Annotated in this window: 58 protein-coding genes (2 of these 58 cut by a window edge); 26 read left to right on the forward strand and 32 right to left on the reverse strand. The window is 65.1% G+C overall.

Annotated features, from left to right (window positions below):
- On the forward strand, positions 1-2,152 hold the 3' portion of the coding sequence (locus tag LOY51_RS16120; protein ID WP_258642051.1) for a glucose/quinate/shikimate family membrane-bound PQQ-dependent dehydrogenase. Its footprint begins 266 nt before the window's first position; the window shows 2,152 of its 2,418 coding nt (coding positions 267-2,418); its start codon lies beyond the left edge, outside the window; the stop codon is at positions 2,150-2,152.
- A gap of 110 nt (positions 2,153-2,262) precedes the next feature.
- The gene (locus LOY51_RS16125; RefSeq protein ID WP_258642053.1) at positions 2,263-3,522 is read left to right on the forward strand and encodes a carbohydrate porin; all 1,260 of its coding nucleotides are present in this window, start codon (positions 2,263-2,265) and stop codon (positions 3,520-3,522) included.
- A 126-nt stretch (positions 3,523-3,648) separates the two neighbouring features.
- Here LOY51_RS16125 and argE read toward each other — a convergent pair whose 3' ends face one another.
- Both argE and LOY51_RS16135 read right to left on the reverse strand, forming a co-directional pair.
- Positions 3,649-4,809, reverse strand: a complete 1,161-nt coding sequence (gene argE, locus LOY51_RS16130) for an acetylornithine deacetylase (protein ID WP_258642055.1) — start codon at positions 4,807-4,809, stop codon at positions 3,649-3,651.
- A complete protein-coding gene (locus tag LOY51_RS16135) occupies positions 4,802-5,479 on the reverse strand; it encodes a DUF1028 domain-containing protein (RefSeq protein WP_125464403.1) in 678 nt (225 codons plus the stop codon). The genes argE and LOY51_RS16135 overlap by 8 nt, the downstream gene beginning before the upstream one ends.
- Before the next feature lie 314 nt (positions 5,480-5,793).
- On the opposite strand from LOY51_RS16135, the gene LOY51_RS16140 reads away from it, so the two are divergent.
- Together LOY51_RS16140 and LOY51_RS16145 are read left to right on the forward strand one after the other, a co-directional pair.
- On the forward strand, positions 5,794-7,110 hold the full coding sequence (locus LOY51_RS16140; RefSeq protein ID WP_258642057.1) for a flavin-containing monooxygenase: 1,317 nt from the start codon (positions 5,794-5,796) through the stop codon (positions 7,108-7,110).
- Positions 7,110-7,526, forward strand: coding sequence for a RidA family protein (locus LOY51_RS16145; protein ID WP_258642059.1), 417 nt, complete (start codon positions 7,110-7,112; stop codon positions 7,524-7,526). The genes LOY51_RS16140 and LOY51_RS16145 overlap by 1 nt, the downstream gene beginning before the upstream one ends.
- 79 nt (positions 7,527-7,605) lie before the next feature.
- Here the strand turns inward: LOY51_RS16145 and LOY51_RS16150 are convergent, their stop codons facing one another.
- From LOY51_RS16150 to LOY51_RS16160, 3 genes are all read right to left on the reverse strand, one after another.
- Complete coding sequence (locus LOY51_RS16150) at positions 7,606-8,511, reverse strand: LysR family transcriptional regulator (protein ID WP_125464405.1); 906 nt, start codon at positions 8,509-8,511, stop codon at positions 7,606-7,608.
- 167 nt (positions 8,512-8,678) lie between these two features.
- Positions 8,679-8,918, reverse strand: coding sequence for a hypothetical protein (locus LOY51_RS16155; protein ID WP_125858956.1), 240 nt, complete (start codon positions 8,916-8,918; stop codon positions 8,679-8,681).
- A 99-nt stretch (positions 8,919-9,017) separates the two neighbouring features.
- On the reverse strand, positions 9,018-9,239 hold the full coding sequence (locus tag LOY51_RS16160) for a hypothetical protein (protein WP_125858957.1): 222 nt from the start codon (positions 9,237-9,239) through the stop codon (positions 9,018-9,020).
- A gap of 406 nt (positions 9,240-9,645) precedes the next feature.
- Here LOY51_RS16160 and LOY51_RS16165 point away from each other — a divergent pair, with 406 nt between their 5' ends.
- Positions 9,646-9,846 (forward strand): hypothetical protein, encoded by a 201-nt coding sequence (locus tag LOY51_RS16165; protein ID WP_258642063.1) that lies wholly within the window; start codon positions 9,646-9,648, stop codon positions 9,844-9,846.
- 27 nt (positions 9,847-9,873) lie between these two features.
- Here the strand turns inward: LOY51_RS16165 and ureG are convergent, their stop codons facing one another.
- The 8 genes from ureG to LOY51_RS16205 all read right to left on the reverse strand — a co-directional run bounded on the left by ureG (position 9,874) and on the right by LOY51_RS16205 (position 15,534).
- The gene (ureG, locus tag LOY51_RS16170) at positions 9,874-10,506 is read right to left on the reverse strand and encodes an urease accessory protein UreG (RefSeq protein WP_125464409.1); all 633 of its coding nucleotides are present in this window, start codon (positions 10,504-10,506) and stop codon (positions 9,874-9,876) included.
- An 11-nt stretch (positions 10,507-10,517) separates the two neighbouring features.
- A complete protein-coding gene (locus LOY51_RS16175; protein WP_125858959.1) occupies positions 10,518-11,192 on the reverse strand; it encodes an urease accessory protein UreF in 675 nt (224 codons plus the stop codon).
- Positions 11,192-11,737 carry a HupE/UreJ family protein gene (locus LOY51_RS16180; RefSeq protein WP_125858960.1) on the reverse strand — a complete coding sequence of 182 codons (546 nt, stop codon included), beginning with the start codon at positions 11,735-11,737 and terminating at the stop codon, positions 11,192-11,194. The genes LOY51_RS16175 and LOY51_RS16180 overlap by 1 nt, the downstream gene beginning before the upstream one ends.
- Before the next feature lie 19 nt (positions 11,738-11,756).
- A complete protein-coding gene (gene ureE / locus LOY51_RS16185) occupies positions 11,757-12,248 on the reverse strand; it encodes an urease accessory protein UreE (protein ID WP_125464412.1) in 492 nt (163 codons plus the stop codon).
- Between the two features lie 110 nt (positions 12,249-12,358).
- A complete protein-coding gene (ureC, locus tag LOY51_RS16190) occupies positions 12,359-14,062 on the reverse strand; it encodes an urease subunit alpha (protein WP_125858961.1) in 1,704 nt (567 codons plus the stop codon).
- Positions 14,059-14,376 carry an urease subunit beta gene (locus tag LOY51_RS16195; protein ID WP_125861332.1) on the reverse strand — a complete coding sequence of 106 codons (318 nt, stop codon included), beginning with the start codon at positions 14,374-14,376 and terminating at the stop codon, positions 14,059-14,061. The genes ureC and LOY51_RS16195 overlap by 4 nt, the downstream gene beginning before the upstream one ends.
- 10 nt (positions 14,377-14,386) lie before the next feature.
- Positions 14,387-14,689 carry an urease subunit gamma gene (locus LOY51_RS16200; protein ID WP_110992797.1) on the reverse strand — a complete coding sequence of 101 codons (303 nt, stop codon included), beginning with the start codon at positions 14,687-14,689 and terminating at the stop codon, positions 14,387-14,389.
- Positions 14,690-14,700: 11 nt separating this feature from the next.
- On the reverse strand, positions 14,701-15,534 hold the full coding sequence (locus LOY51_RS16205; protein WP_258642069.1) for an urease accessory protein UreD: 834 nt from the start codon (positions 15,532-15,534) through the stop codon (positions 14,701-14,703).
- A gap of 279 nt (positions 15,535-15,813) precedes the next feature.
- Between LOY51_RS16205 and LOY51_RS16210 the strand changes: the two genes are divergently transcribed.
- The 4 genes from LOY51_RS16210 to LOY51_RS16225 all read left to right on the forward strand — a co-directional run bounded on the left by LOY51_RS16210 (position 15,814) and on the right by LOY51_RS16225 (position 18,761).
- Complete coding sequence (locus LOY51_RS16210; protein WP_258642071.1) at positions 15,814-16,194, forward strand: glyoxalase superfamily protein; 381 nt, start codon at positions 15,814-15,816, stop codon at positions 16,192-16,194.
- Positions 16,181-16,531 carry a hypothetical protein gene (locus tag LOY51_RS16215; RefSeq protein WP_125858964.1) on the forward strand — a complete coding sequence of 117 codons (351 nt, stop codon included), beginning with the start codon at positions 16,181-16,183 and terminating at the stop codon, positions 16,529-16,531. The genes LOY51_RS16210 and LOY51_RS16215 overlap by 14 nt, the downstream gene beginning before the upstream one ends.
- A gap of 349 nt (positions 16,532-16,880) precedes the next feature.
- Positions 16,881-17,900, forward strand: a complete 1,020-nt coding sequence (locus tag LOY51_RS16220; protein WP_110992793.1) for a branched-chain amino acid aminotransferase — start codon at positions 16,881-16,883, stop codon at positions 17,898-17,900.
- A gap of 210 nt (positions 17,901-18,110) precedes the next feature.
- A complete protein-coding gene (locus LOY51_RS16225; RefSeq protein WP_125464417.1) occupies positions 18,111-18,761 on the forward strand; it encodes a TIGR04211 family SH3 domain-containing protein in 651 nt (216 codons plus the stop codon).
- Positions 18,762-18,880: 119 nt separating this feature from the next.
- Here the strand turns inward: LOY51_RS16225 and LOY51_RS16230 are convergent, their stop codons facing one another.
- The 4 genes from LOY51_RS16230 to LOY51_RS16245 all read right to left on the reverse strand — a co-directional run bounded on the left by LOY51_RS16230 (position 18,881) and on the right by LOY51_RS16245 (position 21,905).
- Positions 18,881-19,816 carry a 5'-nucleotidase gene (locus tag LOY51_RS16230; RefSeq protein WP_125464418.1) on the reverse strand — a complete coding sequence of 312 codons (936 nt, stop codon included), beginning with the start codon at positions 19,814-19,816 and terminating at the stop codon, positions 18,881-18,883.
- Positions 19,817-19,846: 30 nt separating this feature from the next.
- Entirely contained in the window at positions 19,847-20,545 is a 699-nt protein-coding gene (locus tag LOY51_RS16235) for an MOSC domain-containing protein (RefSeq protein WP_258642074.1), read from the reverse strand.
- 67 nt (positions 20,546-20,612) lie between these two features.
- Complete coding sequence (locus LOY51_RS16240) at positions 20,613-20,882, reverse strand: PA2433 domain-containing protein (RefSeq protein ID WP_232885508.1); 270 nt, start codon at positions 20,880-20,882, stop codon at positions 20,613-20,615.
- A 102-nt stretch (positions 20,883-20,984) separates the two neighbouring features.
- A complete protein-coding gene (locus LOY51_RS16245; RefSeq protein WP_258642078.1) occupies positions 20,985-21,905 on the reverse strand; it encodes a LysR family transcriptional regulator in 921 nt (306 codons plus the stop codon).
- A gap of 122 nt (positions 21,906-22,027) precedes the next feature.
- Here LOY51_RS16245 and LOY51_RS16250 point away from each other — a divergent pair, with 122 nt between their 5' ends.
- Both LOY51_RS16250 and LOY51_RS16255 read left to right on the forward strand, forming a co-directional pair.
- A complete protein-coding gene (locus tag LOY51_RS16250; RefSeq protein ID WP_125858968.1) occupies positions 22,028-22,762 on the forward strand; it encodes an SDR family NAD(P)-dependent oxidoreductase in 735 nt (244 codons plus the stop codon).
- Between the two features lie 19 nt (positions 22,763-22,781).
- Positions 22,782-22,988 (forward strand): tautomerase family protein, encoded by a 207-nt coding sequence (locus LOY51_RS16255; protein WP_258642081.1) that lies wholly within the window; start codon positions 22,782-22,784, stop codon positions 22,986-22,988.
- A 107-nt stretch (positions 22,989-23,095) separates the two neighbouring features.
- Here the strand turns inward: LOY51_RS16255 and LOY51_RS16260 are convergent, their stop codons facing one another.
- The 3 genes from LOY51_RS16260 to LOY51_RS16270 form a co-directional block, all read right to left on the reverse strand.
- Positions 23,096-24,421, reverse strand: coding sequence for an MFS transporter (locus tag LOY51_RS16260; RefSeq protein ID WP_258642083.1), 1,326 nt, complete (start codon positions 24,419-24,421; stop codon positions 23,096-23,098).
- A 28-nt stretch (positions 24,422-24,449) separates the two neighbouring features.
- A complete protein-coding gene (locus LOY51_RS16265; protein WP_258642086.1) occupies positions 24,450-25,520 on the reverse strand; it encodes a C45 family autoproteolytic acyltransferase/hydrolase in 1,071 nt (356 codons plus the stop codon).
- A 109-nt stretch (positions 25,521-25,629) separates the two neighbouring features.
- The gene (locus tag LOY51_RS16270; RefSeq protein WP_258642089.1) at positions 25,630-26,547 is read right to left on the reverse strand and encodes a LysR family transcriptional regulator; all 918 of its coding nucleotides are present in this window, start codon (positions 26,545-26,547) and stop codon (positions 25,630-25,632) included.
- Between the two features lie 202 nt (positions 26,548-26,749).
- Here LOY51_RS16270 and LOY51_RS16275 point away from each other — a divergent pair, with 202 nt between their 5' ends.
- Positions 26,750-28,471 (forward strand): amidohydrolase, encoded by a 1,722-nt coding sequence (locus LOY51_RS16275; protein WP_258642091.1) that lies wholly within the window; start codon positions 26,750-26,752, stop codon positions 28,469-28,471.
- Between the two features lie 10 nt (positions 28,472-28,481).
- Here LOY51_RS16275 and LOY51_RS16280 read toward each other — a convergent pair whose 3' ends face one another.
- Positions 28,482-29,363: a LysR family transcriptional regulator gene (locus LOY51_RS16280; protein ID WP_125858974.1), complete on the reverse strand. Its 882-nt coding sequence runs from the start codon at positions 29,361-29,363 to the stop codon at positions 28,482-28,484.
- Positions 29,364-29,624: 261 nt separating this feature from the next.
- Between LOY51_RS16280 and argC the strand changes: the two genes are divergently transcribed.
- Complete coding sequence (gene argC / locus LOY51_RS16285; RefSeq protein ID WP_258642095.1) at positions 29,625-30,554, forward strand: N-acetyl-gamma-glutamyl-phosphate reductase; 930 nt, start codon at positions 29,625-29,627, stop codon at positions 30,552-30,554.
- A 71-nt stretch (positions 30,555-30,625) separates the two neighbouring features.
- On the forward strand, positions 30,626-31,312 hold the full coding sequence (locus LOY51_RS16290; protein WP_258642098.1) for a GNAT family N-acetyltransferase: 687 nt from the start codon (positions 30,626-30,628) through the stop codon (positions 31,310-31,312).
- Between the two features lie 123 nt (positions 31,313-31,435).
- Here the strand turns inward: LOY51_RS16290 and LOY51_RS16295 are convergent, their stop codons facing one another.
- The 5 genes from LOY51_RS16295 to LOY51_RS16315 are packed head-to-tail and all read right to left on the reverse strand — an operon-like array spanning position 31,436 to position 35,870.
- Positions 31,436-32,191: an ABC transporter permease gene (locus LOY51_RS16295; protein ID WP_258642101.1), complete on the reverse strand. Its 756-nt coding sequence runs from the start codon at positions 32,189-32,191 to the stop codon at positions 31,436-31,438.
- Positions 32,191-33,396: an ABC transporter substrate-binding protein gene (locus LOY51_RS16300; protein WP_125858978.1), complete on the reverse strand. Its 1,206-nt coding sequence runs from the start codon at positions 33,394-33,396 to the stop codon at positions 32,191-32,193. The genes LOY51_RS16295 and LOY51_RS16300 overlap by 1 nt, the downstream gene beginning before the upstream one ends.
- Positions 33,383-34,204 carry an ABC transporter ATP-binding protein gene (locus LOY51_RS16305; protein WP_125464430.1) on the reverse strand — a complete coding sequence of 274 codons (822 nt, stop codon included), beginning with the start codon at positions 34,202-34,204 and terminating at the stop codon, positions 33,383-33,385. Before LOY51_RS16305 ends, LOY51_RS16300 begins: the two co-directional genes overlap by 14 nt.
- Entirely contained in the window at positions 34,201-35,301 is a 1,101-nt protein-coding gene (locus tag LOY51_RS16310; RefSeq protein WP_258642106.1) for an acyl-CoA dehydrogenase family protein, read from the reverse strand. The genes LOY51_RS16305 and LOY51_RS16310 overlap by 4 nt, the downstream gene beginning before the upstream one ends.
- Positions 35,302-35,309: 8 nt before the next feature.
- Complete coding sequence (locus LOY51_RS16315; protein ID WP_258642108.1) at positions 35,310-35,870, reverse strand: carboxymuconolactone decarboxylase family protein; 561 nt, start codon at positions 35,868-35,870, stop codon at positions 35,310-35,312.
- Positions 35,871-35,972: 102 nt separating this feature from the next.
- On the opposite strand from LOY51_RS16315, the gene LOY51_RS16320 reads away from it, so the two are divergent.
- Positions 35,973-36,890 carry an AraC family transcriptional regulator gene (locus LOY51_RS16320; protein ID WP_125858981.1) on the forward strand — a complete coding sequence of 306 codons (918 nt, stop codon included), beginning with the start codon at positions 35,973-35,975 and terminating at the stop codon, positions 36,888-36,890.
- 978 nt (positions 36,891-37,868) lie between these two features.
- On the opposite strand, the gene LOY51_RS16325 is transcribed toward LOY51_RS16320, so the two are convergent.
- Positions 37,869-38,414 carry an RrF2 family transcriptional regulator gene (locus tag LOY51_RS16325; protein ID WP_125464434.1) on the reverse strand — a complete coding sequence of 182 codons (546 nt, stop codon included), beginning with the start codon at positions 38,412-38,414 and terminating at the stop codon, positions 37,869-37,871.
- A gap of 269 nt (positions 38,415-38,683) precedes the next feature.
- Between LOY51_RS16325 and LOY51_RS16330 the strand changes: the two genes are divergently transcribed.
- Positions 38,684-39,883 carry an NAD(P)/FAD-dependent oxidoreductase gene (locus tag LOY51_RS16330; RefSeq protein WP_258642111.1) on the forward strand — a complete coding sequence of 400 codons (1,200 nt, stop codon included), beginning with the start codon at positions 38,684-38,686 and terminating at the stop codon, positions 39,881-39,883.
- A gap of 228 nt (positions 39,884-40,111) precedes the next feature.
- Positions 40,112-41,737 carry a methyl-accepting chemotaxis protein gene (locus LOY51_RS16335; protein WP_258642114.1) on the forward strand — a complete coding sequence of 542 codons (1,626 nt, stop codon included), beginning with the start codon at positions 40,112-40,114 and terminating at the stop codon, positions 41,735-41,737.
- A 111-nt stretch (positions 41,738-41,848) separates the two neighbouring features.
- On the opposite strand, the gene LOY51_RS16340 is transcribed toward LOY51_RS16335, so the two are convergent.
- On the reverse strand, positions 41,849-43,252 hold the full coding sequence (locus LOY51_RS16340) for a purine-cytosine permease family protein (RefSeq protein WP_258642117.1): 1,404 nt from the start codon (positions 43,250-43,252) through the stop codon (positions 41,849-41,851).
- 317 nt (positions 43,253-43,569) lie between these two features.
- Here LOY51_RS16340 and LOY51_RS16345 point away from each other — a divergent pair, with 317 nt between their 5' ends.
- The 9 genes from LOY51_RS16345 (at position 43,570) to LOY51_RS16385 (ending at position 50,905) form a co-directional block, all read left to right on the forward strand.
- Positions 43,570-44,055 carry a flavin reductase family protein gene (locus tag LOY51_RS16345; RefSeq protein ID WP_110996540.1) on the forward strand — a complete coding sequence of 162 codons (486 nt, stop codon included), beginning with the start codon at positions 43,570-43,572 and terminating at the stop codon, positions 44,053-44,055.
- A gap of 60 nt (positions 44,056-44,115) precedes the next feature.
- Positions 44,116-45,156, forward strand: a complete 1,041-nt coding sequence (locus tag LOY51_RS16350) for an LLM class flavin-dependent oxidoreductase (protein ID WP_125858985.1) — start codon at positions 44,116-44,118, stop codon at positions 45,154-45,156.
- 321 nt (positions 45,157-45,477) lie between these two features.
- Positions 45,478-46,074 (forward strand): amino acid synthesis family protein, encoded by a 597-nt coding sequence (locus LOY51_RS16355; protein WP_003256068.1) that lies wholly within the window; start codon positions 45,478-45,480, stop codon positions 46,072-46,074.
- A gap of 68 nt (positions 46,075-46,142) precedes the next feature.
- The gene (locus LOY51_RS16360) at positions 46,143-46,976 is read left to right on the forward strand and encodes an alpha/beta fold hydrolase (RefSeq protein WP_125858986.1); all 834 of its coding nucleotides are present in this window, start codon (positions 46,143-46,145) and stop codon (positions 46,974-46,976) included.
- Positions 46,973-48,454 carry an aldehyde dehydrogenase gene (locus LOY51_RS16365; RefSeq protein ID WP_125464439.1) on the forward strand — a complete coding sequence of 494 codons (1,482 nt, stop codon included), beginning with the start codon at positions 46,973-46,975 and terminating at the stop codon, positions 48,452-48,454. Before LOY51_RS16360 ends, LOY51_RS16365 begins: the two co-directional genes overlap by 4 nt.
- 12 nt (positions 48,455-48,466) lie before the next feature.
- Complete coding sequence (locus LOY51_RS16370) at positions 48,467-48,952, forward strand: flavin reductase family protein (RefSeq protein WP_125858987.1); 486 nt, start codon at positions 48,467-48,469, stop codon at positions 48,950-48,952.
- A gap of 154 nt (positions 48,953-49,106) precedes the next feature.
- Positions 49,107-49,496, forward strand: a complete 390-nt coding sequence (locus LOY51_RS16375; protein WP_125464441.1) for a carboxymuconolactone decarboxylase family protein — start codon at positions 49,107-49,109, stop codon at positions 49,494-49,496.
- 90 nt (positions 49,497-49,586) lie between these two features.
- Entirely contained in the window at positions 49,587-50,339 is a 753-nt protein-coding gene (locus LOY51_RS16380) for a GntR family transcriptional regulator (protein ID WP_110996546.1), read from the forward strand.
- A 2-nt stretch (positions 50,340-50,341) separates the two neighbouring features.
- The gene (locus LOY51_RS16385; protein WP_125858988.1) at positions 50,342-50,905 is read left to right on the forward strand and encodes an NUDIX hydrolase; all 564 of its coding nucleotides are present in this window, start codon (positions 50,342-50,344) and stop codon (positions 50,903-50,905) included.
- A gap of 1,101 nt (positions 50,906-52,006) precedes the next feature.
- On the opposite strand, the gene LOY51_RS16390 is transcribed toward LOY51_RS16385, so the two are convergent.
- The 4 genes in view from LOY51_RS16390 to LOY51_RS16405 are tightly spaced (at most 35 nt apart) and all read right to left on the reverse strand, a layout consistent with a single transcriptional unit that may run on beyond the window.
- Positions 52,007-52,852, reverse strand: a complete 846-nt coding sequence (locus tag LOY51_RS16390; protein WP_125464443.1) for a CsgG/HfaB family protein — start codon at positions 52,850-52,852, stop codon at positions 52,007-52,009.
- A 35-nt stretch (positions 52,853-52,887) separates the two neighbouring features.
- Positions 52,888-53,307 carry a curli assembly protein CsgF gene (locus LOY51_RS16395; protein ID WP_125464444.1) on the reverse strand — a complete coding sequence of 140 codons (420 nt, stop codon included), beginning with the start codon at positions 53,305-53,307 and terminating at the stop codon, positions 52,888-52,890.
- Positions 53,304-53,699: a curli production assembly/transport protein CsgE gene (csgE, locus tag LOY51_RS16400; protein ID WP_125464445.1), complete on the reverse strand. Its 396-nt coding sequence runs from the start codon at positions 53,697-53,699 to the stop codon at positions 53,304-53,306. The genes LOY51_RS16395 and csgE overlap by 4 nt, the downstream gene beginning before the upstream one ends.
- Positions 53,696-53,798 carry the 3' end of a type II secretion system protein gene (locus LOY51_RS16405; protein WP_258642122.1) on the reverse strand. The gene runs 419 nt beyond the window's last position, so only the last 103 of its 522 coding nucleotides appear in the window; its start codon lies off the right edge, out of view; the stop codon is at positions 53,696-53,698. Before LOY51_RS16405 ends, csgE begins: the two co-directional genes overlap by 4 nt.

Raw genomic sequence — 53,798 nt, forward strand, 5'->3', positions numbered from 1 at the left:
CTGGCCGCTGTTCTCGCGCCTGTTCATGTTCGGCGCGATCGGCATGCTGGTGGCACTGGTCTATCCGCTGCTGGTACGCGCCCAAGGCGGCAGCACTGGCCGTGGCGCCTATGGCATCGCCGGTGTGCTGGCCGTGGTGCTGGCGATTGCCGCCGGCAACATGTTCGTCGCCCACCCCAGCGTCGCCCCCACCGGCAAAGGCCCAGGCCTGACCCCGGTCGAAGCTGGCAAGGAGCAGAAGGACTGGGCCCACTACGGCAACACCGAAGGCGGCAGCCGCTTCGCAGCCCTGGACCAGATCAACCGTGGCAACGTCGACAAACTGCAAGTGGCCTGGACCTACCACACCGGTGACGTGGCCATCAGCGACGGCAACGGCGCCGAAGACCAGCTCACCCCGCTGCAGGTTGGCAACAAGGTGTTCATCTGCACCCCGCACAACAACCTGATCGCCCTCGACGCAGACACCGGCAAGGAGCTGTGGAAGAACGCCATCAACGCCCAGTCCAAGGTCTGGCAGCGTTGCCGTGGCATGGCCTACTTCGACGCCAGCGCGCCGATCGCCCAGCCTTCCCAGCCAGGCAGCTCGCCGATCACGGTCGCCAGCGTGCCCGCCGCTGCCAACTGCCAGCGTCGCCTGCTCACCAACACCATCGACGGCCGCCTGATCGCCGTGGACGCCGACACCGGCGAGTTCTGCCAAGGCTTCGGCAACAACGGCCAGGTCAACCTGATGACGGGCCTGGGCAATGTGCCCGACTCGTACTACCAGCTGTCGTCCGCCCCCTTGATGGCCGGTACCACCGTGGTGGTCGGCGGTCGGGTGGCCGACAACGTCCAGACCGACATGCCCGGCGGCGTGATCCGCGGCTTCGACGTGATCACCGGGGAAATGCGCTGGGCCTTCGACCCGGGCAACCCGCAAGACCGTAAAGCCCCTGAAGGCGACAGCACCTACGTGCGCAGCACCCCCAACAGCTGGGCACCGATGTCTTACGATCCGGCCATGAACACCCTGTTCCTGCCGATGGGTTCCTCGTCCACCGACATCTACGGTGTCGAGCGCAACCAGCTGGACCACACCTACGGCGCTTCGGTGCTGGCCCTGGACGCCACCACTGGCGACCAGAAATGGGTGTACCAGACCGTGCACAACGACCTCTGGGACTTCGACCTACCGATGCAGCCGAGCCTGATCGATTTCACCAAGGACGACGGCCAGACCGTGCCAGCAGTGGTGATCGGCACCAAGGCCGGGCAGATCTTCGTGCTCGACCGCGCTACCGGCAAGCCGTTGACCCAAGTCGATGAAGTACCGGTCAAGCCGAGCAACATCCCCAACGAGCCGTACTCGCCCACCCAGCCGAAATCCGTCGGCATGCCGCAGATCGGCGCGCAGACCCTGACCGAATCGGACATGTGGGGCGCCACCCCGTTCGACCAGCTGCTGTGCCGCATCGACTTCAAGAAGATGCGCTACGACGGCCTGTACACCGCGCCAGGCACCGACCTGTCGCTGAGCTTCCCGGGTTCGCTCGGTGGCATGAACTGGGGCAGCCTGTCGACTGACCCGGTGCACGGTTTCATCTTCGTCAACGACATGCGCCTGGGCCTGTGGATCCAGATGATCCCTTCGCAGAACAAGGGCGCTGCCGCGGGCGGTGGCGAAGCGCTGAACACCGGCATGGGTGCCGTGCCGCTCAAGGGCACGCCGTATGCGGTGAACAAGAACCGCTTCCTGTCGGTAGCCGGCATCCCGTGCCAGGCGCCGCCGTTCGGCACCCTGACCGCCATCGACATGAAGACCCGGCAAATTGCCTGGCAAGTGCCGGTGGGCACCGTCGAGGACACCGGCCCCCTGGGTATCCGCATGCACCTGCCGATCAAGATCGGCCTGCCGACCCTGGGCGGCACCCTGTCGACTCAAGGTGGCCTGCTGTTCATTGCCGGCACCCAGGACTTCTACCTGCGCGCCTATGACAGCAGCAACGGCAACGAAGTCTGGAAAGCCCGCCTGCCAGTGGGCAGCCAGGGCGGCCCGATGACCTACGTTTCGCCCAAGACCGGCAAGCAGTACGTGGTGGTCACCGCTGGCGGCGCGCGTCAGTCGACCGACCGTGGCGACTATGTGATGGCGTACGCACTGCCATAAACCGCGTCGCCCCCATCGCCGGCAAGCCGGCTCCCACAGGGGTCAGCAATGTACCTGTGGGAGCCGGCTTGCCGGCGATGAGGCCCTGAAATACAACCCGAGACCCAGCAATGCCATCCGCAATTCGCATCACCCCTGCGCTGCTTCTGGCAGTCGCCAGCACCTCGGCCCTCGCCGACAGCGACCTGCTCACCCGCAACACCCTGACCGGCGACTGGGGCGGCCTGCGCCACCAGCTGGAAGAAGACGGCGTCAAGTTCACCGGCGACTACAGCGGCGAAACCGCCTACAACGCCCACGGCGGCCTGCACCGTTCGGCGCGCTACTCGCAGAACCTCAAGCTCGGCGTGCAATTCGACCTGGCGAAGCTGTACAGCCTGGACGGCAAAGTCCAGCTGACCATCAACGACCGCCGCGGCAAAAGCGCCTCGGAGGACCTGGTGGGCAACCGCCTGCCCATCCAGGAAAACTACGGTGGCCTGTACACCCGCCTGACCGAACTGAGCTACGAGCGCAATTTCACCCCGGCGCTCAACGTCAAGCTCGGCTACATGGCCATGGGCAACGACTTGGGCGGCCTGGACAGCGGCATCCTGTGCAACTTCATGAACGCCGGTTTCTGCGGCCACCCGCTGAACATGTCCGGCGGCAGCGGCTGGACCAACTACCCCAACGCCCACCTGGGTGCGCGGGTCAAGTACGACCTCTCGCCGGCCTGGCAGCTGCGGGTGGCGGCGTTCAACGTCGACCCCGAGAGCAACGGCAATTCCAGCCGCGCCTGGCACCTCGGGCCCAAGCACACCACGGGCACGGTGGTGCCGGTGGAGCTGGTGTACAAGCTGCAGGGCGAACTGCCGGGCGAGTACAAGCTGGGCTACTACTACGACAGCTCCGATGTGAAACGCATCGGCAGCAGCAAGGAGGTGTCCGGGCGCGGCGGCCATTACCTGCTGATCGACCAGGCGGTATGGAACGACCCCACTTCACCGGGCCGCAGCCTGCATGCCTTCGGCCAGTACTCGGCATCGAGCAAGGCGGCCTCGCCGTTCACCAAGTGGTATGGCACCGGCGTGGTGTTGTACAAGCCGTTCGAAGGCCGCCCGCGGGACACCGTGGCGCTGGGCTATGGCCGTGCGGTGCCGAACCCGCGTAGCCGGGATGTGCTGGAAGACGCCGCGTTCAATGCCGGGCAGGACTTCCCCAACCTGGACAGTGCCGAGCAGTTGATCGAACTGAGCTATGGCTACCAGGCCACGCCTTGGCTCAACCTGCGCCCGGATGTGCAGTACATCGTCGAGCCGGGGGCGTTTTCCGGGAAAGATATCGATAACGCGCTGGTGGTGGGCCTGCAGGTCAAGGCCACCTTCTGACTTCCAGGCCTCATTCGCGGGGCAAGCCCGCTCCCACGGGTTGGACAGCCCCAAGAAGTTGGACACCAATCCAACCCTTGGGAGCAGCCCAACCCGTGGGAGCGGGCTTGCCCCGCGATCTGTCCATCAAGCCGTGCGCAGGTACTCCGCCAACCTGATCAGCATCGCATCACACCCGCGCAACTGCTCCACGCTGACAAACTCATCCGGCTTGTGCCCCTGGTCCATGCTCCCTGGCCCACACACCACGGTAGGGATACCGGCCTGGTCGAACAGCCCACCCTCGGTGCCGAACGCCACCGTGCCGAAGTCATCAGACCCACTGAGCAGCGCCACCAGCCGCGCCGCCTCACTGTCGGCCGGCGTCGCCAAGCCCGGATACGCGCTCAACGGCTTCAGGCGGATGTCACTGCCGGCATTCACCGCCCGCATGCGCGGAAGCAACTCGGCCTCGGCATAGGTCTGCAAACGGTCAGCCACTGCCTGCGCCTCGAACCCCGGCAAGGCCCGCACCTCGAAATCGAACTCGCACTCCTCGGGCACGATGTTCAACGCCCGTCCGCCCTTGATCACCCCGGTCTGTACCGTGGAGAACGGCGGATCGAAGCGCTCGTCATGCTGCTCGGGCCGCGCCAGCTCGTCACCGATCTCACCCAGCTTGCCGATCAGCCGTGCGGCATACTCGATCGCGTTGACCCCATAGGGCGCATACGCCGAATGGCAGGCCGCACCATGCACCTGGCAACGCATGGCCAGCTTGCCCTTGTGGCCAAGCACCGGCTTGAGCTCGGAGGGCTCGCCGATCAGGCACAGCCTTGGTTTGTGTGGCCGCTGCTGCAGTGCCTCGAGCATCGAGCGCACGCCCAGGCAACCGACTTCCTCGTCATAGGAGAACGCCAGGTGCACCGGCAGCTTCAAGGGTTGCGCCAGGAACGCCGGCACGGCTGCCAGCACCGAGGCGATGTAACCCTTCATGTCGGCAGTGCCGCGACCATACAGCCGGCCATCACGCTCTGTCAGCGCAAAGGGCTCGACGGTCCACGCCTGGCCGTCCACCGGCACCACGTCGGTGTGCCCGGACAACACCACGCCGCCGCGATCGGTCGGGCCGATGGTGGCGAACAAGTTGGCCTTGGTCCCCTCTTCATTGAGGAACAGCTCGCTGTCGACCCCAAGCCCGGCCAGGTAGTCACGGATGAAGCCGATCAGCTCCAGGTTGGAATCACGGCTGACGGTGGCAAACCCCACCAGCCGCGCCAGCAACGTCTGGCTGGACAGCTCACTCATCGCCCGGCACTCCGTAGCTCGGCGCGACGGTGGGGTTGAGCGCACGGGTCACGTAGTCCTGCATCTGCGGGCGATAGGCCTGCCACAGCTGGTCCAGCTCGCCGATCGGGTCCTGCTCGGCCCAGTCCACGCGCAGGTCAACCAGTGGCCAGGTCAGCTCGCCGGCAATCTTCAACGCCGCCGAATGCACCGGCCCCGCCTCACCGCCGGCGGCCATGGCTGCATGCATCGCTGCCAACAGGCGATCGGCCAGGTGGCCGCCGGCCTGTTCAAAGGCGCCGACCATCGCCTCGATCACGGCCTGGGACGACAACAGGTTGCCCGCCGCCGCGCATTGCTCGCCGGCCACCGCGTTGTGCACGCCCAGGGCCTCCTTGCCGGTGAACAGCGCCACCTGGCCACGGCTGTCGATCACCGTGACCTGGCGGTACTCGCTCCAACCGTTGGCGCTGAGCACCTGATCCAGCACCGCGGCAGGCGGCAGCTGGCCCTGTTCGAGGGCATCGAGGATCTGCGGGCCAAGCGCCGGCAAGGTGATGTTCTGGGTCGCGACTGCGCCCACACCGGCCCGCACCCAGGGGCAGCGGGCGCCCACGGCGATGCTCGACGAACTGATGGCGATGCCGACCTGGCCGGTGTCCTGGCAGCGGCCGATGATGGAAAAGGTCATGGGTGCAGCTCCTGTCTGGGTTTGCCTGCATTCTCGGCAAGCCCTGGCAGGTGCGAAACGAGCATTTTCATGGCTATTGCACAGGAAAAAACTAATGGACCTGTTGGCAAAACTCCGTGGGAGCGGGCTTGCCCCGCGATTGCCGCATCGCGGGGCAAGCCCGCTCCCACAGCACACACCCCCTTCGCCAATTTATCGGCAAGCCCCAGCTAAATACTATTTTCGCGATTTACCAGCCATCCCTAGTCTGGCCCCAGGCAACGGCGGTCCTCCCAACCGACCTCAACAACAACCGCCTGAACAAGGGCTCGGACATGACACTGAACAATTACCAAATCGACACCCTCGTGGTCGGCGCCGGCCAGGCCGGCGTGGCCATGAGCGAACACCTGAGCAAGCTCGGCGTGCCGCACCTGGTACTGGAGCGCAACCGCATCGCCGAGGCCTGGCGCACCGGCCGCTGGGACTCGCTGGTGGCCAACGGGCCAGTCTGGCACGACCGCTTCCCGGGCCTGGAATTCGACCTGGACGCCGATGCCTTCGCCGGCAAGGACCAGGTTGCCGACTACTTCGAACAGTACGTACGCAAATACAACCTGCCGGTGCGCACCGGCGTGGAAGTGAAGAAAGTGGCGCGCAACCCCGACCGCCCAGGCTTCACCATCGAAACAAACCAGGGCGTGATCCACGCCAACCGCGTGGTGGCCGCCACCGGCCCGTTCCAGAAGCCGGTCATTCCGGCCATCGCGCCAAAAGATGAACGCCTGCACCAGATCCACTCGGCCGCCTACTTCAACCCAGAGCAACTGCCCGCAGGCGCGGTGCTGGTGGTCGGCGCCGGCTCGTCCGGCGTGCAGATCGCCGAAGAGCTGATGCGTGCCGGGCGCCAGGTGTACCTGTCGGTGGGCGCCCACGACCGCCCACCGCGCAGCTACCGCAACCGCGACTTCTGCTGGTGGCTGGGCGTACTCGGTGAGTGGGACGCGGAAATCGCCAAGCCCGGCCGCGAACACGTGACCATCGCCGTGTCCGGCGCCCGCGGCGGCCACACCGTGGACTTCCGCGCCCTCGCCCACCAGGGCATGACCCTGGTCGGCCTGACCCAGTCGTTCGAAGGCGGCGTGGCGCGGTTCCAGGACAACCTGGCCGACAACATCCAGCGTGGCGACGAAAACTACCTGGCCCTGCTGGATGCCGCCGACGCCTACATTGAGCGCAACGGCCTCGACCTGCCGGCGGAACCCGATGCGCGCAAGCGCCTGCCCGACCCGGACTGCGTCAGCAACCCGCTGCGCGAACTGGACCTGGCCAAGGCCAATGTCACCAGCATCATCTGGGCCACCGGTTACGGCGTGGACTTCAGCTGGCTGCAGGTCGACGCCTTCGATGCCAACGGCAAGCCACAGCACCAGCGCGGCGTGTCGAAAGAGCCGGGCGTGTACTTCCTCGGCCTGCCCTGGCTGTCGCGCCGTGGCTCGTCGTTCATCTGGGGCGTATGGCACGACGCCAAGCACGTCGCCGGCCATATCGCCACCCAACGCACCTACCTGGCCTACCGCGACCGCGACCAACGCACCGCGGATGGGCAGAACACCTCGATCAGCAACGTCAGCACCCTCGGAGCCCACTGATGCCAACCCATACCCGTATTCGCATGTTCAACACCAAGGCCACCTACCCCAACCAGGCCCTGGACAATGACCTGTGCCAGGCGGTCCGCGCCGGCAACACCATTTATGTACGCGGCCAGGTCGGTACCGACTTCGAAGGTCGCCTGGTGGGGCTGGGCGATCCGGGCGCCCAGGCCGAGCAGGCGATGAAGAACGTCAAGCAACTGCTCGAAGAGGCCGGCTCCGACCTGTCGCATATCGTCAAGACCACCACCTACATCACCGACCCACGCTTCCGCGAGCCGGTGTACAAGGAAGTTGGCAAGTGGCTCAAGGGCGTGTTCCCGATTTCCACCGGGCTGGTGGTCGCGGGCCTGGCCCAGGCTGAATGGCTGATGGAAATCGATGTGATCGCGGTGGTGCCGGATCAGCAGTAAATCGATGGAATGCAATCGCGGGGCAAGCCCGCTCCCACGCTGAGACTGGCGTGGGAGCGGGCTTGCCCCGCGATGCTTTTTAGAACTTGGCCAACTCTTCCCGACAGAACTCCACGAACAGCTGTGCCGGCTTGGTCAACTGCACCCGTTTCAGGTGCGCCGCGGCCAGCCCCGACAGCGTCACCGGCTCGGCAATATCCAGCATCACCAGGCGCTGGCCATCATAGGTGAACTCCGTATGCGGCCGGGTCACCAGCAGCGAAAAGCCGAAGCCCTGCCCCACCATCCCGCGCACCATTTCGATTGACGGCGAACTGAAGACGATATTCGGCGTGAGCCCCAGTTCGTTGAACAGGCTGACGAAATAGGTACGGCTGGGCGCCACATCGAGCAGGATCATCGGCTCCGGGCACAGGTCGCGCAGCGACACCTGGGCCTGGCCGGCAAAGCGGTGTTTCTCCGGCAACAGCACGTAGGGCTTCTGCGGCGGCATCAGCGGCTCGGCTTCGATGGTGCCGTCCAGGTCATGGTCGTAGAGGAACGCCAGGTCGAAGGTACCGGCGGTCAGGCCCTGGATCAGCTCCTGTTGCTCACCGTCGCGCAGGCGGATGTCCACCCCCGGGTAACGTGCGCGAAAACCGGCGATCAGCCGTGGCAGGTACAGCGGCGCCACGGTCTCGAAACAGCCGATATCGATATGCCCGGCCACCGTGTCGTTGTCGGCCAGGGCGTTCTGCTCGAACTCGTGGGCCATCTGCAGCAGGGCGCGGGTCTTGGCGTAGAAACGCTTGCCGCTGGGGGTCAGCGACACGCCTTGGGCGTGATGGCGAATGAACAGCTGCACGCCAAAACTTTCTTCCAGGCTCTTGATCGCCGTGGAGATGGACGGTTGGGCGATGTACAGCTGGCGTGAGGCCTCGGCGACACTGCCGGCCTCTACGGTGGTGACGAAATACTTGAGTTGACGCAAGGTGTAGGAAGCCACAGGCACCTCTCTTGGCGCCGTGGAGGGCGCGCGGAATTTTCCTGTCAGCTTACCTTGACGGCGGATATGTGTGCGGGGCGGCCAGGCAAGGATTTGCCTGGGGCTTGAGTACATTTTCCCATGCCATCCCGCCGCAGGCGCGGCAGGATGGGTTCAGCAGATAGGGGTTACTCGAACTCAGCGAGCGGCTCGCAATCGTCGCCCACTTCCTTGGTACCTTCCGGGCATGGCAGCTTCGGCAAATGGCCAATTCGCGCCAGCTGACTGCTTTCGACTCGGCTGTCCGGCTGGGCAAATGGCGAGCGGCTTACCTCATCGACCCGCCACATGTCAGGCGTCCCGTCGTTGCCAGCGGCCTGCGCCATGCCTGCGCAAGTCATTAGCCCGATCAATACCGCTCTTCTCATGCAGTTTCCTTGAATTGTTTTCGAAGTCTCCCGAGGCAGTACGAAGTCCATCTTGGCCCACGTGACTGCACCGCGAGTGAGTGCAATCGATCGACAAGGTCAATCGAAATCAAACTCAGGTTGACAGTGCCCAAACGGAGTCCTGTGCGTTCCTTCCGGACATGGAATTGGTGGTGGCGGTCGAAACAGTGCCAACTGAACGGTTCTGCTGGTGGTTTCAACCTGAGCGAACGGTGAGTCGACTTGCGTCGACTCATTGCTGTGCGCAGCCTGGGCCGTGCCGACCGCTGCCAACAGGGCGATCAAAGCGATCTTCTTCATACCTGTTTCCTTGAATGGGATTACCGGGAATTACCTACGGCGGGCGAATCGTCTTAATCCCTCCGCCGAAAGCCCGGCAGACTTTACCCATCAGCCCAGTCAGTGAAGATAGGTAAAACCCTACACGCCTCCTGGAAACCATCCGCCGCCCAGTAGGAAAAGCGCGTCAGCCACAACGCAGCGTCCGTAGCACAGGCCACACCCTGTTCGCAGTGCAGATCGGCACCTGCAACAGCACCGCCCCAGTCGACCACACCAGTGCATTTTCCTACGACACCAGAAGAACCCCCTCATCCCCAATCAAGCCATGGCCGAATAGATTTGCCTCGGTCGCAGAAGCGTCTGTGACCAATAACGTCAAAAAGCCACCTCGTGCGTCGAACAGCGCTCACCCAAGGAGATCTGCATGCTGAAACCTCTGATGATGATTATCCTGCTAACCACCACCTGCCTGGCACAGGCCGGGTTGCACAACCAACTTGCCCTGTTTACGCCAGGGCAGACCGATGGCCCGCCGATGTCGGTCGGGACCTCGGCTGGCCTGCCATGCGAGCCAGGCTTCAAGCTGGTTGGTGACGACTGCGAGCCTATCGCCGAATTTGAGTGAGCCTTTCACCAACCTACAGGCCCGGAATCAGCGCAACTTGGCACTTCCCCCCAACATGCCGCGCTCGACGATGAAATCGATCACGGCCTGCAACCCTTCTCCCTTCTTCAGGTTGCTGAAGGTCCAGGGCCGCTCGGGGCGCATACGATTGGTATCGCGCTCCATCACCTCCAGCGAGGCGCCCACATAGGGCGCCAGGTCTGTCTTGTTGATCACCAGGAAGTCCGATTTGGTGATGCCTGGCCCGCCCTTGCGCGGGATCTTCTCGCCTTCGGCGACGTCGATCACGTAGATGGTCAGGTCGGCCAGCTCCGGGCTGAAGGTGGCGCTGAGGTTGTCGCCGCCGCTCTCGACAAAGATCACTTCAAGGTTACCGAACTTGCGCGCCAGCCCTTCCACAGCCGCAAGGTTCATCGAGGCATCCTCGCGGATCGCAGTATGCGGGCAGCCACCGGTTTCCACGCCGACAATACGCTCAGGCTCCAGGGCACCGGCTTCGGTGAGGATGCGCTGGTCCTCCTTGGTGTAGATGTCGTTGGTCACCACAGCGATGTGATAGTGATCACGCATGGCCTTGCACAGGCATTCGAGCAGCGCGGTCTTACCGGAGCCGACCGGTCCACCGACACCGACACGCAGGGGTTGCTGGTAGTTTTCCATCTAGGCAGTCCTCAGGAACGGAACAAACGGGTGTATTGGGTTTCATGGCGTGACGACGCGATGGCCAGCAGCGGCAGGCCACCGCCGAGCTGGTCGTCTTCCAGCGCCAGGGCTTGATCGAGTACTGCGGGCAATTCATCGCCCAGATCACGCAGCAGGCTCTGCGCCGCTTGCTGGCCGAACGGCACCAGCTTGACCCCGGCCATCACCGCCCCCTCCAGCCAGGCAAAGCCAAGGCCGAGGGCGAGCTGGCGCAGCGGGATCGACCAGTGCGCGCCAAGCCAGGCCATGCCGCCAAGCTGGCTGAGTTCAAGGCTGGGCCGCCAGGCCGGCGCCTGGCCCAGTTGCCAGCCATCGAGCAGGCGCGCCAGGGCGCTGCCGCGCTGCTGCTCTTCGAGGCGCAGCTCGGCGGTTTCGCGGTTGGCCAGCAGAAAGCGGCTCCAATGCGCAAAGGCTTGGGCGTCGCCCGACTGGCAGGCACGGTACAGGCGCGCCAGCAGCGGCCAGTCGAGGTAGCCGAGGGTGTCGTGCAGTTGTTCACGCTGCCAGGCGGCGAAGCTGGCGGTATCTCGTACCCAGCCGGCTTCGACCGCCCACTCCAGGCCCTGCGAGTAGGTAAAGCCCCCCACCGGCAGGCCGGGGCTGGCCAGCTGCAGCAGGCGCAGCAGCGCCAGGTCGCTGTTCATCAGCCTGCCAGCACCAGCGCGGCACCGGCCAGCAGGCCGCCGCCGAAGGCCTTCTGCAGGCCGGCATGGCGGCGCAGCAGGCAACCGACGGCAAAGCCTGCGGCCAGCAGCAGGCCGCTGACGGTGACGAAGCCGGCGCTGAACTGCCAGAACGCGCTTGGCGTGGCCTCGACGCCATGGGCCCAGCCATGGAACAGGGCGAACACCGGCATGATCAGCGACAGCAGCAGTTGGCGGCTGGGCAGCAGCATGGCCGCGCCGGCCACCAGCAGGGAGCCGAGGATCATCTGCTCCATGCCGACCACATCACCGAACAGATGGCCGCACACCGCGCCGCCGAACATGGCCGCCAAGGTGGCCAGCGGCAGGGCCAGGGTGCGGCCGGTCAGCGCGGCGAGCACGCCGGTGCCGAGCAGCATCAGCAAATGATCGAGGCCGGTCAACGGGTGCAGCAGGCCATCCTGCAAGGGGTTGGTGTCGTGGCCGGGGTGGGCGAAGGCCGGCAGGGCCACCATCAGCAGCATCAGGGCGAAAGTCTTTTTCATGGTCGGCTCCAGGAGGTGTTCAGGAATGGGCTTGCAGGCGCACGAAGGGATGGTCGTGAGCGTGGCTATGGCTGTGGCTGTGCGGTGCGCTCTGGTAAGCGCCGGCCTCGGGCTCGAACGGCGCCTGTTCGGCCGCCACCGTCAGCCCCAGGCCACGCAGCATGTCGTCGAGCACATGGTCGTGCTGGTAACGCAGCAAGCCCGGTTCGATCTGCAACGGCACATGGCGGTTGCCCAGGTGGTAGGCGGCGCGCGCCAGCAGGTGCGGGTCGCTGCAACGCACGGTGGATACCGCTTCGGGCGCGGCGAGCACACGAATCACCTGGCCGCCTTCGGCATCGGCGAGCAGCTCGCCACCGCGCAGCAGGTGGCCGCGTTCGAGCATCAAGCCGGCATCACGGCCGTCGTCCAGGGTCACGCGCAGGCGGCTCTTGATGCGGCTGTCGACAGTCAGGGTGACGCTGCCGGTCACCGTTTCGGCGTCGGCGACCCTGCGGGTAAGTACGATCATGTTCACTCCTTTCAATCAAATCGGTCTTGCGGGCCTGGGGACGTGGGAACGGCGGTGCCATCCATCGCGGGGCAAGCCCGCTCCCACAGATACCCGTCCAGCCAAACCATTCAAAACAGGAAATAACGCTGGGCAAGCGGCAGTTCGCTGGCCGGCTCGCACACCAGCAGCTCGCCGTCGGCACGTACCTGGTAGGTCTGTGAGTCGACCTCGATCACTGGCTGCAGGGTGTTGTGCAGCATGTCTGCCTTGCGCACCTGTCGGCAGCCGCGGGCCACGCCGATCAGGCTTTGCAGCTTCAGCTCCTCGGGCAGGCCACGGTCCATGGCGGCCTGGGACAGGAAGGTCATGCGCGTGGCATGCCGCGCCGCGCCCAGGGCACCGAACATCGGACGGTAGTGCACCGGCTGTGGCGTGGGGATCGAGCCGTTGATATCGCCCATGGGCGCGGTGACGATCATGCCGCCCTTGATCACCAGCGCCGGCTTGACCGCGAAGAACGCCGGTGCCCACAGCACCAGGTCGGCCAGCTTGCCCACTTCCACCGAGCCAACCTCGTGGCCGATGCCATGGGTCAGCGCCGGGTTGATGGTGTACTTGGCGATGTAGCGCTTGACCCGGAAGTTGTCGCTGTAGCTGCTGTCCGGCGCCAGCGGGCCGCGGCGCAGCTTCATCTGGTGCGCCACCTGCCAGGTGCGCAGCACCACCTCGCCGACCCGGCCCATGGCCTGGGAGTCGGACGAGGTCATGGCGAAGGCGCCCATGTCGTGGAGGATGTCCTCGGCGGCGATGGTCTCGCGGCGGATGCGCGACTCGGCGAAGGCCACGTCCTCGGCGATGCTCGGGTCCAGGTGGTGGCAGACCATCAGCATGTCCAGGTGCTCATCGACCGTGTTGACGGTGTACGGCAGGGTCGGGTTGGTCGATGACGGCAGCACGTTGGCCTGCCCCGCCGCGCGGATGATGTCCGGGGCATGGCCACCGCCGGCACCCTCGGTGTGGAAGGTGTGGATGGTACGGTCGCCTATGGCGGCCAGGGTGTCTTCGATGCAACCGGACTCGTTCAAGGTGTCGGTGTGGATCGCCACCTGGATATCCATTTCTTCGGCCACGCTCAGGCAGCAGTCGATTGCCGCCGGGGTCGAGCCCCAGTCCTCGTGCAGCTTGAGGCCCACCGCACCAGCGGCGATCTGCTCACGCAGCGCCTCGGGGCGCGAGGCGTTGCCCTTGCCCAGCAGGCCGATATTGATCGGCAGGCTGTCGGCGGCCTGGAGCATGCGCGCCAGGTACCAGGGCCCGGGGGTGCAGGTGGTGGCGTTGGTGCCGGTGGCCGGCCCGGTGCCGCCACCGATGAAGGTGGTGACGCCGCTGGTCAGCGCTTCTTCGACCTGCTGCGGGCAGATGAAATGAATGTGCGAGTCGATGCCACCGGCGGTGACGATCTTGCCCTCGGCGGCGATCACCTCGGTGCCCGGCCCGACCGCCACGGTCACCCCGGGTTGCACGTCGGGGTTGCCGGCCTTGCCGATCGCGGCGATGCGCCCGTGCTTGACGCCGATGTCGGCCTTGACGATGCCCCAGTGATCGATGATCAGCGCATTGGTCAACACCAGGTCCATGGCCTCGGCCGCCAGCATCTGGCCCTGGCCCATGCCGTCGCGGATCACCTTGCCGCCGCCGAACTTGACCTCTTCGCCATAGACCGTGAAGTCTTTCTCCACCTCCACCCACAGCGCGGTGTCGGCCAGGCGCACGCGATCGCCGACGGTGGGGCCGAACATGTCGGCATAGGCCCGACGGGAAATACGGCTCATACCTTGCTCTCCAGCGCGCCCATCACCTTGCCCTGGAAGCCATACACTTCACGCTTGCCGGCGTAGGCCACCAACTGCACGGTGCGCGCCTGGCCCGGCTCGAAACGCACGGCGGTGCCGGCCGGGATGTCCAGGCGAAAGCCCAGGGCCGGCTCGCGCTCGAACACCAGGCAATCGTTGACTTCATAAAAGTGGTAGTGCGAGCCGACTTGCACCGGCCGGTCGCCATGGTTGGCCACACTGACGCTGACCGTGGCGCGGCCGACGTTGAGTTCGATGTCGCCGGCGGCGACCTGGATTTCTCCGGGGATCATGGGCAGCACCTCAGACGATAGGGTCATGCACGGTCACCAGCTTGGTGCCGTCGGGGAATGTGGCTTCGACCTGGACGTCGTGGAGCATCTCCGGCACGCCGTCCATCACCTGCTCGCGCACCAGCACTTCGCGGCCCAGGCTCATCAGCTCGGCCACCGTGCGGCCATCGCGGGCGCCTTCGAGCACCGCCGCGCTGATCAGCGCCACGGCCTCCGGGTAGTTGAGCTTCAGGCCACGGGCCAGGCGCCGTTCGGCCAGCAAGGCGGCGGTGAACAGCAGCAGTTTGTCTTTCTCTCTTGGGGTCAGCTCCATGGAGGCTCTCTTCAGGTGGCCCAGATGCGCGGCGGGCAAGGCGCCAGGCCGAGCACGGCCGGGCGCAGCAAGTGCCAGAGGCGCTGCAGGTGGTGTTGCAGGTGTTGGTTGTCGTGGTCGAGCAGGCGGATCACCAGCAGTGGCCCGAGCAGGGTTGCGCCGGCCGGCGTGGGCAGTTCATCCAGCAGTGCGCGCACCTGCTCCAGCACCTGTGCGTCCGCGGGCGCTGCACAGAAGGTGGCGAGCAATGGGTGGCCGCCAAGCTTGTCCAGGCGCCCGCCGTCGATGCGCAGGCGCTCGTGCAAGCCGGGGTCGTCGGGCAGTTCGATGCACAGGCGGCTGTCGAGGGCGCCCTGCTCGAACCGTTCATTCATCACCGGGCGGCCCAGGCACAGGGTTTCCCAGGCCAGCAGGCGGGCACCGGGCGCCAGGGTGAAACGGCTGTCGAGGCTGGCGCGGGCACCATTGAAGAAGATGCTGTCCTGGGGCAGCCACTCCAGGGTGCTGCCGGCCTCCAGGTGGAAACGCTGCGCCAACCGTGCGGTCGGGCCGATACTGCGGTAGAACTTGCTGGCGCCGGGCATGGTCAGCAGCGCGTGGCTGCCCGCTTCAAGGTGAATGTCCAGCTCCAGGCGGTCACCGGCGACGATGCCGCCGGGCGGGTGCAGCACATAAACGTGGCATGGGGCGCCCTCGGGGTAGAACGGCCGCTGCACCAAAAGAGGTCCGACATGGCGGCGCGCACCAAGCCGGGTCACGCCCTCGCGCTGGACGAAACGCAGCTGCAGGTGCGCGCTCCAGCCCGCCTGCTCATCGTGTGCCGTGTGCGGCTCCGGCAAGGACATCCAAAACCCCCGTCATCCGTGGCCTGGGCCGCTCTGGCGTGGCGTCTTGAATACCATGCCAGCGGGGCTGCCTGACCAATCGATCAAAATTCATGAACGGGATGTTGCAGGTTGCAGGCCAAGTAATCAGATGAATCCGAATGAATTTTCCTACGATGTATTCAATCGACGCTGCCACGGGCCTCGCACTGCGCAAATGCGGGGCAAAAGCGCGCCCTCAAGCGGTGCCGACGGCGTTACACTCACGCCCCAGGAAAATGCACAGCACAAGGAACTCCGATGCAATTCGCCGCTGCCATCCCCATCCTGCGGATCTTCTCGGTCGACAAGGCCCGGGAGTTCTACCTTGATTTCCTCGGTTTCACCCTCGACTGGGAGCACCGTTTCGCCGCCGACCTGCCGCTGTATATGCAGGTCCATCGCGACGGGCTGATCCTGCACCTGTCCGAACACCACGGCGATGCCACTCCGGGGTCGGCGATTTTCGCCCGGGTCGAAGACCTCAAGGCCCTGGAAGGGGAACTGCAGGCCAAGCAGTACGGCTACTCCCGCCCGCACGCAGAGAAGGTCGACTGGGGCCTGGAAATGCAGATCGCCGACCCGTTCGGCAACCGCCTGCGCTTCTGCCAGCAGATCGACGAACCCGATGGCCAGCAATAAACGCGCACTGGCGCGCCTGGAGCGGGAGATGGTCGCCTGCCTCACCGAGGCCTGCGCCACTGCCCAGGCCGAGATCGTCGGCTTTGCCTGGCTCACCCACCAGGTCGACCTCGACGACTTCCCCGCCAGCCTGCGCATCACCTGGGTGTTCACTGATGACACGGCCAAGGCCGATGCCCTGGCCGGTGCGGCCAAGGCGCGGATACTGGCGCTGACCAGCCAGGCACTGGATGAGGCCGGTGTGCAGCTGGACCATGTGGCCTGGCATGTGCGCTATGACAGTGAAGAGGCGTGCTGGCGCGATCATGGCGGGGACTGGAATCGGCGGCTGCGCTGAGTTTGTGACCATTTTGGATCGTGTGAGGGCTGGAAGGTGCTCGCCGGGATACAGAGTGAAAGCCACCAGGTGATCGTCGGTGTTTTTACAGCGCCTATGAGATCGAGCGCCGCCCGCGCGGCGCTCGATCTCACAGGCGCTGCAGAAACACCGGCAGGCACCTAGTGGCCCTCACCCAATATCCCGCCATGCACCCGATGGTCCAACTCAAACCCTGAATCAACCAACAACCCAGCCCCCCAGCCAATTCGTGACTGGCCGTTTCCGATCCGCGCCGGATGTATTAAGGTGGCGTGGTGCGCATATAACAGCAGCCCGCCGTGTTCGGGCTTTGAGCTATGAGGGTGTCATGAGCAACGCAAGCATTAACTGGGACAAGCTGGGCTTCGACTACATCAAGACCGACAAGCGTTACCTGTCCGTATGGCGTAACGGCGAGTGGGACAAGGGCACCCTGACCGACGACAACGTGCTGCACATCAGTGAAGGCTCCACCGCCCTGCACTATGGTCAGCAGTGCTTCGAGGGCCTGAAGGCCTACCGTTGCAAGGACGGCTCGATCAACCTGTTCCGCCCCGACCAGAACGCCGCGCGCATGCAGCGCAGCTGCGCCCGCCTGCTGATGCCGCACGTGCCCACCGACGTGTTCATCGAGGCCTGCAAGCAAGTGGTCAAGGCCAACGAGCACTTCGTTCCGCCGCACGGCAAGGGTGCCCTGTACCTGCGCCCGTTCGTGATCGGCACCGGTGACAACATCGGCGTGCGCACCGCGCCCGAGTTCATCTTCTCGATCTTCGCCATCCCGGTAGGTTCGTACTTCAAGGGCGGCATGAAGCCGCACAACTTCCAGATTTCCAGCTTCGACCGTGCCGCCCCCCAGGGCACCGGCGCGGCCAAGGTCGGTGGCAACTATGCCGCCAGCCTGCAGCCGGGTGCCGAAGCGAAGAAAGCCAACTTCGCCGACGCCATCTACCTGGACCCGCTGACCCACACCAAGATCGAAGAGGTCGGCTCGGCCAACTTCTTCGGCATCACCGCCAACAACGAGTTCGTCACCCCGAAATCGGCTTCGGTACTGCCGGGTATCACCCGCCTGTCGCTGATGGAACTGGCGCAATCGCGTCTGGGCCTGACCGTGATCGAAGGCGATGTCGAGATCAACAAGCTCGACCGCTTCATCGAAGCCGGCGCCTGCGGCACTGCCGCGGTGATCACGCCGATCGGCGGCATCGAGTACAACGGCAAGCTGCACGTGTTCCACGACCTGGAAAAGGTCGGCCCGGTCACCCAGAAGCTCTACAACGAGCTGACCGGCATTCAGAGCGGTGACGTCGAGGCACCGGCGGGCTGGATCGTCAAGGTCGCCTGATCCGGCGCGTTGACATGAACGGGGCAGGCCAGCGATGGCCTGCCCCGTTTTCGTTTATGTGTACATCCGGCAACACTCTGTAGGCATTTCCTGCACTAAGCAGTGAACCTGCCTACAAAAAAGCGGTCTTTGGCTGACGGTCAATTCACCCGACCGGATCGCCGGCCCAGTCATCGGGCCTTCATTTGCCCCGTTTCAGCGAAGACCACCATGCCAGACAAGCAGCCCGCCAACTCCGCCCTCCCCGCCCTGCGTGGCAGCCTGATCGCCGCCCTGATCGCCCTCGCCGCCCCGGCCCATGCCGAAGAGCCGGCCAGCGATGCGCGCTGGGTCAGCGACAGCCTGAGCACCTACGTGCGCAGTGGCCCCACCGATGGCCACCGGATCGTCGGCTCACTGAAATCGGGGCAGAAAGTCAGCCTGGTGACCAGCCAGGGCAACTACAGCCAGGTGCGCGGCCAGAGCGGCGACCTGGTGTGGATCCTCAGCAGCGACCTGCAGGCGCTGCCGGGCCAGAGCGAACGCCTGCCGCAGCTCGACCAGCAGGTGGCCGACCTGTCCGGCCAGTTGAAAACCATCGACGACAGCTGGAAGAGCCGCGTGCAAGGCATGCAGGAGACCTTGGACTCGCGCAAGGCGCTGATCGACGAATTGGAAACCCGCAACAAGGCGCTCAACGAGCAGCTCGCCGAGGCCCAGTCGAACCTGCGCGATACCCAGGCGCGGTTGGGGGATGAAAACAAGCAGGTGATGATGCGCTACATGGTCTACGGCGGCAGCATTGCCGGTGCCGGGTTGCTGCTGGGGTTGATCCTGCCGGCGCTGACCCGGGGGCGAAAGCGTAACGACCGGTGGTTCTGAGGCGATCTTCTTGACGCCCCATCGCGGGGCAAGCCCGCTCCCACGCATTTGCATGCCCCAAGGAGCTGGAACTCAGCCCACGTGGGAGCGGGCTTGCCCCGCGATGAGGGTCGATCATGTCACGCCGAACGGTTGGTCACCCCGAACGGCACATGCACCGACGGCACCACCGTACTGGTGCTTTTCAAATGCCCGGACTGGTCGTCGAAGAAGATGTGCGGCTTGAGCACCTGCAGCACCCGGCGCTTCTCGATACCGCCGAGGAAGAACGCATCGTTGGCCATCACCCCCCAGCTCTTCAAGGTGTTCAACGCCCGCTCGTGGGATGGCGCGTTGCGCGCGGTGACGATCGACACCCGCAGGCGGTTCTCGTAGCCGGGGTGGTCGAGTTTGAACTGTTCCTCCGCCGCCTGTATCCGCGCAATGCGCACGAAGAACTCCTTCAGCGGGCCGGGGTTGTGCGGCTGGGCCTTGTTCAGCACTTCGTGGGCATGGAAGCTGCCCAGTCCGCCGGACTGCATCACCGCCTCCGACTCATCCCCGGCCAGCACGCCATCGAAGTCGAAGGCGATGCGCAGGTTGTCGTCGCTTTCGTCGTCATCGAACTGCGAGTCGAGCACCTGCCCGGCCGGGTAACCGGCCTGGATCGCCGCGTCCACATGCTGCTTGTCGGCGGACAGGAACAGCGCGATGTTCAATGCCGGAATGTATTCATAAGGCGAGCGGCCCTGGGTGAAGATCGCCCGGGTCATGTTCAGCCCGTAATGGCCGATGGTCTTCATCACCCGCAAACCGGTGTCGGGGTCGTTCTGCGACAGCAGCACCACCTCCACCAGCGGGTCCTCCGGGTCTTCGCGCAGGTCATTGAGCGCCAGCAGGCGCTTGATGAACGGGTAGGCGATGCCCTTGCCCAGCGGCACGTCCAGGTGCTGCTCCTGGTACTTGCGGTACTGTGCCTCGCCGTCGCGGCGGAACACCGCATCGGCTTCGCTGAGGTCGAACACCGCGCTTGACGCGACGCCAATCACCAGGCGGTCGTCCAGTTCGAAGGGCATGCTGGGATCCTTGTCTTGTAGGGCAGATGTTCAGGTGTCGCTGCGCCCCTGCAGGCGCGACGACCAGTCTTCGACCTGGCGTTGCGCCAGGCGCTTTTCCAGGGTTCGCCGCCAGTTCGGTACCAGCGGCAGCGCCAGGCATTCCTGCAGCAGTTCAGGCTCCAGGCATTTGTCGAACAGCACCGCCGACAACCGCGCCACCGACCACGCCCCATGGGGGCGTTCGACCAGTTGCAGGCTGTCGCCCGCCTGCACCTCGCCCTCCTCCACGACCCGGTAGTACCAGCCGGTGCGCCCGCTCTGCTGCACCCGCAGGGCCATCTGCGCCATGTCGAAACGCTCGTTGAGTTTCCAGCACGGCATGCGTCCCTGGGAGATCTCCAGCAAGGCGGTGCCTACCCGGATGCGGTCGCCCAGGCAGACATCGGCCTCGGTCCAGCCGGTGCTGCTGAAGTTTTCGCCAAAAGCGCCGGGCTGCGCCAACAGCGGGTGCTCGCCCAGCTCGGCAGCCCAAGCGGCGTAGTGCTCACGGGGGTAGTGATGGATGGCTTTCTCGACCCCGCCGTGTACGCGTAGGTCCCCTTGTTCGTCACCCGCGATACCGAGCGCGGTCACCTGCAAGGCACCCTGGCGCGGCTGCTTGTCGATAGCGCTGTGCGAGCCTGGGCGGGTGAAGGGCCGGGCGATACCGGTGAGCAGGCTGTCGAGGCGCGGGCTGGACGGGATCATGGAGAGCTCTCGTGAGATGACCCAAGCGAGCTTACACGAGACCCCGCGCCCTCCCAAAGGCTCCTGGCTACTTGCCGCGCGCTTTGTTGTAGATGGTTTTGGCACGGTCGGCCGAGGCCTGACACTTGGCCATGTCACCGCTGGCCTTGGCGGCCTTGGCTTCCTTGAGCAGCTCATGGTAGTCGTGCGCCATGCCGCCATGCAGCGCCTGGCCATCGGTTTTGCTGATGTACTCCAGGTCATTGATCTTGGCATCACAGTTGGTCGCCGCGCTGTCCTCGGCCTGTGCGGCAAAACTCAGTACCGAGGCAATCACTAGCAGTGTCATGGATTTCATGGAGCGTTCTCCTGGGAAATAGCCGGACTGCTGAAAGGTCGGCGGCACAACGCGCCGACGCAGCGACAAGAATAGTGCTCCAGCACACGCCCTGCGCGGGCTTCAGCCAAACGGCAGAGGCCGTTCGCTGAGCAGGAAATCAATGAACACGCGCACCTTCAACGGCATGTGCCTGGCCTGCGGGTAAACCAGCATGAAGGGCCGCGAGGTGCCGCCAAAATCCGCCAGCACCTCCACCAGCTCACCGCTGTCCAGGGCGTCCTGCACGGTGAATCGGTAGGCCTGCATCAGGCCGCCACCGTGGCGCACCAGCGTGCTGGTGGCGAGGAAGTCGCCCAGACAGGTGAAGGCGCCCTGGGTTTCCAGCTCGATCAGTTGCCCGTCGCGCTGGAAGCTCCAGGGCGGGCGGCGACCACTGCTGGGCATCTCGAACTGGATGCAGTCGTGCCCGGCCAGGTCATCCGGTGTCTGCGGCACACCCGTCCGGGCCAGATAGCCCGGGGTGGCGACTATCACCAGCTCGGCGTCCTCCAGGCGCCGCGCCACCAGCCGCGAGTCAGCCGGGGCGCGGCCGCGGATGGCCAGGTCGAACTGCTCCTCGGCGAAATCGACATTGCGGTTGCTGACGTGCACATCCACCAACACCTGCGGATAGCGTTCGCGAAAGCGCGGCAACAACGGCAGCAGGCGGTGGTGGGCATAGGGCGTCGGCGCGCTGATGCGCAGCCGGCCGCTGGGCTCGAGCTGCCCGCCCGTCACCTGCCGCTCGGCCTCCACCAGTTGCCCCAAGGCCTGGCGGCATTGCTGGTAGTAGGCTTGCCCGGCCTCGGACAGGCGCATCTGCCGGGTGGTACGCACGAACAGGCGCACGCCCAGGCGCTCTTCCAGGCGGGCCACCGACCGGCTCACGGCGGCAGGCGTGACACCGGCCAAGGTGGCCGCCTCGGTGAAGCTGCCGGCATCGGCGGCAAGGCAGAACAGCTCCAGGCTGCCCAGTTGCAGGTCATCGAAATGGCGGGTCATGGCGGCTCGATTAATTACACGGCGTATCGATTGAAATGCCATGCGCCTCATTTTTCAAGCGAGCGTTGCAACTTACAGTGATTCCACCCCGAGCCAAGGCTCATCCACTGGAGATCATCCCCATGCGCACCCCACGCACCGTCATCATCACCGGCGCATCCAGCGGCCTGGGCTTCGCCCTCGCCCAGGCCTTCCTCGAACGCGGCGACAACGTGGTCGGCAACGCCCGCAGCCAGGCGCGCCTGGACGCCGCCGCCGCGCAGTTGGGCAACCCGGCCGGGTTCGTCGGCGTGGCCGGCGACATCGCCGAAAAAGCCACCGCCGAGCGCCTGTTCGCCACCGCGCTCAAGACCTTTGGCCGGGTGGATATCCTGGTCAACAATGCCGGCATCTTCATCCCGAAACCGGTGGTGGACTACAGCGAGGCCGACGTCGATGCGTTGGTCGGTACCAACCTCAAGGGCTTCTTCTACCCCGCCCAGGCCGCCGCGCAGGTGATGCAGCAACAGGGGCACGGGCACATCATCGCCATCACGGCCTCGATCGCCCTGCAACCCGATACCCGGGTACCGGCGCTGCTGCCGGTGCTGGTCAAGGGCGGCCTGAACCAGGCGGTCAAGGGCCTGGCCCTGGAGCTGGCGGGCAGCGGCGTGCAGGTCAACGCCGTGGCCCCGGGGATCATCGACACCCCACTGCACGGCGGCCAGGCCGAAGGGCTGGGCGCGCTGTCGCCGAGCGGCCGTACCGGCCAGCCGCAGGATGTGGTGGACGCCGTGCTGTACCTGACCGACGCACGCTTCGTCAGCGGCGTCATCCTGCCCGTCGACGGTGGCAGCACCGCCGGCACCTGGCACTGAACAAGCAGAGGATCGAACCATGCCTTATGTCCATATCCGCGTCACCGATGAAGGCGTCAGCGCCGAGCACAAGCGCCAGTTGATCAAAGGCACCACGCGACTGTTGCAGGAGGTGCTGGGCAAACCACCGGCCAGCACGTTCGTGGTGATCGAAGAGGTGCCCACCGACAATTGGGGGGTGGGCGGCGAGACGGTGACGGCGTTGCGCCAGCGCGAGCGGGGTTAAGACCTTTCGCCGGCAAGCCGGCTCCCACAAGGGCAGCGCGTGACTGGAGTTCGGCGCGGTCGTCGTGGGAGCCGGCTTGCCGGCGAAGCGTCGGCGCAGACGCCCAATCAATGCCTGACGAACACCGCCCCGTCAGCGCCCGGCGCGGGCGCCTCGTCGATCTGCGCCGTGCTCAACCACGCCGTCTCCCTGAGCATCAACGAACACACCGCCACCAGCGCCAGCGCCGCTGCCCCGTACAACGCCACACCCAACGGGTTGTGGTCGGTGAGGATGAGGATCGCCGTGGCAACGCTGGATGCCGTGCCCCCGCCCAACGCCGCGCCGATCTGGTAGCTGGCGGAAATCCCCGAATAACGCATCTCACGCGGGAACTGCTCGCCGAGGAACGCCGGGATCGGCCCCTGGGTCGCGCCCATCAGCAGGCCGACCAGGCTGTAGGCGCACAGCGCAATGGCAAAACTCTTCATGTCGACCAAGGCAAAGAAGGCAAACAACCCCAGCGCCATCACCAAGGCACCGAACACCATCACCGGGCGCCGCCCGAGGCGGTCGGACAGGTGCCCGAACAGCGGCGCCGACAAGACGATGGCCACCGACAGGGTCAGATCGAACATCAGTGCCTGGGTGCTGCCGAACCCGGCCTGGGTGGCATAGGTGAGAAAGAAGGTGCTGCCGATGTAGGCGATGGTGCAGTAGCCGAAGGCGATGCCGGTGCACAGCAGCAGTTGCCGTGGCCGCTGGCGCAGCGCTTCGGCCAACGGTGCCTGCGCCGGCTTGGCCGCAGGCGCGGCAAGCGGCGTGGGCGTCTTGAGCCGCGCATACAGGCCGATCAGCACCAGGCTGCCGCCGAGCCAGAACGGAATCCGCCAGGCGAAATCCACCAGGTTGTCGTTGGCCGCGGCGCTGACGATGGCGAATACCCCGGCGCCGAGAATCCCGCCGACGCCGATGCCCATGCTCGTGAAGCTGCCCCACAGCCCGCGCCGTCCGGGCGGCGCCGACTCGATGCCGAACAGCGCCGCGCCGCCCCACTCGCCGCCGGCGGCGAAACCCTGGACCAGGCGCAACAGCACCAGCAGCACCGGCGCGGTCACACCGATGCTGGCGTGGCTGGGCAGGCAGCCGATCAGGAAGGTACTCAGGCCCATCAGCAGCAAGGTGGCGACCAACACCTTCTGCCGGCCGATGCGGTCGCCGTAGTGGCCGAACACCAAGCCGCCCAGAGGCCGGGCGAAGAACCCGGCACCGAAGGCGCTGAACGCCACCAGGGTCGCCGTCAGGTGGTCGAGCCCGGGGAAGAACACCTGGGGGAAGACCAGCGCGGCGGCGGTGCCGTAGATGATGAAGTCGTAGAACTCCAGCGCGGTGCCCAGGCCGGAGACGCAAAAGGTCCGCAAGGCGGAGCGGGATGAAGCGGTGTGCGCATGCATTGTTTTTATTCTCGGAATGCAGGTGGGCTCAGAAGCGCTGGAAGCCGGCCTTGGCCAGTTGCAGCGGGGTGCCCGCCACGTAGTCCAGCGCGCAATGTTCGGTGTCGATGCCGACGCTGAGCAGGGTCTCCCAGCGCTCGGTGTCGGGCATGGCCATGTCCGGATGGAAGCAGATCGGCGCGCTGTCGCCGGCCGCGCCGCACATCGCCTCGGCACGGGCGCGCAGGTCGGTGTCGGTCATCTGGCCGATCGCCTGCTGCAGATGGCCCAGGCGGCCGAGGGTGTCGGCGCGGTCGGCAACCTGCTCGCCCTGGCTCAGCTGGGGGTCGAGGAAATGGTTGGTGTGCAGCAGCCAGCCATCCTCGCGGGGCACCACCAACGCCGTGCGCTCGGGGCTCAGTTCGATGCTCACCGCGCGCGGGCTGCGGTCCTCGCGGGAAAACACGGTGAGCACGGTAGACGCACTGACCCGCGCCGAGCGCGCCAGCTCCACGGCCTCGTCGACGCTGCGGGCGTCTTCCAGCAGGCGCCGGGCGATGGCATGCACCGGCACGCCACCGCTGGCGTTGTCGCTGGCGTGGTGGAGGATGTTGAAATGCAGGCCTAGGCCTGCGCTGTTCACCCCCAGCTTGGCCAGCATGCCGAACTCGCAGAACAGCTTGACCTGCATGCCGCGCGCTGTGTGCAGCCCGAGCATCAGGCCGTGCGGGCACAGGCTGTCATGCCAGTCCCAGGTCTGCAGGGTCTGCGGCGCTCGCGCACCGCGCGGGGCGTGCACGCTGGTCGAGCATTCGTGGTGGCGGGTACGGGCGGCCAGGACTTCGGTACGGGCGTTGAGGGCGGCCAGTTGCCACAGCGGCAGGTCGACGCCCTTGGCCATGCCGATCACCTCGGCGGCCACCTCCGGGCTCCAGGCCTCCAGCGCGGCCAGACTGTTTTCGCCGATGCGCTGGGCCTCGCCCAGGCTCACGCCGACCCTGGGGAAGAAGCCCAGGTACAGCTCGGTGGTGTGGCGGATCTGCTCTGCGAACAGCGCGCCGAGCTGCGCACCGCGTGCCAGCGGGTCGCGGATGTCGGTGACGAAGGTGTGTATCTTCACTGCGGGGAACTCCTGGTACGGCAGGCTCGATGTTCAGACAAGCCTAACCACGCCGCCGCAGCCGATCATCGCCCTGCCCCGCACAACTTTTGTGCCCAGGCGGAAAAACTCAGGGGTGCAAACCTTGCTCACGCAAGTGCTCATGCAGCAGGGCGATGAAAGCCTGCAGCTTTCGCGTATTGCGCCGGTGCGGCAGGTACAGCACGTGCACCCAGGGGCCGAAGGCGCTCAGGGCGCGCCAGTAGTCTGGCAGCACCTCGACCAGCTCGCCGCGGGCCAGGTACGGCGCCGCGCACCAGGTGGGCACGAATTGCAGGCCCTGGCCGTCGAGCAGACAGGCCAGCAGGAAATCGAAGTTGTCACTGAGCAATCGCGCGGTGGGCTGGCGTACCCGCAGGGCCTGGCCGTCGCGCTCGATCCACCAGAAGCTGCGGTTGAGCAACGGGTGGCGCAGCAGCAGCCAGTCGTGCTGGGCGTAGTTGTCCAGGGTGATGTCCGCGCCGCGCCGCTGCAGGTAGGCCGGGCTGGCACAGAGGATCACCCGGTTCTCGATCAGCGGCTGAGCGATCAGCTCGGGCTGGTCGGTGGGGCCGTCGCGCAGCGACAGGTCGTAACCGCCGTCGATCAGGTCCTCGTTGGCGTCGTTGAGGTTCACCTCCAGGCGCACCTGCGGGTGTTCGCCCATGAAGCGGCAGCACACCTGGTTGAGAAACGCCGGGCCGAACGAGGGTGGCGCGGTGATGCGTAGGGTGCCGCGCAGTTCATGCTGCAACTGCTCGACCTCCTCGGTGACCAGCTGCAGATGCATCAAGGCCTGGCGCGCGCCGTCCAGGTACAGGCTGCCGGCCTCGGTCAGGGCCATGCGCCGGGTGGTGCGTTCGAACAGGCGCACACCCAACTCCGCCTCCAGGTGGGCAACGGCCTTGGTGATCGCCGACGGCGTCTTGCCCAACTGCTCGGCGGCGCGGCTGAAACTGCCGTGCTCGGCGGCGGCGACGAAGATGGTCAAGGCCGTCATTTTGTCCATGGTTGGTTCCTGTGAGGCACAAGTCTGGGGGCGCGTCAGTATCCATTGAGATCCGTGGCATCGGCAAATATCGAGGCAGCTGCGTAGCGGCACTACTCACACTTTTTCCCCAACGCAAAAAAAGTTGTGCCCAAGACTGCGTTTAACCGATCCCCCAGCTTGGCTAGCCTGCGGCCTGATCAAAACAACAACGAGGCACCCGATGAAGCCGCTGCTCACACTCGCCCTCGGCGCAGGCCTGGCCTGCACCGCCCTGCCCGGCCTCGCCGCCGTGGACCTGATCCTGCACAACGCCAAGGTCTACACCGCCGCGCCCGGTCAGCCGTTGCAGCAGGCCGTGGCGGTGGACGGCGAGAAGATCGTCGCGGTGGGCTCGGACCAGGCCGTGCTGCGCCTGAAAACCGCCGGCACGCAGGTCATCGACCTGGGCGGCAAGGTGCTGATGCCGGGCATGCTCGACTCCCATTCCCACGCCATCAAGGGCGGCCTGCAACTGGAGCTGGCCAACCTGGCCGGCGAGCAACTGCCCCTCGATGAGCTGGAGCGGCGCCTGCGCCAGTGGCGCGACGACGGCAAGGCCCGGCGTGGCGAGTTCCTCAGCGTCGGCGGCCTGCCACCGACCTACTGGGACGATCTACCGGCCCTGGAACAGCGCTTCAATCATGGCGAGTGGGCCACGCAACCGATCCTGTTAGCCGCCAACGACATGCACACCGGCTGGGCCAACCAAGCCATGCTCCAGCGCGCCGGGGTAAATGCCGCCAGCATCGCCGCCCTGCCCGAGGACGCCCGCAATACCATCGGCCGTCACCCGGACGGCACGCCCAATGGTTTCCTGGTCGACGCCAGCCTCTACCCGGTCACTGATCTGCTGCCACCGCTGAGCCAGGACACTTTGCTGACCGCCGGGCGCATGGCCCTGGACTACTACAAGCAGCTGGGTATAACCGGCTGGATGGACCCACTGGCCAACGAGCTGCCGGGCGCCGACGTGAACAACGATTCCCTGGGCGTGCTGCCGGTGTACAAGGCCCTGGCCGAAAACGGCGAGCTCACCGCCCACGTCGCCGCGCTGCTGATGGCCGACAGCAAGGCCGGCCCCGCCGACCTGGACGAACTGGACAAGGTGCGCCAGCAGTTCATCGACGTACCCAACCTCACCCTGCCGGGCATCAAGGTGTTCGCCGACGGCGTGGCCGAGATGCCGGCGCAGAGCGCGGCGATGCTCGAGCCCTACCGCAACTCCGGGCAACGCGGCGAGCTGCTGCTGGACCCGGCGCATTTCGGCGAGCTGGTCAGCGCCGCCGATGCCCGTGGCTGGCTGGTGCACGTGCACGCCATCGGTGACCGCGCGGTGCGCGTGGCGCTCGATGGCATCGAACAGGCGCGGCGCGCGCGTCACAGCGGCATTGCCCATTCGATCACCCACCTGCAGATGGTCAGCCCCAAGGAGTACGCGCGTTTCCGCCAGCTCGACGTGATCGCCTCGATGCAGCTGTACTGGGCCAGTGCCGACGAGGCCAACCTCGACCTGGTCAAGCCCTACGTCAGCGCAATGGCCTTCATGCACACCTTCCCGGCCCATTCGCTGCTGAACAACGGCGCAACCATCGCCGGCGCCAGCGACTGGCCGATCAGCACCCCGGAGCCATGGAAGGCCATCTACCAGGCCATCACCCGCAAGGGTCCCAAGGGCGTGCTCAACCCCGGCGAAGCCATCGACCTGCAGACCATGCTGCAGGCCTATACCCTCAACGCCGCCCGGGCCATGCGCCTGGAGCGGCAGGTCGGCTCGCTGGAAGTGGGCAAGCAGGCGGACATGATCGTGCTCGACCGCGATGTGCTGAGCCTAGCCCCGGAGGCGCTGCGCGATACCCAGGTGCTGCAGACCTGGTTCGCCGGCAAGCGTATCTACGCACGCTGAGGCGGCGGCATCATTGGCGCAGGCGCTCCAGCGCCTCCAGCACGTGTCCGATGGCGCGCTCCGGCTCGCCCTCGCGACAGGCGATACCGAGCTGGCGCCACAGCCCCGGGCGCAAAGGCCGCCGGAGCACACGCGGATCGTGCTGCGGGCCTTCACCCTCCTGGGGCAACAGGGTCGCGCCGTACCCCGCGCCCACCAGGCTCTTGATCGCGTCGTTGAAGTTCAGTTCGATGCGTGGCTCGGGGTAGAGCCCGGCGGCGGCGAACCATTCCGAAGTCACCCGCGACAACTGCGTGGTGCTGTCGTTGAGGATCAACGCTCGCCCGGCCAGCCAGGCCGGCGTGACCCGCGCCGGCGGGCGCCAGTCGGCGGGCACGTAGGCCAGGATCGGGTCGCGGCGCCAGGGCGTCAGTTTCAGCCCCTTGCCTGCCACCTGTGGCAACGCCACCAGGCCGATGTCCAGGGTGCCTTCGCGCAGACGGGCCAGTGAGGCCTGCGAGGTCAGCACCTGCACCTGGACATCGATACCTGGGTGGTCCACGCGCAGGGCGTCGAGCGCCTGGGGCAACAGATGGGCGATAGCGCCCGTGGAAGCGCCCAAGCGCACGCGGCCGGTCAGGCCCTCGACCTGCCGGCGCACCTCGTCCAGCGCCTGGTCGGCATCGGCCAGCAAGCGCCGTGCACGTAGCAGCAGGGTCTCGCCGATAGGGGTCGGGCGCACCTGGCCCCGGGTGCGGGTGAGCAAGGGCGCGCCGATGCGCGCCTCAAGCTCGGCCACGTGCAGGCTGATGGTCGGCGGCGCAAGGTTGAGCTGGCGGGCGGCGTCGGCGAAGGAGCCGTGTTCGGCAATCACCACCAGGGTGCGCAGGCGGTCGAGGCTGATTTCTCGCATGGGGACTCTGACAGGTGGATGAGCATTTACAGACGACATCGCCCTTCTGTGGGAGCTGGCTTGCCAGCGAAAGCGTCAGTCTGGACTGACATCACTGTTGCGACTGACCTCATCGCTGGCAAGCCAGCTCCCACAGGAGAAGTGTCGCCTGCTGGGTAACTGATTCAGAATTAATGAACGTACCGATCATGATATTCAAATTTTCTTTCGTCCAGCCGCAGGCGAGCATAGGCCCACTCCCCTTTCATTCGGATACTCCTCATGCACCAGCCACTCGTTTTCATCGACGGCGACCAAGGCACCACTGGCCTGCAGATCCACGCGCGCCTGCAAGGCCGCCAGGACCTGCGCCTGCTCACCCTGCCCGAGGCCGAACGCAAGGACCCAGCGCGGCGCAGCGAGGCGATCAACAGCGCCAACATCGCCCTGCTGTGCCTGCCCGATGACGCTGCCCGTGACGCCGTGGCAACCATCCGCAACCCGGCGGTGCGGGTGATCGATGCCAGCTCCGCCCACCGTACCGCGCCAGGCTGGGTATACGGCCTGCCGGAGCTCGACCAGCACCAGGCCGAGCGCATCGCCGCCAGCAGCCGCATCAGCAACCCGGGCTGCTACCCCACCGGCGCCATCGCCCTGCTGCATCCGCTGGTCAAGGCCGGGCTGCTGCCAGCGGACTATCCGCTGAGCATCCATGCCATTTCCGGCTACAGCGGCGGTGGCCGGGCGGCGGTCGAGCGCCATGAGCAGCCCGCCGAAGGCTATCTGCCGACCTTGCAGCTGTATGGCCTGGAGCTGGCGCACAAGCATGTGCCGGAAATCCAGCAGCACGCCGGGCTCAGCGCCCGCCCGCTGTTCGTGCCCGGCTACGGCGCCTATCGCCAGGGCATCGTCCTAAGCATCCCCCTGCAACTGCGGCTGTTGCCCGGCGTCACCGCGCAACAACTGCAGGCCTGCCTGGAGCAGCACTACCAGGGCGCCCGCCATGTGCAGGTGCTGCCCTTGCATCAGCAAGGCCCGGCCCCGGCGCTTGACCCGCAGGCGCTGAACGACAGCAATGACCTGCGCCTGGCGCTGTACGCCAACCCCGAGCACGGCCAGGTATTGCTGACCGCGGTGTTCGACAACCTCGGCAAGGGGGCCTCGGGCGCTGCAGTGCAGAACCTCGACCTGCTGCTGGCTGGGCTGCGCTAGCCACACCGGGTAAACTGGGCGCCCGCCTCGTTCGAAGCGGGCGTTTCAGCCCACCCGGAGCCTTACCTGCGATGTTCATCCTCCGCCGCCTCGACGGCGTGCCGCCCGAATCCTTCCAGAACCAGATCCGCCAGCTGGTGATCGACCATGTCGGCCAGCTCAGCAGCGTCGCCATCAGCCCGACCAACCAGCTGTACCCGTTGTACCAGTACGGCGTGGGTATGGAGGTGCACCAGTACCTGATGGCCCTGGACGGCACCCGCGGCCTGGCCGTGCAGCTGACCCTGGCGCTGGATGCCGACACCCCGGACCAGTTGCTCGGCTTTGCCCTGGCGCTGCCGGCCCAGGACGATGCGCAGGCCTGCAGCCTGGCGTTCCTTGCCGTGCATCAGGACCATCGCCGCCAGGGCATCGCCCGCGCGTTGCTGGATGACTTGCGCAGCCGCTACGCCTGCGTCGAGCTGAGCGCCTTCGCCGAGCAGGTGCCGTGGTTCGAGGCCATGGGTTTGCAGGTGATTGCCAGCGCCGGGCCACAGGTGCTGATGAGCAGTACCGGGCGTGCCAGCGGGGCGCTGATCGGGCGGCTGGATATTGCGCCGATCTACCAGACGGTCGAGGTGATGCAGATCCATACCTACCTGCTCAATCAGAACGGGGAAGACGTGATGATGGAGGCGGAGCAATCGCGCGATGAGCGCCTGGATGAATTGGCGGAGCAGGCCAAGGCGTGTGTGAGGCAGCGGCTGACGCGGCATTGATGTAGACCGCTGGGGCTGCCTTGCAGCCCTATCGCGACACAAGGCCGCTCCTACAGGGGATCGCGTTTCCCTGTAGGAGCGGCCTTGTGTCGCGAACGGGGCGCAAAGCGCCCCTGGCAATCTTCAGGCATGCACCCAGCGCCGGTGCAACCCGCGGGCCAGCGCATCGAGCATGAACCCCAGCACCCCGATCAACAGCACCATCGCCATCAGCTCGGAATACGCCAGCCGGTCACGGGTATCGAGGATGAAATACCCCAACCCCGCACTGACCCCCAGCATCTCGCACGGCACCAGCACGATCCACAGGATGCCGATGGCCAGGCGCACGCCGGTCAGTACATGGCCAATCACCCCCGGCACGATCACCTTGCACAGTGTCTCCCAGCGCGTGGCGCTGAGGCTGCGCGAGAGCTGCAACCAGCGCGGATCGAGCTGGCGCACCCCGGCGGCGGTGTTGAGCAGGATCGGCCACAGCGCGGCGAAGGCCAGCAGGAAGTAGATCGGCTGGTCGCCCACGCCCATCAGCATCACCACCACCGGCATCCACGACAGCGGCGAGATCATCCGCAAAAACTGGAACGCCGGCGTGGTTGCCGCCTCAAGGTGCCGGTAGCTGCCCACCAGCAAGCCCAAGGGCACGCCGATCAACAGCGCCAGCAACAGGCCGATCAGGATGCGCTTGAGGCTCACCCAGATATGCCCGTACACCTCGCCCTGCCCCAGCAACTCCACCAGGCTCGCCATCGTGGCCTGGGGCGAGAAGCGCGCCGACAGGCCGTCGGCCGCACCGAACAGTTGCACCCCCGCCCACCACAGCAACAGCAGCAGCGCCAGGCCGGCAAGGCCCAGGGCGCCATGTACGACATGCCTTTGCATCAGACCGCGAACTCCTCGCTGCGCTGGAAGTTCTCGGCAATGCCGAAGGTTGCCGGGCCGCCCACCGCAGCGATGGCGTTGCGCACGAAGCGGTCATCGACCAGGTCGCGGGCGACGTGCGCGGGGTCGAGGCCGGCGAGGAAGCCGTTCTCGCCTTCGATCAGGGTGCCTTTGAGGCGCTTGACCAGTTCCTCGGTGTAGCTGGGGTACGGGTACGGCTGGAAGTCGATGCGCTTTTCATCCCAAAGCTGGTGCTGGATCGCGCCACTGGCGATGTAGCCGGCACGGTCCTCGGCGGCAGGCGCCAGCACCTTGGTCAGCACCGCGGGCTCGTGCGGGGTGTACTTGTTGGGGCCGGCCTTGGACAGCAGCGCGGCCGCTTCGGCGCGGTGCTCGCGGGTCCATTGCTGGGCCTTGACGATGGCGTTGACCACCTTCTGCGACCATTCCGGGCGGTTGTTGAGGTCGTGTTCATGCATGAACACCACGCAGCAGGCGTGGTTGCGCCACACGTCACCGGTGAAGCGCTGCACGCGGCCGACCTTGAGGTTCTCGGCCAGGGCGTTGAACGGCTCGGCGACGATGTAGCCGGCGATGCGCTTGCTGGCCAGGGCTGGCGGCATGTCCGACGGCGGCAGCACCAGCAGGTTGACTTCGTTTGCAGCCAGCTGTGCGTTGGCCGGTTTCGACACCGGCGTGAGGCCGTTGTCGTTGAGCATCTGCTGCAGCACCACGTTGTGGATGGAGTACCAGAACGGGATGGCCACGGTCTTGCCGCCGAGCTGCTTCATCTCGGTGATGTCCGGGGCCACGGTCAGGCCTGAGCCACCGACATGGTTCCAGGCCACCACCTTGGCCGGCACCTTGCTGCCATAGCGGGCCCACACGGTCATTGGCGACAGCAGGTGGATCACGTTGACCTGGCCGGAGATGAACGCCTCGATCACCTGCGCCCAGCTGCGCAGCAGCACCGGGCGCTCGGCCTTGATGCCTTCGGCCTCGAACAGGCCGTTGTTGTGCGCCACCAGTAAAGGCGTGGCGTCGGTGATCGGCAGGTAGCCGATGCGCACCGGCGCGTCGGGCTCGGCGGCGGCGCGCGCCTGCAGGCTGGCCAAAAGCGGCACGGCGCCAGCGGCGGTGAGCATGGCGCTGAGTTTGAGAAAATCGCGACGGGACGTGGTGGAGCAGCAGTCATCCATGCACATGGACAGCCTCCGAGGGCAAGGGGGATGGGGTGGGTTCGGCTGTGCGGCTTGCCCGCCGTAGGGTTTTGAGGATTTCGATGCGCAGCGCGCCCAGCTCTTCGACCCGCTGCGCCCGGGGTTGCGGCAGGTCGATGTGCCATTGGCCGAGGGTGCGCGCCGGGTGGTTGCCCAGTAGCAGCACGCGATCGGACAGCAGCAGAGCTTCGTCGATGTCGTGGGTGATCAGTACCGCAGCGGTGTTGTGGGTGGCGATCAGCTGCAGCAGCAGTTGCTGCATGTCGGCGCGGGTCACTTCGTCCAGCGCGCCGAACGGCTCGTCCAGCAGCAGCACTTCGGGTTGCCGCGCCAGGCAGCGGGCCAGCGCGGTGCGCTGGGCCATGCCGCCGGACAACTGCGCCGGGTACTGGCTGCGGGCATGGCTCAAGCCCACCGCGGCGATGGCGTGGTCGATGCGTGCGCGGCGCTCGCTGGCGGCCAGCTTGGGCTGGCGGGCGAAGTCGAGGCCGAAGGCGACGTTCTTCTCCAGGCTCAGCCAGGGCAGCAGGCTGGGGTCCTGGAACGCCACCGCCAGGCGCGGGTGCGGGCCCTGCAGCGCCTCGCCATGCAAGCTCACGCTGCCGCCACGGGGCTGCTGCAGGCCGGCCAGCACCCGCAGCAGGCTCGATTTACCGACCCCGCTGGGGCCGAGGATGGTCACCACTTCGCCCGGCGCCAGCGCCAGGTCGAACTGCTCCAGCACCGGCTGCCAGCCGCCCTCGCGGGGGTAGCCCAGGCTGATGTCACGGGCGTCGAGTAGCACGTCGGTCATGCCGCACTCGCCTGGCGTTGCAGTTCGGCGCGCAGCTGCACCAGGCTCGGTGTGACGATCGGCACGAACGCCGACTCGCGCCAGCGGCGCGCGAAGCTTTCGCCATAGGCGGTGAGGTAAGCCTTGCCACCACTGGCCTGCAGCTCCAGTTGCACGGCATCGGCAGCGCTTTCGGCGAGGGTGATGCGCAGTTTGAACAACGCGGCCGGTTGCTTGAGGAAGCGGCCGTCGAGCAGGCCCTGCTTGAGTTCGCCCACGGTGTTCTCCAGGCGTTCCTTGAGCACCTGGCGCGCCTCTTCGAGGAACGAAGCACGGCCTTGCAGGTGTTCCTGCACTTCGTCCAGGGCACGCCGCGCCAGGCCGATGGCCATGCCGCACTGCAGGGCGAGGAAGGCCGGGCGCACCTTGGGCAGGAACTCGCGGGCGTTGTCGTGCAGCAGCCAGTCGCGGGCCAGCGGTACCTGGTGGAAGGCCAGCGCAGCGGTGTTGCTCGACTGCAAGCCCATCAGCTGCAGGTCGTCGGAGCGCTCCAGCCCTGGTGCATCGGAGGGGATGGCCAGCACGAACGGCGCGCCGCCGGCATCGTCTTCGATGGCCGCAGCCACCACGAAACCACTCTTGCGCAGGTTGGTCACCCAGTGCAGCCGGCCTTCCAGGTTCCAGCCATCGGCTGCGGGGCGCCCGCGCACCTGCAGTGCCTCAATGCCGGAGAGGAACTTCATGGCATTGGAAAGCCCCGTGGCGCCGGCCAGCTCACCTTTGAGCAGCGCTGGCAGCAGGCGTTCGCGCAACCCCTGGTTAGGGCTTTGCAGCAGGTATTCAATGAAGGCGCGCTGACCCCAGCAGACGAAAGCCGCCGCCAGTGAGCGGCTGGCGATGGCGGCAATGGCTTCGACCGCCTCGGTGACATCACCGCCCGCGCCGCCGAGGGCCGGGTCGACGCCTATGCGCAGCAGTTGCGATTCGGCGATGTGCGCCAGTACCAGGTGCGGGTCGCACTGGCCCTGGTCGATGGTCTCGGCGTTGGCATCCAGCCATTGGCGAAAAGCGCTATCAAGCATGTCCCTACTCCTTTGGTGCGCCGGACACGCCGGCATCGGGCGGTTTAGGCCGAAGGCTGCCAGCGGTATTTGCTCAGCTCGTCATTGAGCGGCGTCTGGGCGAACACATTAGCAAAGTTGCACAGGGTTGCGAGGCTCACGCCCAGAATCACTTCCAGGGCGTTGCCCTCGGTGAAACCGGCCTCGCGGAAGGCCTGATAGGTGGCGTCGCTGACATTGCCGCGGGTGGCGATGACTTCACGGGCGAACTCGGCCAGAGTCTCGTAACGGGCGTCGGGCAGCTCGCCACGGGCGCGCAGGGCATCGACCACCGCCTGCGGTAGCTTGGCCTTGTTCAGCGCCACGGCGGTGTGGCCGGCAACGCAGAAGTCGCAACCGTGCTGGGTAGCGGCAATCAACTGCACCACTTCGCGCTCGGCCAGGGTCAGCTCGGCCTTGCCGTTGAGCGCCGAGACGGTGACGTAGGTTTCCAGCGCGGCTGGGGCATTGGCCAGCACACCCAGCAGGTTGGGGATGAAACCGGAGTTCTTCTGTGCGTTTTCGAGGAACGGACGTGCGGCTTCCGGGGCGGTCTGCAGGCTGTGTAGAGTGATGCGCGCGGACATGGAGTGGTCTCCTTTGATGTAGGTCGCTACAGTCTGTTGGTTATAAGAAGTAGCATCCATATTCATCAGTCGCCTTTCCTTGCTCCTGAGTCCTTGCATTAGATGATTTCATCCAGCCACCTTGTCGATTGGTTATTAGAAGGCCTCGAGCTTGACGCAAGCCTGTTCCATGTCGGGCGCTATTGCGGTGGCTGGCACGCCAGCACCCAGGGCATGGGCCGGGCCAGCTTTCACCTGGTGGTGCAGGGGCATTGCTGGCTGCACGTCGATGGCCATGCCGAGCCTGTGCGGCTTGAGAGTGGTGATGCGGTGTTTCTGCTGCGTGACCTTGGGTATCGCTTATCGGGTGACGAGGACGTCGCTGACGCCTGCGCCCAGCCGCGCCGGGCCATGCAGGCGCTGGACCTTCAGGCCGACGATGGCGTGGGGCTGGTCTGTGGCTTCTTTCATTTCCAGACGGGCTTGTCGTCGCTGATCGTCGAGGGGCTGGCGGACTGGATCCTGCTGCGCGCCAATGATCCGGCCGGCAGTGCGGCACGTGCGTTGTTTGGCTTGATTCTCGAGGAATGTCGGCGGGCGCCGCAGCCGTCGCAGACGGTGCTCGAGCGGCTCACGCACTTGCTGTTCCTGTATGTGCTGCGCCAGCAGGTGCACACGGCTCAGCCACTGGGTGGATTGGTCGCCCTCGCCCGCCAGCCGGCTTTTGCCGGGCTGCTGGAGCGGCTGATAGAGGAGCCGGGGCAGGCTTGGACGCTAGAGAGCATGGCGGGGTGTGCGGGGCTGTCGCGCTCGGCGTTCTTCAAGCGTTTCAATGAACTGGCTGGGCAGTCGCCTGGGCAGGTGCTGCTGGCGCTGCGCATGCGTCAGGCTTGTCAGTTGCTCAAGGCGGGGAATACGGTCGAGCAGGTTGGCGGGCGGGTGGGGTATCAGTCGGTGGCGGCGTTTACTCGGGCGTTTGCCAAGGCGGTGGGGGTGCAGCCGGGGGCTTATCGCAAGCAGCATGAGGGGCGGGAGGGGTAGGTTTTTTGGTTTTTTGGTGTTTGGCTTCGGCTTCGGCTTCGGCTTTCAAAGTGTTGGCTTTGATAGATGTATGCGCATTCAGCGGCGATAGCGACTTTTAGTCACCTTTCCGCCCTTACGGCGGCCTACTTTTTTCTTGGAAAAAGTAGGCAAAACCGCCTGCTCCCATCATACGGCCCCTGCGCTGCGCTCCGGGGTCCCCTCGCTCCGGTGCCTTCCGGGCCCGCGCGGCCTACGACTTGCTGCGCAAGTCTACATCTCGCGCCTTCGGCTTACGCCGAAGGGTGCTGCGCACCAGGGCCCTCCAGTCACCTCCACTCGGCCTCCTGAAGTCGCAATTTGTGTTGCCTGAACTATCGCGCGCTTAGAAGCAAAAGCAAAAACAGATCAAGAGCAGATCAAGAGCAGATCAAGAGCAGATCAGGGGCAGATCAAGAGCAGTAATGCGGTTATCTAGGTTTGGCTGTTGTGTATGTATTTTTTTTCGGGCCCTATCGCCGGCAAGCCGGCTCCCACAGGTACAGCGCAAGTCTGAAAATTCGCACTAACCTGTGGGAGCTGGCTTGCCAGCGATTGCAATCCTGAGTTCCCAACTAACCCAACTAGCGACAGCTAACGCCAGCCCAGGCGCCGCCCCTAACTTCGCGACTTCAGGAGGCTGAGCGTAGGCGTCTGGAGGGCCCTGGTGCGCAGCACCCTTCGGCGCAGCCGAAGGCGCGAGATGTAGACTTGCGCAGCAAGTCGGAGGCCGCGCGGGCCCGGAAGACGCCGGAGCGAAGGGACCCGCAGCGCAGCGGAGGGCCGTATGAATGGAGCGAGCGGTTTTTGGTTACTTTTTTCCAAGAAAAAAAGTAACCCGCCGTAAGGGCGGAAAGGTGACTATGCGTCGACATCGCAAATGAATGCGTATAAACCTATCAAAACAAAAACGCGCTCACTGAATAAAATCAAGAAAAGAAACAGCAGCCCTAGAACAACTTAAACAGCCACCACCGGTATATCCCCGCTACCACTCCCCTTCCCGTCCCGCCGCTCCCCCATCCACTCATTGACCTGCTGCCCAAACGCCGCCGGCGCCTTGCGCCCGAACCGCCGCGCCAAGTCCAGGATCGTCTGCTGCGCCAAAGCCTCCTCCATGCGCTTTTGCGCCCCCAGCATCACCGCATTGATCGCACACGTCCCCTCGACCGCCCAAGCCGGTGCCGAGCCCTCGAACACCGCACAACGCTCACGAATCTCGCGACAGTCGAAAATCTTCTTGTGCCCATCGATGGCCGTGACGATATCCAGCACCGTTATTTCATCCGACGGCCGCGCCAGACGGAAACCACCCCGCACCCCCTCGGTGGCCGCAACCAGCCCGGCCCGAGCGAGCTTGGTGAACACCTTCGCCAGGTACTCCTGCGGTACACCCTGCAACTCGGCCAGGTCGCGCACGCTGGACTCGCGGCTGTCGCCACGCTCGTCCACCAGGAACAACAGGCAATGGATACCGTACTCGACGCCGGCACTGTAGAGCGACATGTCAATCTCCGACTGAATTTGTCGCAAATACTACGCCCATCAACGGCAACTGGCAAAGCCTCAGCTTGCCGCCCGTCGCCAGCCCATCAGCACAAAAAGCCCCTGCAAACCAGCAAAACCGCAGGTTTAGACCGAACTTGCGAAGGCCCGGACGGGGGCTGGCTGAAAAAAATACTTGTCGAGACAAACTCCGATCAATACAGTCGCAGTTATTCGGCAGGCAGCCAACGCACCACCGAAGCCCTTTCCCCATCTAGCGGAGCACTCACATGACCCCACATATCCTGATCATCGGTGCCGGCTTTGCCGGTGTATGGAGCGCCCTCAGCGCCGCTCGCCTGCTCGACCAGGCCCAGGCCGGCGACGTGCGCATCAGCGTGCTGGCTCCGCAGCCAGAGCTGCGCATCCGCCCACGCTTCTACGAAGCCGACGCCCACACCTTGCAGGCCCCGCTGAGCGACTTGTTCGATGTGGTTGGCGTGCAGTTCATCCACGGCAACGCCGAAAGCATCGACAGCACCGCGCGCCAGGTCGGCTACATCGACGCCAACGGCCAGCGCCAGCAGCTGGGCTACGACCGCCTGATCCTCGCCGCCGGCAGCCAGGTCGCTCGCCCCGCCGTGCCAGGCCTGGCCGAGCACAGCTTCGATGTCGACCAGATGGAATCGGCTGTACGCCTGGAGCGGCACCTGGTTGGCCTGGCCAAGCTGCCCGCCTCGCCGGCACGCAACACCGTGGTGGTGTGCGGCGGTGGCTTCACCGGCATCGAGACCGCCACCGAAATGACGCCCCGTCTGCGTGCCATCCTCGGTGAAGGCAATGTCCGCGTGGTGCTGGTGGACCGGGCCGACAGCATCGGTGCCGCCCTTGGCGCCGGTATCACCCCGGCCATCGTCGCCGCCTCGGAACACGCCGGTGTCGAGTGGCTGACCGGTGCTTCGGTAGTGGCCGTGGAGGCAGGCGGCGTGACCCTCGACAATGGCGAACACATCGCCAGCAACACCGTGATCTGGACTGCTGGTGTCAAGGCCAGCCCGCTGACCGCGCAGGTCGCAGGCGAGCGTGACGCCCTGGGCCGGCTGCGGGTCGACCCGCACCTTAAAGTTGTCGGCCAGGAGCATATCTACGCCACCGGCGACGTCGCCTGGGCCGCGGTGGACGACATCGGCAACCACGCGCTTATGACCTGCCAGCACGCCATCCCCATGGGCCGCCATTCGGGCAACAACGCCATGGCCGACCTGCTGGGCCTGGCGCCCGTGGTGTACCGCCAGCCGAAGTACGTCACCTGCCTGGACCTGGGCGAATGGGGCGCGGCCTACAGCGAGGGCTGGGAACGCGAACTGGTCCTGCAAGGCCAGGAAGGCAAGAACCTCAAGCGCCAGATCAACACCCTGTGGATCTACCCACCAGCAGCCGACCGTGAACAGGCGCTGGCAGCCGCAGACCCGGCGATTGCCATCGTATAAGCGAACTAAAACTGACTGATCCGTCAGATTATGACGGATCAGCCTGTACGTGCTGTTACATTGAATGACTGGTCAATAATAATGGCCATATGGCATCATTGGCGCCAAAAAAACATCACGAAGGTGAGGAACACACCTAACCCGCAGCGCATCGAGAGCCTGGCACCCGCCATCACGGCCCTCAAACCATGCTCTTGACGCCTGCACGCCAACGTCAAGGAGCATGCCATGCAGTTACGGAATATGAAGATCGGCAAACGCGCCGCCAGCGTGTTCGCACTTTTAGGTGCACTGGTCCTGGCAATGGGCCTGCTTTCTCTCTACGAAACCCGGCAAATGGACAGCGCCACCGACGAAATTCGCATCACCTGGATCCCCGCCGTCGTTGCCCTCAACGACATCGGCAGCAACCTCGGCCGCGTCCGCGCGCTCACCCTGCGCACCGCCCTGGACGACGACAGCAACGAGCGAGCCCGAAACACTGCCCTGCTCCAGACCGTCAACGATCAGTTGCAAGCCGCCCTCAAAGACTACGAAGACACCATCATCGCCGCCGATGACCGTGCCCTGTTCAATGCCTTCAACGCTGCCCACCAGCAGTACTACAGCCTGCAGCAGGAAGTACTGAAGGACATCAACGCCGGCCGCGCGGCCGATGCCAAACGCAAGATCAGCGGCCCGCTCACCCAACATGCCGACAGCATGATGAAGGCCATGGCGGCCCTGATCGCCTACAACGGCAAGGGCGCCGAAGATGCTTCGCAGCGCAGCAGCGACGTCGCCGACGAAGCCTTCAGCGTGATCGTCAGCTCACTGCTGGTCATCATCATCGCCCTCATCGCCATCGCCATCCTGCTTACCCGCAGCATCGTCGTCCCGCTGGCCGACGCCGTGGCCGTGGCCGAGCGTGTGGCCACCGGCGACCTCACCCGCGACATTCAGGTCAGCGGTCGTGACGAACCGGCACTGCTGCTGCGTGCCCTGAGCCAGATGCAACAGAGCCTGCGCGACACCCTGCGCAAGATCGCCGCCTCCTCCGACCAACTGGCCTCGGCCTCCGAAGAACTGCACACGGTCACCGAAGACACCAGCCGCGGCCTGCATCAGCAGAGCGCCGAAATCGACCAGGCCGCCACGGCAGTCAACCAGATGACCGCGGCGGTCGAGGAAGTGGCCAACAACGCGGTGAGTACCGCCGATGCGTCGAAGGGCGCCGACCAGACCACCCGCGACGGCCGCGACCAGGTCAACCAGGCCTTGAGCTCGATCCAGCATCTGGTCGACGACGTCACCGGCACCTCCCAGGAAATCGAACAGCTGGCCAACAGCGCCAACGAAATCAGCCGGGTCCTGGACGTGATCGGTTCGATTGCCGGGCAGACCAACCTCCTGGCGCTCAACGCGGCCATCGAGGCAGCCCGCGCCGGCGAGGCCGGGCGCGGCTTTGCAGTGGTCGCTGACGAAGTACGGGCACTGGCCCACCGCACCCAGCAGTCCACCGCCGAGATCGAGCAGATGATTGGCGGCATTCAGGACGGCACCGGGCGCGCGGTCAGCGCCATGCACAGCAGCCAGGGCCGCGCCAACGGTACGCTGGAAGTGGCGCAGTCGGCCGGCCAGGCGCTGGAGCTGATCGCCGAGGCCATCGCCTCGATCAACCAGCGCAACCTGGTGATCGCCAGTGCCTCGGAGCAACAGGCGCAGGTGGCACGGGAAGTGGATCGTAACCTGGTGAACATTCGCGACCTGGCCATGCAGACTTCCGCCGGCGCCAACCAGACCAGCGCGGCGGCGCAAGACCTGTCGCGCCTGGCGGTGGAATTGAACGCCATGGTGGCGCAATTCAAGGTTTGATCCGAAAGCTGCACATAGCGTGAAAACATCGCGGGGCAAGCCCGCTCCCACGCTACCTGCTCAGGGGCAGCGTGGGAGCGGGCTTGCCCCGCGATGCATCTGCGCGATGAATCAGTCGTTCGCGCCAATCACCCTGCCCGCCTTCACCGGCGTGTTGCGCGTCGCCAGGCAGTAATACAGCGGCACGGTCACGATCAAGCCGAACAGCCACGACAGGTCAGCCCCTTCGACGATGTTCGAGTACGGCCCCACATACAGCGCGGTGTTGGCGAACGGCAGCTGTACCAGGATGCCGCAGGCGTAGGCAATGATCGCGTGGTGGTTGAAGCGGCCGTAAATGCCACCGTCGGCGCTGAAGATCGAGGCGATGTCGTACTCGCCCTTCTTGATCAGGTAGAAGTCCACCAGGTTGATCGACGCCCACGGCACCAGCACCAGCAGCAGGGCCAGGATCAGGCCGATGAACTCACCGATGAAGTCGGCCGAAGCGTTCAGCGCGACCATGCCGCAAGCCACCAGGATCACCGTTGCCAGCACCACGCGCACCTTGATGCTCGGCGTCCACTGGGCGGCGAACGTCTGGATCGCGGTGACGATCGACAGCACCGCGCCGTACAGGTTGAGGGCGTTGTGGCTGATGATGTTGAGCAGGAACAGCACCATCAGGATCGGCCCCAGCCAGCCGGTGGCCTGCTTGACCGCAGCCATGGCGTCCGTGCCTTGCGGTACGCACAGCACCGCCACCGCGCCGAAGCTGAAGCACAGGATGGTGCCCAGGGTGGCGCCGAAGTAGGTGGCCCAGAACGGCTTGGCAATGCCGATCTCACGCGGCAGGTAACGCGAGTAGTCGGAGGTATATGGCGAGAAGCTGATCTGCCAGATGGTACCCAGCGACACCGTGGCGATGAAGCCCGACAGGTTGAACGCGCCCCGGCTGAAGAAGTCAGCCGGCAGGTCCTGGGCGAACATCATGATGAAACCGGCCAGCAGCGCCGAACCCATCACCCAGGTACCGATGCGGTTGAGGATGTGGATGAAGCGGTAGCCGATCACGCCGATGGCGGTGGCGCTCAGGGCGCCGATGACGATGGCGCTGGGCATCGGCACGCTGGGGGCGATGCCGTGGATCGACTTGCCCGCCAGGACGATGTTGGAAATGAAGAACCCGACGTAGATCAGCGCGGTGAAGAACACGATCAGCAGCGCGCCGTAGCGGCCGAACTGGCCACGGCTCTGCACCATCTGCGGAATGCCCAGCTGCGGTCCCTGCGCAGAGGCCAGGGCGAGTACCACACCGCCCAGCAGATGGCCCAGCGCGATGGCGATCAGGCCCCACAACAGGTTCAGGTGGAACACCTGCACCACCATGGCCCCGGTGACGATGGGCAGTGGCGCGATGTTGGTGCTGAACCACAGGGTGAACAGGTCGCGCGCCTTCCCATGGCGCTCGGCAGGTGGAACGTAATCGACCGTGTGATTTTCGACAAACTGGTGTTGCGACGACGGTTGGGACATAGGTTTTCAGCTCGAAAGGTCGTTTTTTATCTTTGTATGGAAACCGCTCAAGGCGGCCTCTCAGCTGCGGACCATATTATGGTATTCCAAACTTTTGACAACACTGCGCCGCGCTTTTTCAGCGCATCTGATCTGCCTGGCGCCCCGCCTTGGCGCAGCCTTTTCACTGCCAAACCCAATGAATACGGGGCCTTAACCGTTCATCGCGTTATCCGCGCACCAGAAAATTCCGCTTGCAAAATAGGTATTACGGTATACCATCAGACACATCAACGATAAAAACCGCGGACCACCGCAGCCCTTCCGAGGTACACAAGATGATCGACGCAACTGTCTACAAGAACGTCCTGGGCTCCTTCCCGTCCGGCGTTACCGTCATCACCACCCTGGACGACGACGGCTCGATCGTCGGCCTCACCGCCAGCGCCTTCTCCTCGCTGTCGATGGACCCGCCACTGGTGCTGTTCTGCCCCAACTACAGCTCCGACTCCTACCCTGTATTGATGAAGAACAAGCGCTTCGCCATTCACCTGTTGTCCGGTGAACAGCAAGCCGAGGCCTATGCATTCGCGAAAAAGGGCAAGGACAAGGCCAGCGGTATCGAATGGACCCTGAGCGACCTCGGCAACCCGATCCTGGCCGGCGCCACCGCCGTCATCGAATGCGAACTGTGGCGCGAATACGAAGGTGGCGACCACGCCATCATGGTCGGCAAGGTGCACAACCTGATCGTGCCGCAAGAGGCTCCACGGCCGATGATCTACTGCCGCGGCAAGATGGCCAGCCTGCCAGCCTTCGCCTGATGCAACCCATCTGAAAACCTGCCCCAGCAGGCGACAACAACAAGCTCCGAGGAAAGCCCCATGAAATTTTCGTTGTTCGTGCACATGGAACGTTGGGATGAACAGGTCAGCCACCGCCAGCTGTTCGAAGACCTGACCGAACTGACCTTGATGGCCGAAGACGGCGGTTTCAGCACCGTGTGGATCGGCGAACACCACGCCATGGAATACACCATCTCGCCAAGCCCGATGCCGCTGCTGGCCTACCTCGCCGCACGCACCGAGAAGATTCGCCTGGGCGCCGGCACCATCATCGCGCCGTTCTGGAACCCGATCCGCGTGGCCGGCGAATGCGCCCTGCTCGATGTGATCAGCAACGGTCGCATGGAAGTGGGCCTGGCCCGCGGCGCCTACCAGTTCGAATTCGACCGCATGGCCAACGGCATGCCGGCCACCGACGGTGGCAAGGCCCTGCGCGAAATGGTGCCGGTGGTGCGCAAACTGTGGGAAGGCGACTACGCCCATGACGGCGAAGTCTACAAGTTCCCCACCTCCACCAGCGTACCCAAGCCGTTCAACGCCACGCCGCCGATGTGGATCGCCGCCCGCGACCCGGACTCGCACAACTTCGCCGTGGCCAATGGCTGCAATGTCATGGTCACCCCGCTGATGAAGGGCGACGAAGAAGTGCTGGACCTGAAGAACAAGTTCCAGGCCGCCCTGGACAACAACCCGGATGTGCCGCGCCCGCAACTGATGGTGCTGCGCCACACCCACGTGCACAGCCCGTCGGAGCCTGAAGGCTGGAAAATCGGCGCCCAGGCCATCTCGCGCTTCTACCGCACCTTCGACGCCTGGTTCGGCAACAAGACCACCCCGGTCAATGGTTTCCTGGAGCCCAGCCCGGAATCGAAGTTCGCCGAAGTGCCAGCGTTCGAGCTGAACAACATCCGCAAGAACACCATGATCGGCACCCCCGAAGAGATCATTGCGCGCATCAAGTACTACCAGGAACTCGGCGTCGACGAGTTCAGCTTCTGGTGCGACAACAGCCTGCCCCATGCCGAAAAGAAAAAGTCGCTGGAGCTGTTCATCAAGGAAGTGGTGCCGGCCTTCGCCTGAATTCCCTTTGCCTGAAACATTGCGGGACATGCCCGCTCCCGTGGGCCCTTGCGGCCTGCGTGAGCGGGCTTTTTTTCGCAACGGCATCTGGCCTCTTCGCGGGTAAACCCGCTCCCACACGACTTGCGCTGCCTTGAAGATTGCGCGGTACCTGTGGGAGCGGGTTTACCCGCGAAGAGGCCAGTACAGACAGCAGAGATATCAAGGCATCAGCCGACCTTTCGTCCCCTTCCCAACGAAATTTTCAGCCCCCTCTTGCACATCAAATATTATGGTATACCATCAGACAACAAGAGCTGATAACCCTCACCAGGAGCCCCCATGAGTTTCGAAATCCGCAAGATCGTCACCTACTCCGAAGAAACCCGCATCGAAGGCGGCAAGGCCACCGACAAGCCAGTGACCATGGTCGGCCTGGCCGTGGTGATCAAGAACCCATGGGCCGGCCGCGGTTTCGTTGAAGACCTCAAGCCGGAGATCCGCGCCAACTGCTCCGAGCTGGGCGCACTGATGGTCGAGCGCCTGACCGCCGCCATCGGCGGTGCCGACAAGATCGAGGCTTACGGCAAAGCCGCCGTGGTCGGCGCCGACGGCGAAATCGAGCACGCTTCGGCGGTGATCCACACCCTGCGCTTCGGCAACCACTACCGCGAAGCCGTACAGGCCAAAAGCTACCTGAGCTTCACCAACAAGCGCGGCGGCCCGGGCACCTCGATCCAGATCCCGATGATGCAGAAGGACGACGAAGGCCTGCGCTCGCACTACATCACCCTGGAAATGCAGATCGAAGACGCCCCGCGCGCCGACGAAATCGTCGTGGTGCTGGGCGCCGCCGACGGTGGCCGCCTGCACCCACGCATCGGTAACCGCTACATCGACCTGGAAGAACTGGCTGCCGAAAAAGCCAACGCTCAATAACAACAACCAAGACGGGCCTGGGCGTGGCGAGCATACCCGCCGCGCCCGACCTTCAAGGAGCGCCCTCCATGATTCAGCCTGTCGCTGAACGTACACCGGCCGGGACCAGTTACCTGGATCTAGGCCAGGGCCAGCCCGTGGTACTGATCCACGGCGTGGGCCTGAACAAGGAAATGTGGGGCGGGCAGATCGTCGGCCTGGCCAACGACTACCGCGTCATCACCTACGACATGCTCGGCCATGGCCAGAGCCGCGTGCCCGCCAGCGACACGCCGCTCGAAGGCTACGCCGAACAGCTCGCCGAATTGCTCGACCACCTGCAGATCGCCCAGGCCACCGTGATCGGCTTCTCCATGGGTGGCCTGGTGGCCCGCGCCTTCGCGCTCAATTACCCGCAGCGCCTGGCCGCACTGGTAGTGCTCAACAGCGTGTTCAACCGCACCCCCGAGCAGAGCGCCGGGGTGATCGCCCGTGCCGCGCAAGCCTTTGAACAGGGCCCCGACGCCAACGTCGACGCAGCGCTCGACCGCTGGTTCAGCCGCGAATACAAGGCCGCCAACCCGGCCCAGGTCGCCGCCATCCGCCAGGTGCTGGCCAGCAACGACCCGCAGGGCTACCACACCACCTATTCGCTGTTCGCCACCCAGGACATGTACCGCGAAGGCGACCTGGGCAGCATCCAGGTACCGACGCTGATCGCCACCGGCGAACTCGACAGCGGCTCCACCCCGGCCATGACCCGCCAGCTCGCCGCGCGTATCCCCGGTGCGCAGAGCGTGGTCCTCGCCGAGCAACGGCATATGATGCCGGTGGAAGCGCCGCGCGAAGTCAACAAGATGCTGCTGGACTTCCTCAAGCAAGCCCGCACCCTCACCGAATCCGCCAAGGGGATTGTTGCATGACCCTCGTTCGTTTCCAGATGTGCATCGACGGCCAGTGGCTCGATGCCCAGAGCGGCAAGACCTTCGACAGCCTCGACCCGGCCACCGCCCAGGCCTGGGCGCAACTGCCAGACGCCGCCGAAGCCGACGTCGAGCTGGCCGTGCAGGCCGCCCAGCGCGCCTTCGAAGGCTCTGCCTGGCGCGGCCTCACCGCCACCGCCCGGGGCAAACTGCTGCGCCGCCTGGGTGATCTGATCGCCGAGAACAAGGAACACCTGGCCCAGCTCGAGAGCCGTGACAACGGCAAGCTGATCCGCGAAACCCGCGGCCAGGTCGGCTACCTGCCGGAGTTCTTCCACTACACCGCGGGGCTGGCCGACAAGCTCGAAGGCGGCACCCTGCCGCTGGATAAGCCGGACCTGTTCGCCTACACCGTGCACGAGCCGATTGGCGTGGTGGCCGGGATCATCCCCTGGAACAGCCCGCTGTACCTGACCGCGATCAAGCTGGCCCCGGCCCTGGCCGCCGGCAACACCATCGTGCTCAAGCCCTCCGAGCACGCCTCGGCGACCATCCTCGAGCTGGCCCGCCTGGCCCTCGAAGCCGGCTTCCCGGCCGGCGTGGTCAACGTGGTGACCGGCTACGGCCCAAGCACCGGCGCCGCCCTCACCCGCCACCCGCTGGTGCGCAAGATCGCCTTCACCGGCGGCGCCGCCACCGCCCGCCATGTGGTGCGCAGCAGCGCCGAGAACTTCGCCAAGCTGTCGCTGGAGCTGGGCGGCAAGTCGCCGAACATCATCTTCGCCGACGCGGACCTGGACAGCGCCATCAACGGCGCCGTGGCCGGCATCTATGCCGCCTCCGGGCAAAGCTGCGTGGCCGGTTCGCGGCTGCTGGTGCAGGACGAGATCTTCGACGAGTTCGTCGAACGCCTGATCGCCCGCGCCAAAAGCATCCGCATCGGCAACCCGCAGGACGAACGCAGCGAGATGGGCCCCATCGCCACCGCCCAGCAACTGGCCGTGATCGAAGGCCTGGTGGCCGCGGCCAAGGCCGAAGGCGCCACGCTGCGCATGGGTGGCAAGCGTGCCGAGGTCGAAGGTGACGGCTGGTTCTACGAGCCGACTCTGTTCGAGTGCGACAGCAACTCGATGACCATCATGCAGGAAGAAGTGTTCGGCCCGGTCGCAGCGGTGATCCGCTTCAAGACCGAGGAACAGGCCCTGGCGATGGCCAACGACTCGCAGTTCGGCCTGGCCGCCGGCATCTGGACCCGCGACCTGGGCCGCGCCCATCGCCTGGCCCGCGACGTGCGTTCCGGGATCATCTGGGTCAACACCTACCGCGCGGTATCGGCCATGGCCCCCATCGGCGGTTTCAAGAACAGCGGCTATGGCCGTGAGAGCGGCATCGATTCGGTGCTTGCCTATACCGAGCTGAAGACGGTGTGGATCAACCTCTCCACCGCGCCCATGCCCGACCCGTTCGTGATGCGCTAGGAGGAACACGAGATGATCGAACCCGGCATCTACAAAGACGTGATGGGCTCGTTCCCGTCCGGTGTCACCGTGGTCACTACCCTGGATGCCGACGGCGCCATCGTCGGCATCACCGCCAGCGCCTTCAGCGCGCTGTCGATCGAGCCGGCGCTGGTGCTGTTCTGCCCCAACTACGCCTCGGACACCTACCCGATCCTGCGCGACAGCAAGCAGTTCGCCATCCACCTGTTGTCCGCCGACCAGACCGCCGAGGCCTATGCCTTCGCCGGCAAGGGCAAGGACAAGGCCAAGGGCATCGACTGGCAGTTGAGCGAACTGGGCAACCCGTTGCTCACCAAGGCCACGGCGATCATCGAGTGCGAACTGTGGCGCGAGTATGACGGCGGTGACCACGCGATCATCGTCGGCGCCGTGAAGAACCTGGTGCTGCCCGAGCAGCCGGTGACGCCGATGGTGTACCACAAGGGCAAGCTCGGCGCCTTGCCGCCGCTGGGCTGATACCCCATCGCGGGGCAAGCCCGCTCCCACGAACTCGCCTGCGTGGGAGCGGGCTTGCCCCGCGATGCTGCCCCACAGTTTCCGGGGGCCGCGCATACCCCCTCACCTTCGGTTGCGGCCCCCCTTTTCATTCAACGTTCAAGGACCTCGGCAGATGAGCAACGAAAAGTACGAGAAAGGCCTGCAGATCCGCACCCAGGTACTGGGCGAGGACTACGTCAACCGCTCGATCCAGAACGCCGACGAGTTCACCAAGCCGCTCCAGGAGCTGGTTACCGAGTACTGCTGGGGCCATGTCTGGGGCCGCGATGGCTTGTCGCTCAAAGAGCGCAGCATGATAAACTTGGCCATGATTTCCGCGCTCAACCGGCCCCACGAGCTCAAGCTGCACATCCGTGGCGCCTTGCGCAATGGCCTGAGCCGTGAACAGATTCGCGAGATCCTGCTCCAAGTCGGCATTTATTGCGGCGTACCTGCGGCGGTGGACAGTTTCCGCCTGGCCCGCGAGGCCTTCGCCGAAGCCGACGCAGAGTCAACCCGTTAACAACGGGCTGTTTCGAACCACTGCAAGGAGCGCCACGGTTCGTGGCCCTTCGCGATGTTGGCGCAACAGCCTCATAAAAGAGCGCCCCTGATGAAACGCCAGCCACTCGACGACAGCTTCAAGGTCAACCGCAACCCCGTTACCCTGCGTGAAATCGTGCTGGACAAACTGCGCAGCGCGATCATGAACTTCCACCTGCTGCCGGGCGATCGCCTGGTCGAGCGCGACCTCTGCGATCGCCTCGGCGTCAGCCGCACCTCGGTCCGCGAAGCCCTGCGCCACCTCGAATCCGAAGGCCTGGTCGAGTTCGCCGACGCCAAGGGCCCGCGCGTGGCCATCATCACCCTGGAAGACGCCCGCGACATCTACGAGCTGCGTTGCGTACTCGAAGGCCTGATCGTCCAGTTGTTCACCCTCAACGCCAAGACCAAGGACATCCGCGCCTTGGAGCGCGCCCTGGAAGTCAACCGCGAGGCGCTGGAAGACGGCGAGCTGCAGCAGGTGCTCGACTCGGTGCAAGGTTTCTACGACGTGCTGCTCGAAGGTTCGGGCAACCAGGTGGCCGCCCAGCAGTTGCGCCAGTTGCAGGCGCGCATCAGCTACCTGCGCGCCACGTCGGTGTCGCAAGAGAACCGCCGCAGCGCCAGCAACCGTGAAATGGAAAAGATCGTCGAGGCGATCAAGAGCGGCGACCCGCAAGTCGCGCACCAGGCCTCGGTCGACCATGTACGCGCCGCCGCAAAAGTGGCACTGGACTATCTGCGCCAGAAACAGGACGACAACGCCAAGGTCCGCGAAATCGTCGCTCCCCTGCCCCTCAAGGACCCTCGCATAGGCCGCTGACCATGCCCACCGCCCCGCGCTACTGCCCGCACTGCACCACGGAACTGGCCCGGGGCGTCCCCAACGGCGACACCCACGAACGTCTGCACTGCAGCAACTGCGGCTACATCCACTACATCAACCCGAAGATCATTGCCGGCTGCATCATCGAGCGTGATGGCAAGTACCTGCTGTGCCAGCGGGCCATTGCGCCGCGGCCGGGGACCTGGACCTTGCCGGCCGGGTTCATGGAGGCTGGCGAGACCACCGAGCAGGCGGCGTTGCGCGAGGTATGGGAAGAGAGTGGCGTGCGGGGCGAGATCGTCTCGCCTTACTCGATTTTCAGCGTGCCGCAGATCAGCGAGGTGTACATCATCTTCCGCGCCATTGCGACTGAAGAGACCGGGGAGTATGGGGCTGAGACTCTGGCCTACAAGTTCTTCGAGCCTGACGAGATTCCTTGGGACCAGATCTATTACCCGGCGATTCGGCAGATCTTGGAGCGGTACATTCTTGAGCGGCAGGCGGGGGTGTATGGGATTTATATGGGGAATGATGATAGCGGGAAGGTGCATTTCATTCGTTGAGTGGGGTTCGGGTTCGGGTTTCAGGGTGTTGGTTTTTGTAGATGTATGCGCATTCAGCGGCGATGTCGACTTTTAGTCACCTTTCCGCCCTTACGGCGGCCTACTTTGGTCTTGGCCAAAGTAGGCAAAGCCGCTCGCTCCCATCATACGGCCCCTGCGCTGCGCTCCGGGGTCCCCTCGCTCCGGTGCCTTCCGGGCCCGCGCGGCCTACGACTTGCTGCGCAAGTCTACATCTCGCGCCTTCGGCTACGCCGAAGGGTGCTGCGCACCAGGGCCCTCCAGTCACCTCCACTCGGCCTCCTGAAGTCGCAATTTGTGTTGCCTGGACTATTGCGCGCTTAGAAGCAAGAGCAAAAACAGATCAAGAGCAGATCAAGAGCAGATCAAGAGCAGATCAAGAGCAGATCAAGAGCAGTAATGCGGCTATCTAGTTTTGGCTGTTTCTTATTTGTTGTTTGTTCGGGCCCTATCGCCGGCAAGCCGGCTCCCACAGGTACAGTGCAAGTCTGAAAGTTTCGCTCTAACCTGTGGGAGCTGGCTTGCCAGCGATTGCAATCCTGAGTTCCCAGCCAATCCAACTAGCGACAGCTAACGCCAGCCCAGGCGCCGCCCCTAACTTCGCGACTTCAGGAGGCTGAGCGTAGGCGTCTGGAGGGCCCTGGTGCGCAGCACCCTTCGGCGTTAGCCGAAGGCGCGAGATGTAGACTTGCGCAGCAAGTCGGAGGCCGCGCGGGCCCGGAGGACGCCGGAGCGAAGGGACCCCGAAGCGCAGCGTAGGGGCCGTATGATGGGAGCGAGCGGCTTTGCCTACTTTGGCCAAGACCAAAGTAGGCCGCCGTAAGGGCGGAAAGGTGACTTCGCGTCGACATCACAAATGAATGCGCATACAACCTTCAAAACAAACAACAAACAACAAACAACAAACAACAAACAACAAACAACAAACAACAAACAATTACACATAAACCACCAGAATCAAGAAACGCCAGAAACTCACATTAACTTCTGGCGCTCCTCCATAAGCAGCAACCTATTCCAACAACACCTACTCATACAGGCGACGACAACAGAGACATACCGCAGGCAAAAACCAAACTCCCCTCAAGGCTGCTGATACTGACTCAGATACTTATCCACCACCGCCGAATCCCCCGCCTCCGCTACCTGCCACAACCGCCGCTCGATCCCCTGCGCCAGCAAGTGCCCCACCGCCGCCTCGATCGCCGACAGCACGCACAACTGCGCCGGCTCATTGGTGGTGTACCCCACCTCCGCCTCCAGCAACTTCTTGAACTCGATGAACTTGAACACCCCGGCACTACGCCCGACCGAGTAAATGGTCTTGCTGGTCATCACGTTCGCCAGCACCTGCCCCGAACGCACATCCACCGCCCGCAGGTTCACGGTCACCTGGTCCACCCGGTACTCACGCGAGATATCGATACCGAGGTACCGCGCCCCCTCGCCCCCACTGCGCACGTTGGTGTCATAGGCGATGATGCCGCCCTCGAGCATCAGATTGGCCGCCTGCAACGGCGGCAGCTCGGCCTGGATGTTCTCCGGCACGTCGGCCTTCTTCTGCGAGGCACGGATGATCTTGCGTTCGGTCAGCAGGTTCTGCAGCCCTTCACGCTCCAGCACCACGAACCAGCCACTGGCATTGAGCGCGTCCATCAGCATGCTCGCGGCACCCTGGGTGACGCTGGTGGAGAACGAGCTGGCCGGGGTCGGCTTGTACTGCCCGGTCTGGTCACGGAAGCCATACACCACGGCCATCAACCGCCCCCGTGGGCGCGGCATGTTGACCAGGTCGTAGTAGGTCGAGGCCCGAGGGGTCAGGGTCGGGGTTTCGGAATCCTGTTCGGCCGGCATCGGTTCGCGCAGGCCGCAGCCTTGCAGGCCAGACAGAGCGGTGATCAACAGCAGCGTGCTCAGCAGACGTTTCATGATTGTGCTCTCCCCACAATAAAGACCCGTCCCTCTCAGGGGTTCAGGCCGCTCACCTGGATGATCGAAACTTCGCCAGTGGCACGGTCGGTGACCCTGATGCTCAGGGCCCCGGCGTTGTCGATGACGTCGATCAGGAAGGCATTGGTGGACATGCTGCCGGTGTTGCCGTTGCTGATGTTGTCCAGCAACTGGCCAAGCAGTCGCGACTCCAGCTGGTTGGTGAAACGCTCCAGTGACGAGGTGCCGTTGAAGGCGTTGGTGCGCTCCTTCAGGTCCGGGTCGTCATAGTCGTTCTGCGCCTGGGCGTTGTTGAGCAGCCAGGTGCCGTTCAACGGGTTGCCACCGAAGGCCGGGTTGACCGGGGTGTACACCAGTTCCGTGGCCAGCGCCTGGCAACCGATGCCGGCGGCCAGCAGGCAGGCAGCGACGCGTTGCGATGTGTACTTGCTCATAGCTCGTCCCTCTCCAGATCGGTGGTGTCCTGCAGCAGCCGTTGCAATTTGCGCTGGACAATCTGCTGCCTGACCAGGTCGGCGGCCTCTTTGGCCTCTTCGGTGAGTTGCGTGGTGTTGGGTGGCAGGAAGCGCCGGTACACCACTTCGCGTTCGAACTCCACGGTCACCAGGCTGCCCCAGCGGGCATCCGGGCGTTCGCGCACCACCAGGTTGAAGTCCAGGCGGCTGGTGGCGCGCAGGCGGTCGGCGAAGTAGTAGTAAAAGTCGTGGCCGATGTGCGAGATGGTGTTGTCGACGATGAAGCCCTTCATCTCGTCTTCTTCGTTGGCCCAGGCCGGCGCCTGCAGCAGCGCCAGGCACAGGCCGACCATCAGCAGCGCGCGGTTCATGGCGCGTCTCCCTGGCCGACATGCTGACGGGCGCCAGCGGCGCTTTCGGCAAAGGCCTGCTCGGCAACGAACTGCCAGTCGCTGTAGTGCTCAAGCCCC

This window comes from Pseudomonas sichuanensis (assembly GCF_024749065.1).
In the GTDB taxonomy this organism is placed as follows: Bacteria; Pseudomonadota; Gammaproteobacteria; order Pseudomonadales; family Pseudomonadaceae; genus Aquipseudomonas; species Aquipseudomonas sichuanensis.

What these genes read in the sequence shown, in the direction of transcription:
- LOY51_RS16125 (WP_258642053.1), top strand. Translation starts at nt 2,263, where the DNA reads ATGCCATCCGCAATTCGCATCACCCCTGCGCTGCTTCTGGCAGTCGCC.
- argE (WP_258642055.1), bottom strand. Translation starts at nt 4,809, where the DNA reads ATGAGTGAGCTGTCCAGCCAGACGTTGCTGGCGCGGCTGGTGGGGTTT.
- LOY51_RS16135 (WP_125464403.1), bottom strand. Translation starts at nt 5,479, where the DNA reads ATGACCTTTTCCATCATCGGCCGCTGCCAGGACACCGGCCAGGTCGGC.
- LOY51_RS16140 (WP_258642057.1), top strand. Translation starts at nt 5,794, where the DNA reads ATGACACTGAACAATTACCAAATCGACACCCTCGTGGTCGGCGCCGGC.
- LOY51_RS16145 (WP_258642059.1), top strand. Translation starts at nt 7,110, where the DNA reads ATGCCAACCCATACCCGTATTCGCATGTTCAACACCAAGGCCACCTAC.
- LOY51_RS16155 (WP_125858956.1), bottom strand. Translation starts at nt 8,918, where the DNA reads ATGAGAAGAGCGGTATTGATCGGGCTAATGACTTGCGCAGGCATGGCG.
- LOY51_RS16160 (WP_125858957.1), bottom strand. Translation starts at nt 9,239, where the DNA reads ATGAAGAAGATCGCTTTGATCGCCCTGTTGGCAGCGGTCGGCACGGCC.
- LOY51_RS16165 (WP_258642063.1), top strand. Translation starts at nt 9,646, where the DNA reads ATGCTGAAACCTCTGATGATGATTATCCTGCTAACCACCACCTGCCTG.
- ureG (WP_125464409.1), bottom strand. Translation starts at nt 10,506, where the DNA reads ATGGAAAACTACCAGCAACCCCTGCGTGTCGGTGTCGGTGGACCGGTC.
- LOY51_RS16175 (WP_125858959.1), bottom strand. Translation starts at nt 11,192, where the DNA reads ATGAACAGCGACCTGGCGCTGCTGCGCCTGCTGCAGCTGGCCAGCCCC.
- LOY51_RS16180 (WP_125858960.1), bottom strand. Translation starts at nt 11,737, where the DNA reads ATGAAAAAGACTTTCGCCCTGATGCTGCTGATGGTGGCCCTGCCGGCC.
- ureE (WP_125464412.1), bottom strand. Translation starts at nt 12,248, where the DNA reads ATGATCGTACTTACCCGCAGGGTCGCCGACGCCGAAACGGTGACCGGC.
- ureC (WP_125858961.1), bottom strand. Translation starts at nt 14,062, where the DNA reads ATGAGCCGTATTTCCCGTCGGGCCTATGCCGACATGTTCGGCCCCACC.
- LOY51_RS16195 (WP_125861332.1), bottom strand. Translation starts at nt 14,376, where the DNA reads ATGATCCCCGGAGAAATCCAGGTCGCCGCCGGCGACATCGAACTCAAC.
- LOY51_RS16200 (WP_110992797.1), bottom strand. Translation starts at nt 14,689, where the DNA reads ATGGAGCTGACCCCAAGAGAGAAAGACAAACTGCTGCTGTTCACCGCC.
- LOY51_RS16205 (WP_258642069.1), bottom strand. Translation starts at nt 15,534, where the DNA reads ATGTCCTTGCCGGAGCCGCACACGGCACACGATGAGCAGGCGGGCTGG.
- LOY51_RS16210 (WP_258642071.1), top strand. Translation starts at nt 15,814, where the DNA reads ATGCAATTCGCCGCTGCCATCCCCATCCTGCGGATCTTCTCGGTCGAC.
- LOY51_RS16215 (WP_125858964.1), top strand. Translation starts at nt 16,181, where the DNA reads ATGGCCAGCAATAAACGCGCACTGGCGCGCCTGGAGCGGGAGATGGTC.
- LOY51_RS16220 (WP_110992793.1), top strand. Translation starts at nt 16,881, where the DNA reads ATGAGCAACGCAAGCATTAACTGGGACAAGCTGGGCTTCGACTACATC.
- LOY51_RS16225 (WP_125464417.1), top strand. Translation starts at nt 18,111, where the DNA reads ATGCCAGACAAGCAGCCCGCCAACTCCGCCCTCCCCGCCCTGCGTGGC.
- LOY51_RS16230 (WP_125464418.1), bottom strand. Translation starts at nt 19,816, where the DNA reads ATGCCCTTCGAACTGGACGACCGCCTGGTGATTGGCGTCGCGTCAAGC.
- LOY51_RS16235 (WP_258642074.1), bottom strand. Translation starts at nt 20,545, where the DNA reads ATGATCCCGTCCAGCCCGCGCCTCGACAGCCTGCTCACCGGTATCGCC.
- LOY51_RS16240 (WP_232885508.1), bottom strand. Translation starts at nt 20,882, where the DNA reads ATGAAATCCATGACACTGCTAGTGATTGCCTCGGTACTGAGTTTTGCC.
- LOY51_RS16245 (WP_258642078.1), bottom strand. Translation starts at nt 21,905, where the DNA reads ATGACCCGCCATTTCGATGACCTGCAACTGGGCAGCCTGGAGCTGTTC.
- LOY51_RS16250 (WP_125858968.1), top strand. Translation starts at nt 22,028, where the DNA reads ATGCGCACCCCACGCACCGTCATCATCACCGGCGCATCCAGCGGCCTG.
- LOY51_RS16255 (WP_258642081.1), top strand. Translation starts at nt 22,782, where the DNA reads ATGCCTTATGTCCATATCCGCGTCACCGATGAAGGCGTCAGCGCCGAG.
- LOY51_RS16260 (WP_258642083.1), bottom strand. Translation starts at nt 24,421, where the DNA reads ATGCATGCGCACACCGCTTCATCCCGCTCCGCCTTGCGGACCTTTTGC.
- LOY51_RS16270 (WP_258642089.1), bottom strand. Translation starts at nt 26,547, where the DNA reads ATGGACAAAATGACGGCCTTGACCATCTTCGTCGCCGCCGCCGAGCAC.
- LOY51_RS16275 (WP_258642091.1), top strand. Translation starts at nt 26,750, where the DNA reads ATGAAGCCGCTGCTCACACTCGCCCTCGGCGCAGGCCTGGCCTGCACC.
- LOY51_RS16280 (WP_125858974.1), bottom strand. Translation starts at nt 29,363, where the DNA reads ATGCGAGAAATCAGCCTCGACCGCCTGCGCACCCTGGTGGTGATTGCC.
- argC (WP_258642095.1), top strand. Translation starts at nt 29,625, where the DNA reads ATGCACCAGCCACTCGTTTTCATCGACGGCGACCAAGGCACCACTGGC.
- LOY51_RS16290 (WP_258642098.1), top strand. Translation starts at nt 30,626, where the DNA reads ATGTTCATCCTCCGCCGCCTCGACGGCGTGCCGCCCGAATCCTTCCAG.
- LOY51_RS16295 (WP_258642101.1), bottom strand. Translation starts at nt 32,191, where the DNA reads ATGCAAAGGCATGTCGTACATGGCGCCCTGGGCCTTGCCGGCCTGGCG.
- LOY51_RS16300 (WP_125858978.1), bottom strand. Translation starts at nt 33,396, where the DNA reads ATGTGCATGGATGACTGCTGCTCCACCACGTCCCGTCGCGATTTTCTC.
- LOY51_RS16305 (WP_125464430.1), bottom strand. Translation starts at nt 34,204, where the DNA reads ATGACCGACGTGCTACTCGACGCCCGTGACATCAGCCTGGGCTACCCC.
- LOY51_RS16310 (WP_258642106.1), bottom strand. Translation starts at nt 35,301, where the DNA reads ATGCCGGCGTGTCCGGCGCACCAAAGGAGTAGGGACATGCTTGATAGC.
- LOY51_RS16315 (WP_258642108.1), bottom strand. Translation starts at nt 35,870, where the DNA reads ATGTCCGCGCGCATCACTCTACACAGCCTGCAGACCGCCCCGGAAGCC.
- LOY51_RS16320 (WP_125858981.1), top strand. Translation starts at nt 35,973, where the DNA reads ATGATTTCATCCAGCCACCTTGTCGATTGGTTATTAGAAGGCCTCGAG.
- LOY51_RS16325 (WP_125464434.1), bottom strand. Translation starts at nt 38,414, where the DNA reads ATGTCGCTCTACAGTGCCGGCGTCGAGTACGGTATCCATTGCCTGTTG.
- LOY51_RS16330 (WP_258642111.1), top strand. Translation starts at nt 38,684, where the DNA reads ATGACCCCACATATCCTGATCATCGGTGCCGGCTTTGCCGGTGTATGG.
- LOY51_RS16335 (WP_258642114.1), top strand. Translation starts at nt 40,112, where the DNA reads ATGCAGTTACGGAATATGAAGATCGGCAAACGCGCCGCCAGCGTGTTC.
- LOY51_RS16340 (WP_258642117.1), bottom strand. Translation starts at nt 43,252, where the DNA reads ATGTCCCAACCGTCGTCGCAACACCAGTTTGTCGAAAATCACACGGTC.
- LOY51_RS16345 (WP_110996540.1), top strand. Translation starts at nt 43,570, where the DNA reads ATGATCGACGCAACTGTCTACAAGAACGTCCTGGGCTCCTTCCCGTCC.
- LOY51_RS16350 (WP_125858985.1), top strand. Translation starts at nt 44,116, where the DNA reads ATGAAATTTTCGTTGTTCGTGCACATGGAACGTTGGGATGAACAGGTC.
- LOY51_RS16355 (WP_003256068.1), top strand. Translation starts at nt 45,478, where the DNA reads ATGAGTTTCGAAATCCGCAAGATCGTCACCTACTCCGAAGAAACCCGC.
- LOY51_RS16360 (WP_125858986.1), top strand. Translation starts at nt 46,143, where the DNA reads ATGATTCAGCCTGTCGCTGAACGTACACCGGCCGGGACCAGTTACCTG.
- LOY51_RS16365 (WP_125464439.1), top strand. Translation starts at nt 46,973, where the DNA reads ATGACCCTCGTTCGTTTCCAGATGTGCATCGACGGCCAGTGGCTCGAT.
- LOY51_RS16370 (WP_125858987.1), top strand. Translation starts at nt 48,467, where the DNA reads ATGATCGAACCCGGCATCTACAAAGACGTGATGGGCTCGTTCCCGTCC.
- LOY51_RS16375 (WP_125464441.1), top strand. Translation starts at nt 49,107, where the DNA reads ATGAGCAACGAAAAGTACGAGAAAGGCCTGCAGATCCGCACCCAGGTA.
- LOY51_RS16380 (WP_110996546.1), top strand. Translation starts at nt 49,587, where the DNA reads ATGAAACGCCAGCCACTCGACGACAGCTTCAAGGTCAACCGCAACCCC.
- LOY51_RS16385 (WP_125858988.1), top strand. Translation starts at nt 50,342, where the DNA reads ATGCCCACCGCCCCGCGCTACTGCCCGCACTGCACCACGGAACTGGCC.
- LOY51_RS16390 (WP_125464443.1), bottom strand. Translation starts at nt 52,852, where the DNA reads ATGAAACGTCTGCTGAGCACGCTGCTGTTGATCACCGCTCTGTCTGGC.
- LOY51_RS16395 (WP_125464444.1), bottom strand. Translation starts at nt 53,307, where the DNA reads ATGAGCAAGTACACATCGCAACGCGTCGCTGCCTGCCTGCTGGCCGCC.
- csgE (WP_125464445.1), bottom strand. Translation starts at nt 53,699, where the DNA reads ATGAACCGCGCGCTGCTGATGGTCGGCCTGTGCCTGGCGCTGCTGCAG.